This window comes from Pelagerythrobacter aerophilus, assembly GCF_003581645.1.
Lineage (GTDB): Bacteria > Pseudomonadota > Alphaproteobacteria > Sphingomonadales > Sphingomonadaceae > Pelagerythrobacter > Pelagerythrobacter aerophilus.
The window spans coordinates 1-57,117 of the sequence record NZ_QXFK01000015.1 but is presented as its reverse complement, the minus strand read 5'-3'; the positions used below and the strand labels follow the sequence as shown (position 1 = coordinate 57,117).

The following is a 57,117-nucleotide window of genomic DNA, read 5'->3' as shown; positions in this document are numbered from 1 at the left end:
GCGGCGACCTCCTCCGCCGTGGCATAGCGGCCGAGCGGCGTCGCCATTTCGGCCATGGCCTTCAGCGCTGCCCCGCGATTTCCACCGTGCTGAGCGACGAGATCGCGGAAGAACGGCGTCTGATCCCAGATCGGCGTATCGACCCCGCCCGGAGCGATCGCGTTGACCCTGAGGCTGCGGGGCGCGCCCTCTTTCGCGGCGACTTTTGCGAGCTGGATGAGCGCTGCCTTGGATGCGCCGTACGCTGCCGTGCCGGGCTCCGCCTTCAATCCGCTTACCGAGGCGGTGACGACCACGCTGCCTGCGCCCGGGATCGCGCGCATCGCTGCCTGGAGCGACAGGAACGCGCCGTCGAGGTTGACCGCCATCACCTGGCGCCACTCGGCGAAATCGCAATTCGCGATCGGTGCGCCCGCTGAAATTCCGGCATTGATCACCGCGTGATCGAGCGGCGACAGGCCCGCGATCCGCTCCCACAGCACGGGATCGGCCACGTCGCCCGTCACGCGCTCGCATGAACAAGCAAGTTCCAGCACCTCGAGAGCTTCGGTGTCGCGGTCGACGAGGACGAGATGCGCGATGCCGTGATCGTCCAGCCAACGCGCCACTGCCGCGCCGATGCCGGAAGCCGCTCCGGTTACGAGTGCTCTGCGTCCGGTGAAATCGAACTGGTCGGCCATGGTGTGCCGGTTAAGGCGGCTATGCCGCGTTGTCGATCCCGAGTTCCCCCAGCTTGCGGTAGAGCGTCGAACGGCCGATGCCGAGGCGGCGGGCGACTTCCGTCATCCGGCCGCGATAGTGGCCGATGGCGAGGCGGATCACGTCGGCCTCGATCTCTTCGAGCGGGCGCAGATTGCCGTCCTCGGTATAGAGCAGCACGCCGGCGCCTTCCTGTGCTGTGCTTGCGCTGTGGCCGAAATCGCCCACGAGCTCGAGCAGTTGCGGGAAGCTCTCGATCGTGAGCGTCTCTCCCTCGCAATAGACGGCGGCGCGGAATAGCACCGACTGGAGCTGGCGCACATTGCCGGGCCAGTCGAACGCGGCGAGCAGTTGTAGCGCGCTGTCGGTGACGGAATGATGCCGGAGGCCCGGCTGCTCTCCGATCCGCGCAAGGAAATGGCGGGTGAGGGCGGGTATGTCACCCTGCCGTTCGCGCAGCGGCGGCAACACGATGGTCGTCGGCGCAATCGCGTCGAGCAGCCTTTCGTCGAAATGACCCCCTTCGGCGAGTTCCGCGAGCGGTAGATTGCTCGCGGTGAGCAGGCGAATGTCGACGCGAAAGCCGTGCCGCGCGCCGGTCGGACGAACGATCCCTTGTTCGAGAGAGTCAGCCAGTCTCGCCTGCACCGAACGATCGAGCCGGTCGATCTCGTCGAGGAACAGCGTGCCCCCGTCGCAATGCTGCAGGGCGCCGATCTGGCGATCGAATGCGCCAGGGAAGGCGCCTTGCTCGTGCCCGAACAGCATCGATTCGATCGAGCTCGATGGTACGCCGCCCACGTTGATGATCCGGAACGGCGCCTTTGCGCGCGGCGAAGCGCCGTGCATCGCGCGGACCAGCATTTCCTTGCCCGTGCCCGTTTCGCCCTCGATCAAAACCGGGCCGTGTCCGCGCGCTGCCTTGGCCGCGCGGGCGAGGGCGGTGCGGAACGACGGGGACGTGCCGATCATGGCATCGAAATCGAGCGTGGCCGGCATTTTCTCGGTCAGCGGCTGGAGCTCGTCCTTGGGCGCCTCGCGCTTGGTCGCGCTCCGCAACGCCTGCATCAGGCGGTCAGGCGCCACCGGTTTGATCAGATAATCTGTCGCGCCCGCACGCATCGCCTCGACCGCGAGCAGCGGGGATGCGCTGGTGGTCAGCATCAGGATCGGCAGGGCCGGCCGACGGTTCTTCAGTTCCTCGATCAGACTGCAGGCATCGTCACCGGGTACCCACTGATCCAGGATGATCGCCGAAAGCTGCATGCCCTCGCGCGTGCCGAGCGTCGCGATGGCGGTCTCCGAATCCTTGACCACGAGCGTGCGCCAGCCCTCGCGGGCAGCGAGCGCGGCAATCAGCCGGCTTTGTGCCGGCTCATCGTCGATCAGCATCAAAAGACGTGATTCGTTCTCGGCCATCGTCCCCAAATCGTCCCGCTACGGCACAGGCCTTCGATCTAGGGGGCGGGGGTAAAGGTCCGATTAAGGCAGTTGCCGTCTGCCGGAGGCTTGATGCGGGGAAGCGGTCGCGATAGAGCTTCGCGCAACAATCTTCTTGGGGAAATGATTACAGATGGCTTCGGGTAACGACATGAAGGCGGCGAACGCGACCTACGCAGGCTTCATCGGCCTTTTGAAGTGGTCCGTTCCGGCGATCGCGATCGTCGCGTTGATCATCGTCATACTGATCTCAAGCTGACCGTCGCCGTTTTGCGGATCGCCGTCCTCAAGGAACGCGCACCGGGCGAGACCCGGGTCGCGGCCACGCCCGAAACGGTGAAGAAGTTCGTCGCGCTTGGCGCGGCGGTGGCCGTTGAAGAGGGTGCTGGCGAATTCGCTTCCATCTCCGACGCGGCTTATCGTGAGGCTGGCGCCGAACTCGGCTCTGCCGCCGATGCGGTGAAGGGGGCGGATATCGTTCTCGGCATTCAGGCGCCTGACGTCGCCTTGCTTCAGGGCGCGAAAGCCGGGGCCTGGGTCGCAGCGCTGTTCGAGCCATTCGGCAATCGGGAACGTGTCGGCGCGTACGCTGCTGCGGGTTTCGAAGCGCTGGCGATGGAATTCATGCCGCGCATTACGCGGGCACAGTCCATGGACGTGCTCTCCAGCCAGTCCAATCTCGCCGGTTACAAGGCGGTGATCGCTGCCGCCGATACCTATGGCCGTGCATTCCCGATGATGATGACTGCCGCGGGCACGGTGCAGGCGGCCAAAGTCTTCGTGATGGGCGTGGGCGTCGCCGGCTTGCAGGCGATTGCGACCGCACGGCGGCTAGGTGCGCAGGTTTCCGCGACCGACGTGCGCTCGGCGACGAAAGAACAGATCCAGTCGCTCGGTGCCAAGCCGGTGTTCGTCGAAAGCGTTGCCGGGATCGAGGGCGAGGGCAGCGGCGGCTATGCGACCGAGATGTCCGAAGAATACCAGAAGGCGCAGGCCGAGCTGGTTTCCGGTCACATCGCCAAGCAGGACATCGTCATCACCACCGCGCTGATCCCCGGCCGCGCCGCACCGCGCCTGATCTCCGACGCGCAGATCGCGACGATGAAACCGGGCAGCGTGATTTTCGATCTCGCGGTGGCGCAGGGCGGCAATGTCGAAGGCTCCGCGGCCGATCAGGTGGTCGAGAAGCACGGCGTGAAGATCGTCGGCTATTCCAACACCGCCGCGCACCTTGCGGCCGATGCCAGCGCGCTCTTCGCCCGCAACCACTACAATTTCCTCTCCGCCTTCTGGGACAAGGAGCAGGGACGACCGGTGCTGGACGAGGAAATCGGCGACGCGGTGCGGCTGACGCGCGGCGGCGAAGTTGTGAGCGAGAGACTGAAGGGATGAGGGCGGCAATCTGATGGACTTCATCTCGATCCTGTCGATCTTCGTTCTCGCCTGCTTTGTCGGGTATTACGTTGTCTGGTCCGTCACCCCCGCGCTGCACACGCCGCTGATGGCGGTGACGAACGCGATTTCGAGCGTCATTATCGTCGGCGCGCTGATCGCGGCGGCCGCGGCCGAAGTGCCGGGGGCCAAGTGGCTCGGCCTTGCGGGTGTCGTGCTGGCCAGCGTCAACATCTTCGGCGGCTTCGCGGTGACCGAACGCATGCTCGCGATGTACAAGAAGAAGGAGCGCAACTGAGATGACGCTCCCGCCGGACGCGGTTTCCGACCTCTCGATCGCCGCGGACGCGGCACATGCGGTGAACCCGTGGGTCGCGCTCGCCTATCTCGCCAGCGGCGTCCTGTTCATTCTCGCGCTCCGAGGCTTGTCGAGCCCCTCGACCAGCCGGCGCGGCAACCGCTTCGGCATGGCGGGCATGCTGATCGCGGTCGTGACCACGCTTGTTACGCACGAGATCGCAGGGCTCGTCGAGATTGTCGCCGCCATCGCGATTGGTGGCGCGATCGGTTTCGTCATTGCGCGCCGCATCGCGATGACGGCCATGCCGCAACTCGTCGCCGCGTTCCACTCGCTGGTCGGGTTGGCGGCGGTACTCGTGGCCGCGGCCGCATTCCTCAATCCCGGATCGTTCGACATCCTTGGGCTTGATGGCAGTATTCTAGCCGTGAGCCGCGTCGAAATGGCGCTCGGAGCAGCGATCGGCGCAATCACATTCTCCGGTTCGGTGATCGCCTTTGCCAAGCTCAACGGCAATATGAGCGGCGCGCCGATCCTGCTGCCCGCGCGGCATGTGATCAATCTCGGCACGCTGGTCGCCATTCTCGGCATGACGGCGGCTTACGCGCTCGCGCCGAACGCCGGACCGGGCGAGGGCTGGCTGTTCTGGGCGATCGTCGCCGCCGCGTTCGTCATCGGCTTTCTGCTGATCATCCCGATCGGCGGGGCGGACATGCCGGTCGTGGTCTCGATGCTGAACAGCTATTCGGGTTGGGCGGCAGCAGCGATGGGGTTCACGCTGCACAACACCGCGATGATCGTTACCGGTGCGCTGGTCGGCAGCTCGGGCGCGATCCTCAGCTACATCATGTGCCGCGCGATGAACCGCAGCTTCATCTCGGTGATCGCGGGCGGCTTCGGTGCTGATGCTACCGCTGCGAGCGGCGAGCCGAAAGAACAGCGGCCCTACAAGCAGGGCAGCGCCGCCGATGCGGCCTTCATGCTCGAACAGGCGGAGAAGGTCATCATCATCCCCGGCTATGGGATGGCCGTCGCCCAGGCTCAGCACGCGCTGCGCGAGATGGCCGACATGCTCAAGGAAAAGGGCGTGGAGGTGAAGTACGCCATCCACCCGGTCGCAGGCCGCATGCCCGGGCACATGAACGTGCTCCTGGCCGAAGCCAACGTTCCCTATGACGAAGTGTTCGAACTGGAGGATATCAACTCCGAATTCGCGACGGCGGATGTCGCCTTCGTTATCGGCGCGAACGACGTGGTCAATCCCGCGGCCAAGACCGACAAGTCCAGCCCGATCTATGGCATGCCGGTGTTCGACGTGGACAAGGCCAAGCAGGTCTTCTTCATCAAGCGCTCGATGGGCGGGGTAGGCTATGCCGGCGTCGACAACGACGTGTTCTACATGGACCAGACCATGATGCTCCTTTCCGACGCCAAGAAGATGGTCGAGGAGATCGTCAAAGCGCTCGACTGAGCCTCTCCTCCACGGACAGCTTGCAATCCTCCCACTGCGCGGCAGAATAGGTTGCAGGGGAGAGACTCACATGATCAGACTGTCGATTGTCGCACTTGCGCTTGCGAGCGCCGCACCCGTTCTTGCCGAGACTATCGCCGTCGAGCCCGGGGAAGGGGCTCAGGAGCGCCTCCAGGAGGCGCTGATCCTTGCCCAGCCGGGCGACGAGATTGCGCTCGGCGCAGGCCGTTTCGAATTGGCCGACGGGCTTTCGCTGGATGTCGACAACGTCACCGTGCGGGGCGCGGGGATGGAGGCGACGATCCTCGACTACACCGGCCAGCAGGGATCGGGCGAAGGCCTGCTCGTGACCTCCGACGGCGTCACGCTGCGCGATTTCGCGGTCGAGAACCCCAAGGGCGACGGGATCAAGTCCAAGGGCGCCGATAACATCGTCTATCACGCGATCCGCGTCACCTGGACCGGAGGACCGAAGCCGACGAACGGCGCTTACGGGATCTATCCGGTCGAGAGCACCAATATCCTGATCGACGGCACCGAGGTTTCGGGTGCATCGGACGCGGGGATCTATGTCGGTCAGTCGAGCAAGATCACCGTGCGCAATTCGGTCGCGACCGACAACGTCGCCGGGATCGAGATCGAGAACAGCCGCGACGCGATCGTCGAGCGCAACTTCGTCAGCCGCAACACTGGCGGCATCCTGGTGTTCGATCTGCCGAACCTGCCGGTGATGGGGGGCGGCAACGTGATCGTGCGCGACAACCTCGTCGCCGCGAACACCACGCCCAATTTCGCGCCGGAGGGCAATATCGTCGCCACCGTGCCGCGCGGCACAGGCGTGATGGTAATGGCGAACGAGAACGTCTGGGTCGGGCAGAACCTGCTCTACGACAATCCCACTGCGCCGGTCATGGTGATCGCCTATCCGCTCCCGTTCGAGGATGCGAGCTACAATCCCTATCCGCGCGAGGTCACGGTTGCGTGGAACGCAGTCGATGCAGGCGGCACCGACCCGCAGCTCGAAGGCGCGGAGCAATTGACGGCTGCGTTCGGCGGGGCGCTGCCGCCGGTCATGTGGGACGGCCTGCTCGACGGCGGTGCCGAGTATACCCCGCTCAGGGTTCATCCCGATCTCAAGGGCTGGTCGCTCAACCTGACCGAACAGGGCAAGGGCATGGCAGGTGCGCAGCCGGGGCCACTCGAGGTCGAGCGTCCGGGCCAGCCGATCTCGAGTGAAGGCTGGGGTGCGAGCGCGGACCTCGAGGCGCGGATCAAGTGAAACGGGCGGCGATCCTGCTCGGGGCCGGGGTCCTGGCCCTCACCGGCAGCATCGCTGCGCATTCGGGACAACGTGCGACGGCGGTCGGACCCGTCGCCGTGAACGATGCGGCGGTAATGGAGGGGTTGCCGCGAACGCTCGCCGAGTTCGGCTTCTTCGCCGATGCGCCGGCCCAAGCGCCCGCCGCACGGGTCACTCCCTACCGCCTCAACACGCCGCTCTATTCGGACGGTGCGGAGAAGCTGCGGTTCATCTATCTGCCGCTGGGTGCGAGCGCTTCGGCCGACGGTGAGGGATTGCTCGAGATCCCGGTCGGAGCGGCGCTGATCAAGACCTTCGCATTTGGCGAGGGCGGGGTGCGCCGGCTGATCGAGACGCGCGTGCTGCTCCATCGCGCCGACGGCTGGCTGGCATTGCCCTATCTCTGGAATGAGGAGCAGACCGAGGCGCGGCTGGCGGTTGCCGGCGCGCGGGTCGATCTCGTCACTCCGCGCGGAGAGGCGATCAGCTACCGCGTGCCGAACAAGAACCAGTGCAAGGAATGTCACGGTCTCGCCGGTGATGTAATTCCGATCGGTCCCAAGGCGCGCAATCTGTCGCACGCCTGGCTGAGCGAGATGGTCGCGCGCGGCATGCTCGATCGCGTGCCCGACGGCGCCGATGTGCTGCCGCTATGGGAAGCGCGCGAAGGAGCGAGCGCGGCTGACGCGGCGCGCGCCTATCTGGACGTCAACTGCGCCCACTGTCACCGGCCATCCGCCACGGCATCGAACTCCGGTCTCGATCTGCGCTGGGAGCAACGCGACCCGGCGGCCATCGGGATCATGAAGCGACCCGTCGCGGCGGGGCGGGGTTCGGGAGGCCTGCGGTTCGACGTCGTTCCGGGCAAGCCCGAGGAATCGATCCTCACCCACCGCATGGCCAGTGCCGAGCCCGGCGTCGCCATGCCCGAACTCGGCAAGGCGACCGTCGATCCCGAGGGGGTCGAAGCCGTAGAGCGCTGGATCTCCAGTCTGGAGCCGTAGCGAGCCACTGAGCGCCGCCCGTCGCGACAAGTCGGCGCGCGCCGGCGACAAGCGTTCAACCGTGCACGCGGCCTGTGGACGGCTGACATCGGACTTCGCTAAGGCCGCGCGAACGATTTCGTTTCAGGAAGGATCGACGTTTGCGAAAATTGGGGCTGATCGGCGGCATGAGCTGGGTTTCGACCCGCATTTACTACGACTGGATCAACCGTCTGGTGCAGCGTCGCGCGGAGCCGATGGCAAGCGCACCATTGATAATCGACAGCCTCGATTTCAGGCGGCTCCATGGCCTGCACGAGCGAGAGGATTGGGAGCGGGCCGCACAGGTCCTCGGAGAGTCCGCGCGTCAGCTTGAAGGGGCGGGCGCGACAGCCATCGTGATCGCGGCCAATTCCATGCACAAGATCTATGACGAAGTGGCAGCACAGGTCGCGATTCCGATCATCCATATCGCCGAGTGTGTCGGCAAGCGGATGAAGGAGGATGGCGTCGGGAATGCCGCGCTTTTCGGTACGCGCAACGTGATGACCGAGAACTTCTATCGTCAGCGGCTCGTCGCCCATGGGATCGACCTGCTGGCGCCCGACATGGATAACGTCGAGCAGCTCGACCGCATCATTTACGACGAATTGATGCTGGGCAAGGCCTCCCGCAATGCGCAGCGTGCGCTCAAGACCATGATCACCCGCAAGGAGCAGGACGGCGCCGAGGCGATCGTACTTGCCTGCACCGAGCTCGAGATGATCGTCGATGTCGATGCCAACGTGCTGCCGATATTCGATTCCTCACGTATTCACTGCGAGGCCGCGGTCGACTGGATCATGGAGGAAAGCTGATCGGACGGCGTTGCTCGATTGTTCCCGTTGCCGCCCGTGCTTGGCTGACCTAGGCGGCGCCGCATGACCCGCGCGCCGTTTGCTGCCGACCCTGCCGCCTCGCGCGGCCGTGAATTTCCCGAGGATCGCTCCGGGGTGCGCGGTCCGCGCAGCGAATTCCAGCGCGACCGCGACCGGATCATCCATTCAATCGCCTTCCGCCGTCTTCGCTCCAAGACGCAAGTCTTCATCGCACCCGATGGCGATCATTATCGTACGCGGCTGACGCATAGCCTCGAAGTCGCGCAGATCGGACGGGTGATTGCGCGTGCCCTGGGGCTCGACGAAGACCTGACCGAGGCGCTGTGCCTGGCGCACGATATCGGACATCCGCCGTTCGGTCATGCCGGAGAAGATGCGCTGCGGCAGGCGACGGAAGGCGAGGGCGGGTTCGACCACAATGCGCAGGCCCTGCGTGTGCTGATGCGGCTCGAAAGCCCCTATTGCGAACACGACGGTCTGAATCTCACATGGGAACTCCTGGAAGGTCTGGCAAAGCACAACGGCCCCGTTGCGGAGCCGGGCTGGGCGCTGACCGAACTGAATGCCGCATTCCCGCTCGATCTCAGCCGCTATCCCTCGCTCGAGGCGCAGGTCGCCGCAGTGGCGGACGACATCGCCTACGACAACCATGACATAGACGACGGGCTGCGAGCCGGCTTTCTCGCCCTTGACGACCTGCTCTCGCTCGATTTCGTCGCAGACCAGTGGCGCGAGGTCGAAAAGCGCTTCCCCAACGCCCCGCGCGAGCGCCAGTTGCGCGAACTGGTGAGGGTGCAGATCGGCTTGATGGTGAATGACGTTATCGCGCAGACGCAGCGCGCCACGCGAGACGTGGCGACGATCGACGACGTGCGCGCCGCCGGACGCGCTCTTGCTACATTCTCACCCGCGATGGAAGCGCGGGAGCGGCGGCTGAAACGCTTCATGTACGAGCGGCTCTATTTCCACCCCGAACAGCTCGCGACCGCCGAGCGCGCGCGGGACGTCGTCGCGCGGCTCTATACCGCCTACGCCGCCGACCCTGCAGCACTGCCCGCTCCCTGGCGTGCCGCCTTGCCTGCGGAGCAACCAGCGCGGGCAAGGCATATCGGCGATTTTATCGCGGGCATGACGGACCGCTTCGCGATCGATCAGTACGCACGGATATTCGGCCGCAGACCCGAAGGTCTGAGCAATGTCTGAGTTGCTGCGCATCGGGCTGGTCGGCTCGACGGGCTTGATCGGCAATACGATCATCAACCTCTCGATCGGGCGCGAGGACTTCCGTCTCGTGGGGCTCTCACGGCGCGAGGTTCCGCTGCCGCAAGGTGTGCGAATGGAGATGTTCGTCGCCGATCCAGCGCACTGGGGCGAGGTGTTCGAGGCTGTGCGGCCCAAGGCGCTGATCTGTGCGCTGGGCACGACCTGGCGTCAGGCGGGGGAGGACGAGACAGCCTTTCGCGCGGTCGATCACGATCTCGTGCTCGAGACGGCGCGCGCGGCGAAGGAGCACGGTATCGAGCGGATGGTCGTGGTCAGCTCGGCCGGCGCCTCGCTCGCGTCCAAGACGTTCTACCTGCGCGTGAAAGCCGAGATGGAGCGCGATCTTGCCAAAGTGGGGCTGAAGCGCCTCGACATCCTGCGCCCCGGCCTGCTGCGAGGAGCTCGCGGTGGTGAGCGCCGCCCGGGCGAGCGGATCGGCATTGCCATGAGCCCGCTGACTGACTTCTTCCTTCGCGGCGGAATGCGGCAGTTCCGCTCGATCCCGGTGCAAACCGTCGCGGAGGCAGCGCTGGGGCTGACGATGCGCAAGGCGGCTGGCCGCTTCATCCACGATAATGACGGTATTCGCCGGGCCGCGCGCGAGTTCCCGCAGCCCGTCGATGCCTGACGCAGAAAGGGGGGATGTGCGATGTGGCCAGCGATCTTCGGTGCGACCAATCTCGTAGCGCTCGCCGCGTGGGCTATTCTACTGTTCCTCCCGCGTCGCCCGTTCGCCATGGCCAGCGTGCTCTACCTCGGTATTGCTCTGCTATGCCTGATTTATGCGGTCTTGCTCGTCCTGCTGGTGACGGGCACGGTCGATCCGCTGCGCGACGTAGGGGCGACATCGCCTGATCTTACGGAAATTTCGCTTGCGGGCATCAAGGCGCTGTTCCGCTCCGACGGTGCGATCGTGCTCGGCTGGACGCACTATCTCGCCTTCGACCTGTTCGTCGGCCTATGGATCGCGCGCGACGCCGATGCGAAAGGTTTCTCCCGGATCGCGCAGGCGCCTATCCTGCTCGCGACCTTTCTGGTCGGGCCGATCGGTCTTCTGATTTGGCTCGCCATAAGGGAACGCCGCGCGCGTGCTTCGGGCAGGTGGGAATGAAGCGCCACGCACCCGCCACCGGGCGCAACAGCGGGCCGATCGCGGCCGTGCTCGACGGCGAGCTGCCGGCGCACGGGACCGTGCTCGAGATCGCCAGCGGTTCGGGTGAGCACGCGCTGTTCTTCGCGCGCCGATTTCCGCATCTGGTATGGCAACCGAGCGATCGTGAGTTCGACGCACTCGCTTCGATTGCGGTGTGGCGGGAAGAGGAGGGCACTGGGAACCTGCTGCCGCCCATCGAACTGGACGCATCCTCGCTACCGTGGCCGGCCGCGCAGGCAGACGCTGTCGTGTGCATCAACATGATCCACATCAGCCCGTGGGCGGCCACCGAAGGCTTATTCGCAGGCGCGGCGGCGATCCTGCCAAAGGATGCGCCGCTGATCGTCTACGGCCCCTTCACGGAACCCGAAGTCGAGACGGTAGAATCGAACCTGGCGTTCGATGCTAACCTTCGCTCTCGCAATCCCGCATGGGGACTACGCGACCGTGCGGCAGTGGACGCGCAGGCGCGGGACGAGGGTTTCATCCGATCCGCTCGGTACGCGATGCCGGCCAACAACCTCATTCTGGTCTATCGCCGCCGCAGCTAGCTACAAATACGCCCGCCGGATCGCTCCGACGGGCGCCTGTGGCCCAGAGCCGGGCTGTCTATCGCGTCAGATCAGACGACCTCGTCGCCGGCTTCACCGACGGACTCGATGTCTTCGCCTACGCCCTTGACCGTGTTGCAGGCCGTGGCGGCGAGAGAGAACGCGGCAATCCCCGCGGCGAGTAGAATCTTGCGGATCATGGCATGGTACTCCTTCAGTGCTCGCTGAGAGCAGATGGAGAAAAAACGCCATGTCGCGGCCGGGGTTCCGGCAGCCCTCCGCTTGCCGAGCGTCGGAGCACCGCCCATATCGCGCCGCGATGAGCATCGGCCACTTTCTGACGTTCGCCAGCGAGGCGGAAATCATCGGTCTCTGGGGTCTCGGCTGCATCGGTATCGCACTTGTCGCGACGCTCGCGGAAATCCGGCGAAACCGGCGCAGCCGGATAGACAGCGTAGGCTGGGTCCCGTGGCGCGCCATCTTCCTGACCTCCACGCTGGTCGGCGGCGGTCTGATCGTGCTGGCGGTGAAAGGGCTGTTCGCCAGCTAGTGCCTAGAGACAGGCTTCGAGGTAGGCCTGATCGAACCCGAACTGGCGTGCCTTCTCCAGCGTGTAGGGACGCAGGCCCGAACTGCGGAACTCTCCCAGGATCTTGCCATCTTCGCTCTCGTCCAGGTACTCGAACTTGAAGAGTTCCTGGGTGACGATCACGTCGCCTTCCATCCCGATAACCTCGGTGACGTTGGTCGTGCGGCGCGAACCGTCGCGCAGGCGCTTCACCTGCACGATAAGATCGACCGATTCCGCGATCTGGCGGCTGATCGCCTCCTTCGGGATCTTGATGTCGCCCATCAGAATCATGTTTTCCATACGGCCGAGGCATTCGCGCGGGCTGTTGGCGTGCAGGGTGCACATCGATCCGTCGTGGCCCGTGTTCATCGCCGCAAGCAGGTCGAAGCACTCCGCGCCGCGGATTTCGCCCAGGATGATGCGGTCCGGGCGCATACGCAGAGCGTTCTTGACCAGATCGCCGATGGTGATCGCGCCCTGCCCCTCGAGGTTCGGCGGACGGGTTTCGAGCGGCAGCCAGTGCGGCTGCTGCAGGCGAAGCTCGGCAGCGTCCTCGATCGTCAGCACGCGTTCACCCGGGTCGATCATCTTCGACAGGGCGTTCAGCATCGTCGTCTTGCCCGAGCCGGTGCCGCCGGAGATGACGATGTTCATTCTGCAGGCGCCCGCAATCTTGAGCGCCGTTGCCATCTTGTCGCTCATCGACCCGAAGTCGCGCAGCATGTCGATGGTGATCGGCTTCTCGGAGAATTTGCGGATCGAGATCGCAGTGCCACGCAGCGAGAGCGGCGGCACGATCACGTTGACGCGGCTGCCGTCCTTGAGGCGCGCGTCGGCCAGCGGGGTCGTCTGATCGACGCGGCGGCCGACCTGATTCACTATGCGCTGCGCGATTTGGAACAAGTGCTGTTCGTCGCGGAACTTGATCGGCGCGACGACCAGCTTGCCCTTCTTTTCGATGTAGGTCTGGTCGGGGCCGTTGACCATTATGTCCGAGACATCAGGGTCGTTGAGCAACTCCTCCAGCGGGCCGAAGCCGAGCAGTTCGTCGATCAGCACCTTCTCCAGCGCGAACTGCTCGCGCCGGTTGAGCGTGACCTTGAGCTCGGCCAGCACCTCCATGATGATCGGGCGGAATTCTTCGCTCAACTCGTCCTTCGTCAGGGTCGCGGCCGCTTCGGGATCCACGCGCTCGAGCAGGCGGGGGAGGACCTGTTCCTTGATCTTGTGGACGCTCGCCTCGAAGCCGCCGATCTCGGTTTGTTGGTGAACCGCGTTGGCGCGGTCCGCCAGGCGCGTCAGGGCGTCGGACTTGTTCGGCGCAGCGGTTTCCGATGGGGCGGCGGCATTATCGCCCGGAAGAGGTGGAAATTGCTCGCCGCCGGACTCCGGCGCACGGCGTCCTTCGCCTCCCTTCATGGGCCGCGCCACACCGAAGGAGGGACGTGCCCCGGGCATCCCACCCGGCCCGTTCTTCCTGCCGAAAGCCGTCATTCCCAAACCCCTTGATCCACCCGTTCGACCCGCCAACGCTGCTTGGCGACGGGGCTGCCGGAACTTGGTGAATAATTCGGAAAGTTTATTATTTTCCTAAGGCTGGCTGATCCGCAGCCCAGTGCTGTCGCGGTTCGGCAAACGCTCGCGGTTCCGCCGACGTTGAGGTTGCAGTGGCGTTCAGAGTCACCAGGCACAAAACGACGATCATCACGGGATAGGTGTGGTAGAGCGAGCCCTCGAGCATCGCCATCGCCAGCAATCCGGCGACCACTCCGATCGAAGCCAACCAGACATCGCTCCGCGCCGCGCGGCGCAGGTCTCGAACCGTCGCTGCCAGCATCAAGGCAAGTGCGGAAGTGCCGATCAAGCCCCATTGATAGAGAAACTGGAGGAGCGCGTTATGCGGATGGTTCAAACCGTTGCCGGCGCTCACGATCTGGGATCGGAACTGGCCTTCCCCATGCCCCAGGAACGGACTGTCCAGGATCGCAGCCCAGGTTTCCTTCCAGATCACCAATCGCCCCGACGCATAGTCATTTGCATCCCCGGAGAAGGTTCGATCGATGATCCTGTCGAAGCCCCAACTTTCATGGGGAATCAACAGATATGAGGAAGGAATTGCCGTGGCGAGTGCGAGGATGACGAGCACCGCTACCGACATGCAGCGCCTTCTCTCGCTCAACACACAGATGATAGTGGCCGCGATGATCGCAGCAACGAATGCAACCCTGCTACCACTCAAAATCGTCAGCCAGAATCCGAAAGCCGTGCCCGCGGCGGCCAGCGCCCAATGCCAGCCACGGGTCGGTGCGCCGAGGCCCAGCGCAACGCCGACCAATGTGATTCCGTAAAAGCCCAACTGCCTGATGTTGGTAATCCCGATGCCCACACCCAGCCAATCGAAGGCGGGATTGTTCAGTTCGGCGAGAATGATCGCGGCAAAGATCGCGCCAAACAGGCCGACGCCTGCCGCCGCGCAATAGAGAAAGCGCTTCATATGCGCTGCCCAGCGGCTCGTGAGGAGGCTCCACAGCGCAAGGGCAAAGCCTGCGTGGACGAGAGTGGTAAACAGCAACGGGATGGCTGCAGTCCGCATCGGTGCCGCAATCAGATTCGCACACAGGATTGCGGAAAGCCAGACACTTGCGCCGATGCGTGTTGTCGGATGAAGGCGCAAGAATCCTGCGCGCAGGTCGAAACCGGCAGCCACAGCGAGAATGATCACGGCAATCTCGGCCGCGATCACCGGGAATGCGTAGAACAAGATGGCGGGGTGGTCGGCCGCAAGAAGCCAGCTTGTGAGAGCAAAGGTCGGTGCTGCGAGCAGTATGGCCATCGCTGCCAGCACCGGCAAGGCTGCTTGTGCGGGCGCAATTGCCGCTCCTGCCGAAGTGCGGGCAGTCAACGCAGCACCCGCCGCCTTTTTGATGAAGGTCATTCAGCTCTCCAGCATCGATACGCCTGTCTTTCCAGGTTAACGTTCGATGCTTAAGGCGCAGTAAACCATGACTCGCCGAGCAGCAGCCGCTGCCAGAGAACCTGGTGCCGGCGCGAAATGCCGCGGCGGAGAAAACCGCATTGCCTTGGTGGATCGATTCCCTGCAGAAAAAATGACCGAGGCCATTGACGCGATATCATGATATGATATCGCGATATCACCGTGCCCCGAATCCTCGCTGACCTACCCGAACACGACATCAAATGGCTCGACCGTTTAGCGGAAGAGCAGGGGAAGTCGCGGGCGGCGGTCTTGCGCGAGGCAGTGAGCGCCTATCGCGAAGAGAGCTCGGCCGATTGGATAGGCTGCGGATTCGGCCTTTGGGCGGGTCGCGCGGATATCGGCGATGCGGTGGCATGGCAGCGGCGCGAGCGCGCCTCTTCGGCCCGACCATGGGACGATGACTACGACGAGACGCGGACCGAGTTTCCCGCGTTGTTCGATGCCGAGGACGATCGGCAACGACAGGTTCACGAGCACCTTTCCCGCAAAGGCGGCACAAAACCATGAGCGGCTTCGCTTTCGACACCGGTATTGTCATCGATGTGCTTCTCGGCATCGAGCAGGGGCGGGCGGAACTGCGCAGGGCGGTGAGCCAGACCGGACGGGCTTGGTTGAGTCGGATGGCCTGGATCGAGATCATGTCGAAGAGTTCGGGCGCCGAGTTGCGCGACATGGAGCGCTTCCTGTCCGGTTTCGCAATCGACGAGATCGATTCGGAAATTTCCGATCGGGCGGCGGCTTTGCGCCGCGAACGCAAAGGTATCCGCTTGCCCGACGCGGTTATCCTCGCCACGGCGCTGGTGCGCGGGCGCGTTCTCGTAACTCGAAATACCAGGGATTTCCCGGCTGAGATGCCGGGGATCCGCATACCTTACACACTCTGAAGGAAATACGGCTCTATGTGCGGAATCATCGGCATCGTCGGTAGGGATCAGGTTGCGGACCGGCTGGTCGACGGCCTGAGGCGGATGGAATACCGCGGCTACGACAGCGCCGGGGTCTGCACCGTGAACGACGGCAATCTCGTACGCCGCCGTGCGGAGGGCAAGCTCGCCAACCTGATCAAGGAGCTCGAACACGGCTCCGCGCCCGGTACGATCGGTATCGCGCACACGCGCTGGGCCACCCATGGCGCACCGACGGCCAACAATGCGCACCCCCATGCGACCGGCCATGTCGCCCTTGTCCACAACGGCATCATCGAGAACTTCAAGCCGCTGCGCGATGAATTGATTGCCAAGGGCCGCAAGCTCGAAAGCCAGACCGACAGTGAAGTGGTCGCGCACCTCATCTCCGAAGAGATCGAGAATGGCGCTTCACCGGAAGAGGCAGTCAAGACTGTGCTGCCACGGCTGCGCGGGGCCTTCGCGCTCGCGATCGCTTTCCGCGACCATCCGGACATGCTGATCGGTGCCCGGCTCGGCTCGCCGCTAGTCGTCGGATACGGCGAGGGCGAGACCTATCTTGGCTCCGATGCGCTGGCGCTGGCGCCATTGACTCAGAAGATCACCTATCTCGACGAGGGGGACTGGGTCGTCGTGCGGCGCGACGGAGCGCAGATCTTCGATGCCGAGAACAACCCGGTGGAACGCGAGATCACCACCTCGGGCGCTTCGGCCTCCGCGGTGGAGAAGGGCAATTACCGCCACTTCATGCAGAAGGAGATATTCGAGCAGCCGACCGTCGTTGCGCAGACCCTGCGCAGTTACGTGCATCAGGCGAACAACACCGTCGCGCTGCCGCAGATGGACTTCGACCTTTCGACGATCAGACGGGTGACGATCGTCGCCTGCGGGACCTCCTACTATGCAGGACTGGTCGCGAAGTACTGGTTCGAGCACTTCGCACGCGTGCCGGTGGACATCGATGTGGCGAGCGAGTTCAGGTACCGCGATCCGGTTCTGGAAGAGGGCGGCCTAGCGTTGTTCATCTCTCAGAGCGGCGAGACGGCAGACACCCTGGCGGCACTGCGCCATTGCAAGGCGGCCGGGCAGACGATCGGCGTGGTGGTCAACGTGCCGACCAGTTCGATGGCACGCGAGGCTGACCTGCTGCTCCCGACCCATGCCGGCCCGGAGATTGGCGTCGCCAGCACCAAGGCCTTCACTTGCCAGCTCGCGGTGCTCGCCGCGCTTGCCGCGCATCTGGCGGTGAAGAAAGGCCGCATGGACCGGGCTGAGGAGCAGGAAGTGGTGAAGCACCTGCTGGAAGCGCCGGCTGCGCTCAACGCCGCGCTCGATCACGACGAGGACATCGCGAGCATGGCGCACTTGATCGCGCCGGCGCGCGACGTGCTCTACCTCGGACGCGGGCCGGACTATCCGCTCGCTCTCGAAGGGGCGCTGAAGCTGAAGGAAATCAGCTATATCCATGCGGAAGGCTATGCGTCGGGCGAGATGAAGCACGGGCCGATCGCGCTGATCGACGAAGCGGTACCGGTGATCGTCCTCGCACCTTCGGGCCCCTTGTTCGAGAAGACGGTGTCGAACATGCAGGAGGTCCGCGCGCGAGGCGGCAAGATCGTGCTGATCTCCGACGCCGAAGGGCTGCTGGAAGCCGGCGAGGGATGTCTGGCGACGATCCAGATGCCCAAGGTCCACCCACTGATCGCGCCGCTGGTCTACGCCGTGCCGGTACAACTGCTCGCCTATCACACGGCCTGTGTGAAGGGCACCGACGTCGATCAACCCCGCAATCTCGCAAAGTCCGTCACGGTCGAGTGAGGCTCAGGACCTAGAATACCTTGTAGGAAGACAAAAAAGTCTTTCCGTTTCCAATAAAGTTTTTCCATTTCTGGGGTTTGAGACAAAAAAGTTCTTCCGTTTTGAAATCCGGCAGTTTCGTTCAGAATCAGGAGGATGCGCCCCAGACTTGTGAAGGTGAAGCTCGCGAAGCGCGGTTACCGGAACGTGAACTTTGGCATTTGCGGGCGTACGCGGACACCCGGCAGCACTCCCGGCTACCGCACGAGCGACTTAGGTACTGACATCGACTTGCGCATTGGGCCGGTCGAGATCGATTGATCCAAAAAAGCGATATCGCTACAACTATGACGCTCTCTCCAGCCACGCCATCGTTGACGCGTCTCAACTGGACCGTGAGCCCAATCGCGTTTGTCAAAAGCCCTCATCGCCGCACCCGACTTGTGCCGCCTCGGGCCACGACCCTCGGGGATCCTAGATCCATGCTCCGGCTCGTTCCTTGGCCCCCATACTGATCGCGCAGCTCCTCGATCGCGCGCAGTCGTCAGCCCGAAGGCGCTTTCGGACGGCCGGGAGCAGCTTGCTCTCGAGATCGTAGCTGGCAACCAAGATGCGGGTGGCGGCAGCATTCTCAGGCGGTGAGCCGCCCATTCCGGCTGGTCGCGCGCCGCCGGACATCAGGTTTAGACGAGCGAATGGCTCCAGCCCAGCGACCAATTCGAACTGTCCGGTGCAATAATGCAACGCCCGTCGATCACGGTCAGCTATCTGCCCAGCACGCGTGGACCCCATCGAGCAGGGCCAGAATCCTGTCCTTGTCGGTGTCCGGATATTTTAGCTGGCGGAGCAAATAGCTGTACGCGCACGCGGCCAGTTCGCGGTTCCCAACGACGACATTGTGAGACCATTCTCGGCATGCGCGGATGAACATCGGCATTGGACAACCGACAAGATAGGCGTCCAGATCATGCCACTGACGACAGGCATCGATGGTTGGCCAGGCCGGTCCCAGCGTCGGGTTCGCCTGTAGCACTGCACTCAGTTCTAGCGCGACCGGGTCGTAGCCAGCGGCGCCTGGGCCGACATCGCCATAGTCGATCACCAGAACCTTTCCCTCAGGCGAAACGAGAATATTCTCCCCGTGCAGGTCACCATGCACGCAACACCACCGGGTCTGGATCTCCCGGCTTTCAAATTCGGCCGCCCAGCCAAGACCGAACTCGGCATGAAGCTGCTCTGCTCGATCATCCCTCACCCATGACCTTCGGATGGAGGCGATTGTTCGACGCTCCTCATTCTTCCCGTTCGACCAATCCGCGAGTGCCTCCTGGGTAGCTGAGACCGCTTTCGCCGCCAACGCGTCCTGTTCCGCCATGGTCTTGAACATGGACGCATCATGGCCGTTAGCCAGCTGGTAGAAGATGCCGGCTGTCGCGCCAGCGCCAAACTCCAGTAGCTTCATCTTGCGAGGCGTCGCCGAACCGTCGAGGAGCACGACATTGGCGTCATATCGCGCATCCTCGTCCTGCATCTTAGCCAGCTCTCCAACCTTCGCTACGACGGGGCGGATAGCGGCGCCGGTCTGATCGAACATTTGGAGCCGCAAGGGACGGGCACCGGACTTGCCTGCGCCGATCGAGTGCACCGAGCAGCGACGGGCATCGAAATGCTTGGCGAAGATCCGAATAAGGCGATCTTCGCCTAGGCTGAGGTTCAAACCATTCGTCTGAAGCTGTAGGAGGACAAAAGAGTTTTTCCGGAGACAAAAAAGATATTCCGTTTCGGAATCTGGAACAAAAAAGAAGTTCCAAAAATTTTTCGCCTGAGTCCCGCAGAAAACCTAGGCTTTTGCTGTTCCACGGCGTGGCTATGGCAGCCAAATTCATGGTTACCTGAACGTGAAGTCCGCTCGTTTTACGCGCGTCCACCTACACGCACTCCGCGAGCCGCATCGCTCCTTCACGGGTGATCCCCACAGCGGTCCTGGCGAGCTGCTGTGTTCCGGGGAGGCGGGCGATTAGCTGGCCGTTGCGGGGGCCCCTAATGGAGCCGCCGCTTATCGGGCCAACAAGAAAGGCGCGAGGGGGAGTGCCTGCCGATCATCTGATGGCCGCGCCCGAAAGGCGGATAAACGCCGGCAACCAGCCAGAAGAGCGGTGGCTTCTGAAGCCAGGATGAGATGAAGCTGACGTTGAGCGGCGCTCGCGATTTCGGCACCTCCCGCCGACATTGCCGACGTTCAGCTGCGAAGCGGCTTTGGTGAAAGCCGCCGTCCGTTCAGTGAAGCAGATGAGGTTTCCAAATCCTTACCGATCACGTTGCCGGCTGAGGCGTGGCTCTGGCGAAGTACAGCCCCGCCGCCATGAGAGCCATTCCGAGCAGCCGCGCTCGCGTTATCGGCAGGTGGCGGCGCCACGCAATCCGAAAGGATCTATCGCTGCTGATAAGCTCGGCACCTGACCGGTCGCACTCACGACTAATGCTTGCTTCTTACCACTCGACACCAATCTTACCGAAGTGTTCGGCGCTCATCTCGAACCGAAACGCATCGGCGAGTTGATCGAGCGCGAAGCGGCGGTCAACGACCGGCCGGATCCCACCACGGCCAAGCGCGCGGACGAAGTCCTGCTGCTCGCGCCGGCTGCCGACAATTAGTCCCTGAAGCCGCGCCTGCTTGGACATCAGCGCCGCGGTCGGCACCTCACCAACACCACCGGTCAGCACTCCTATGAGCGAGATATGCCCTCCCACGCGCACCGCCTCGATCGATTGCCCGAGCGTCCCGGGGCCGCCAACCTCCACCACATGATCCACGCCGCGCCCCCCGGTCCAATCGCGCACCACACGACCCCAATCCTGCTGCTGGCGATAATTGACCACGAAGTCGGCGCCGAGATCTCGTGCCCGCTCAAGCTTTTCACTTGAGGACGAGGTGATTGCCACCGTCGCCCCCATAAGCTTCGCGACCTGGAGCGCCCAGATTGAGACACCGCCGGTTCCGAGCAGCAGAACCGTATCGCCGGCCTTGAGCTTGCCGTCGACCACGAGCGCCCGCCATGCCGTCAGGCCCGCCGTCGTGATCGTCGCCGCCTCGACTGCGTCATACCCTTCCGGCGCGTGGGTGAAGGCGGTTGCGGGAAGCACCACATACTCCCGGGCGAAGCCATCGATGCCGTCGCCGGGGGTGCGGCTGAAGTCCCCGATCGTGGGCGTGCCATCCTGCCAGTCCGGGAAGAAGCACGACACGACCAAGTCGCCGGGTGCGAATTCAGTCACGCCGGCGCCAACGCTCTCGACCACACCGGCGCCATCAGCCAGCGGGATCCGCCCATCGTCGGCAGGCATGCGGCCAAGGACAACCCCTAGGTCATGAAAATTCAGCGAGCTGCCGTGAAGGGCGACGCGAATTTCGCCTGGCCCTGGGCCGGCGGGTTCCGCACGATCCTCCATCATCAATCGGTCGAGGCCGGCTGGCTATCGTACTGCCATTACTTTCATGGGGAACTCCTCAGCTACAGACCATGCGGTGCAATCAGGACGCCAGCGTGCTGTTGTCGATCACGAAGCGGTACTTCACATCGCTGCGCTGCATCCGGTCGTAGGCCTCGTCGATCTGCTGGATGGGGATCATTTCGATGTCTGCGACAATCCCGTGTTCGGCGCAGAAATCGAGCATCTCCTGCGTCTCGGCGATGCCGCCGATCAGCGATCCTGCGATCGCCCGGCGCCGGAAAATCAAGTTGCCTACGTCGGGCGAAGGGTGCGGATGCTCGGGCACGCCAACCAGCGTCAGCGTACCATCGCGCTTCAGAAGGGCGGTCAGAGCATCGAGATCATGGCTGGCCGCAACCGTGTCGAGGATGAAGTCGAACGTGCCCGCGTGGCCCTCAACCTCTTCAGCGTTGCGCGAGTTGATCACCTCACCCGCACCCAGCGCCGTTGCATCGGCACGCTTGCTCTCGGACGTGGTGAAGGCAACCACGTGTGCGCCCATCGCGTGGGCGATCTTGATAGCCATGTGGCCTAGCCCGCCGATGCCCACGACGCCGACCTTCTTGCCGGGACCGACGTTCCAGTGGCGAAGCGGCGAGTAAGTGGTTATCCCGGCGCACAGCAGCGGCGCGACGGCGGAAAGCTGATCTTCCGAATGGCGGATGTGGAGGACGAAGTTCTCGTTGACCACGATCTGTTCCGAATAGCCGCCAAGGGTATGCCCGGGGGCATCCTCGGTCACACCGTTATAGGTGCCGACGAAACCACCTCCGGTGCAGTATTGCTCCTCGCCATCGCGGCAGGAGGGGCATTGCTGGCAACTGTCCACCATGCAGCCGACTCCGACGATGTCCCCGACCTTAAACTTGGTGACCTCACCCCCAACGGCACTTACGTGGCCGATGATTTCATGACCGGGCACACACGGGTAAAGCGTGCCTCCCCATTCCGAGCGGACCTGGTGCAGGTCGGAGTGGCAGACGCCGCAATAAGCGATGTCGATCTGCACGTCTTGTGGGCCGGGTGTCCGGCGCTCGATCTGCATGGGCTCGAGCGGCTTATCCGCGGCGTTTGCCCCGTAGGCGGGAGTTGTCATGTATGGCTTTCCTGAAGACGAAGGTTCTGGGTTCGGTTTGACAACGCCCGGACCGGGGCGAAGTTGCCGTCAGCCAACCCACAAGGGCCACGGGTCATGTGGTTCGAAAGCGGGTGGGCGGATCGAACCAAGCAGATCGGGCGTTGGTTACCGTTCCCCAAGACCTCCCGGAGATCCGTGATGCTCAAGCAGCGTTCACTCAGCGCCCACTTTGCCGGGCGGACGCCAGCATGAGCGGACCTGGCCTGTTCACGCCGATTACGGTCGGCGATCTCACTCTCCGCAATCGCATCGTGATCGCGCCGATGTGCCAGTATTCGGCCGAGAACGGGTGCATGACCGATTGGCACCTGATCCACTTGGGGCACCTGGCGCTGTCAGGCGCAGGGTTGCTGACCATCGAAGCGACCGCGGTCGTGCCGGAGGGGCGCATCACGTACCGAGACGCCGGCCTGTGGGATGATACGACCGAGGGCGCGATTGCGCGGGTGCTCGACAGCGTACGCCGCTGGTCGGACATGCCGATCGCGATCCAGCTTGCGCATGCGGGCCGCAAGGCTTCCACCGAGGTACCGTGGAAAGGTGGAGCGCAGCTACCGCCGGACCACGCCAACGGCTGGCAAACCGAGGCGCCTTCCGCGCTTCCCTTCGCAGCGGGCGAAGTGCCGCCGATGGCGCTCGATCGCGAAGGACTCGCTTCCATCCGAGAAGCCTTCGCCGAAGCAGCGCGCCGGGCGGCCCGGCTTGGGATCGGCGCGGTGCAGCTGCATGGCGCGCACGGCTACCTGCTTCACGAGTTCCTCTCGCCGCTGTCGAACCGGCGCGATGACGAGTACGGCGGCAGCCTCGAAAACCGCATGCGCTTCCCGCTCGAGGTGTTCGATGCCGTCCGCGCGGCCTTTCCGCCCGATCGTCCGGTGTCGGTGCGGGTCTCCGGCGCCGATTGGGTTGAGGGCGGATGGGATGTCGAAGGGACGATCGCCTTCGCACGAGCCCTCGAGGCGCGTGGCTGTGCCGCCATTCACGTCTCGAGCGGCGGGCTCGATCCCCGGCAGGACATCCCCGTGGGCCCGAGCTACCAAGTGCCGCTCGCCCGCGTGGTCAAACAGGCGTGCGGCATGCCGGTCGTCGCGGTCGGCCTGATCCACGAGTACGAGCAGGCCGAAGCGATCGTCGGCACGGGCGACGCCGACATGATCGCGATTGCCCGCACGATCCTCTACGATCCGCGCTGGCCGTGGCACGCTGCTGCACATCTCGGCGCTACGGTGAAGGCGCCGCCGCAATATCTGAGGTCGCAGCCGCGGCGGTTCCGCGGGCTATTTGGAGGCGAATGATGCTCCCACCCTCACCGATTCCGCTGGCGGGGTGATCCCTGCCGCAAAGGGGCACCCGCCGATCAGTCTCGTCGGTTGGTCCAAGATGTTCGGGCGAGAATAAGAGTGCCGAAAGCCGCCGCCAGCAGCGAACCCAGCAGGATGCTGAGCTTCACGGTTTGCAACTCGGGGCCGGTGAAAGCTGCGCCCGCAATAAAGATCGACATCGTAAACCCGACCCCCGCGAGGATGCCCGCGCCGGTAAGCTGCGCCCAGCTGATTTCCGAAGAAAGTTCGGCAAGACGCAAGCGCACCGCGAGCCAGCATAGCCCGACGATGCCCAGCGGCTTGCCGACCAACAATCCGAGGATCACCCCGAGGTTTGCGCCCGACAGCGGGGCAAAGCTGGCGCCCGCGATAACGATGCCGGTGTTGAAGAAGGCGAACAGCGGAAGGACGAGGAAGCTCGACCAGTTCTCCAGCGCATGCTGAAGGTGATAGCCCGGCTCGCGCAGCCGCCCAATCGCCCGCTGCAGCGCCTTGAGCGCACCGGGCTCGATCTCGGTGCGTTCCTCTACGACTGCATCGGCACGGCGGAGCTGCGACTGAAATATTGCAGTCGTCTGCGCCGCGACGCCTTGGAGATTGGCTGCCGCGCGGGAGGGAATGGCGATCGCAGTCAGTACGCCAGCGAGCGTCGCGTGGAGGCCCGACTCGTGAACGAAGGCCCACAGCGCCGCGCCCAACAAAAGGTACGGCGTCCGCGTATAGATGCTGCCGCGATTGAGCAGCATCATCGCGCCGAACAATCCTGCCGCGACGAGGAGCGGTCCCACAGCGATTCCGCTTGAGTAGAACAACGCGATTACGAGGATGGCCCCAAGGTCGTCGGCGATCGCCAGCGCGGAGACGAAGATCACCAGCGAACTCGGAACCCGGTTGCCGAGGAGCGCCATGAGCCCGAGGGTGAAAGCGATATCGGTCGCCATCGGCACGCCCCAGCCGACGATCTCGGGTGTTCCCACCGTGACTGCGGCGTAAATCAGCGCGGGCACCGCCATCCCGCCGATCGCGCCGATGATCGGCAATTTCGCCCGGCGAAAATCGGAGAGCTCGCCGGTCACGAGCTCGCGCTTGATCTCAATGCCGACCAGCAGGAAGAACAGCGCCATCAGACCGTCGTTGATCCACGCGTGGAGCGGGAGCGCGAAGGTCGCGTCGCCGAAACTGAGACCGAGCGGCGTTTCCCGCAGCAGTTCATAGGGCTCGCGCCAGCCGCTGTTGGCGACCACCAAAGCGAGGATCGTCGCAGCGACGAGCACCACGCCCGCGGATGCCGCCCACTCCGCGAAGGCCTGTCCGGCGAACCTGATCCGCAGACCGAGCGGACGCTCGATCGTTTCCAATAGAGCGAGTTCGTCCCATACCCCTTGGTACCGCCGACCGTCGATGAATAAGGCCGGAGTGCGCTCGACACCGGCAGCTTCGGCCGATGCCCTGTCCTCCTCGATCCGCTGCAGGGTCTCGGGCGATGCAAGATCCGCCTTGAACTGCAGAATGTCCAAGTCGAGTTGTGCGGCGATCTCGACAATTCGGTCTTCGGCCATTTGTTCGGACGAGCGAAAGAGTGCGTCGTGCATCTTCCAGAAGGCGTCCTGCTTCCCAGCCGCCACCGCGGCGCGGGCGGCGAGCAGGGCCGGTCCCGAATCGGATGGCAACTGGCGGTAAGCGAAGGCGGTCGCCTCAGGCAGCCGGCCAGCGGTTCGCAGGAGGATGTCCCTCGCCCGTCCAGTGAGCGGGTCGAGGTAGTCGCCGTATTTTATCATCACCACCCTGGGATCCGCCGGGCCGATGTGGAAATCCCGGTCAGGGTCGAACGGCGCGAAGGAGGTGCTGGTTGGCAATGGAAACCTTCCGCTGGTGATTCTGCCTGCGCAGACGGATCACCAGCTGAATGTTGATGGCGAAGGCTCGTTCCGTCGAGAAGTCTTCGAGGCCGCCGACCTCGACATTCATCCGGTCGAGATCGGCGGCAGTCGCTTCGCCTTTTATGAGCCGTCCCAGGACCTCGACGGTGGCGACCGCTTCCTCGCAGCGCTCGCGGCGAACGTCGGCCATGATATCGCCGTTGCGTCTGAGCTCGTGATGTCCGACGTACACCGCCGGTCGATCACCCGAGGTCTTGTGACGATTCCCGGCGCGCCCAGACTTTCTCTTGCTTGGCACACAACACAGTCTCGAAGAAGAAGATGGCCAGCGCTTCAATGAGGCAGTCCTCTTCAACAGCATCGGCAAGGAGCCATACCGTCAACGCAAGCTCTGGCCGGCGTCGATCGGGGCCGACCAAGCCAAGGTGCTGGGTCTTTGCTGTCATTCGAGTTCGGTCTTGGAGAATAACGCCGCTGCGAGGACCGTCCGTATCGCTGACATGGATTGGTTCGGGCACGTCATCGTCCTAATCTGCCAAGATACGCAGCTCTCGATTGCGGCGCAGCTCATCGAAAATTTCCAGCCAGACTGGGTTCTCGTTCCGATTCTCGACTGTAATCTCGCAGCTGCGCGATGGGCCCATCGGCGAACGCTCGCGTTGAGCGCCAATTGCCAAACCCGTTTCGTTGCAGTCACCAGCACAACTCTGAAATGGCGTTACGAGCACGACACCGACCCGGTGATTGGCATGGCGATCGGCCCGGCGGTGCCGGCGTCGGACCGCGAGATGGAGCGCTCGGCGATTTGCGTGGTGGCGGATCCAGACCAATCGCCGGCAATCGGCCGTGCGGTTTGGGGTGGGCAAGGATGGGTCCAGTCGCTCGTCGTGACCAATTGAACGTGCCTCGGCGCTCTGCCAACAATTTGCGATCCTAAGCGATGCGTTGGCTAACGGGGGAGACATGGCAGTCTAACCATCAAATCTCGATCTCTCGGAAAGAGACTGCTCTGAATAGGCTGGAGACGTCCGCTCTCTTCGTTTGGCTTCTATGAGCGGCTTGTCTCCAATCGGCCCCATCCCCGTCATTTCGCGCAAGTGGGTTCTAGCGGCAGCTATGGGCCGGTTGCTGATCGGCAGGTTACGGGCGGCGAGAGGCGGAAACCCGACTTCCATTCCGCCTCTCAGCGACGGCGGCTCTCGCCGATATAAGCCGCCGTTCCACAGGCGAAGGTCACCCGCCGTAACCAGCCATACGTTCATCCACCCGAGCTAACCGCTCGAACGGCTGGTATACGGCTGGTACTAAGAATGGTGCCGGGTAGCCTGGCGCGCGGGATTTGGTGGAGAGCCGACATCAGGCTCCACCGTCATACGCATCGAATGTAAACACCGCGGCGGTTCCTAAAAACCACGGTGCCGCATAGGCAATCACAGTGGGCCAAGAAATACCATTAGCCACCACAACAATCACGGCAGCGATAAACGGAACTGCGCTCAATACCCTTGCGAGTGTTGATGTCGGCACGGGTGTGACGAAGATTCGGCCAGTTTGAATGAGGCCCTCGAGCACCCCAGCGGTAGCTCCTCCGACAACCGCAATTACGAGATACCCTGTCCGCTCCGCCAACAAAAATGACCCGGTGTATACCGCCAGCAGAAGAATGAGCCGTGCGATGTATATCATACTAGAGCTGTCGCGGAGAGGATCGGTTTACGAAACATCAAGCACCGTTCGCAGCTTCACATGATGACCACAATGGCGTCGTCTCCGGAAGGGCAGATTCCAGGCGCCCAAGTGCCGACAGCCGCCGTTCACTGCAGCTCAAGCAGTTCTGGCTTGTCTCGCCAAGAAAGCAGCCCTTGGCACAGCGAAATTAGCTTCCCGAAAGCGGCGGTACGTTCACTATCGAAATTAGCCTTATCATTCTGCTTTCGAACAAATTTTGACTGAAGCCATTTCTTGTCAGCTGCAGGCGTCGGCTGCGGCAAGACCATCCTTGCGCACCGCATAGATGAACAACTCAAGTCGTCAGGGCGCAGTTGGTCACTTCACGCATCCCGTTATCAAGCCTAACAGTTTAGGCGTATAGTAAGCAGTGCCGGAACTTTTATATTTCGACGCTCCCATGAGGAAGGAGCCCGACATGCCAAGTAAAATTCGCCAGATAGCTCTAGGCGCGGCGACCGCCCTGGCGGTTGTTAATACCGCCCATGCGCAGCCGGACGACAGGGCTGGAGAACAAACCAGCATCGTGCTGGTTCATGGCGCCTTTGCCGATGGGTCGGGCTGGCGCGGCGTCTATGATCGGCTCGTCGCAAAAGGTTATCGCGTGGCCATCGTGCAGAACCCGTTGACCTCGCTCGAAGACGATGTCGACGCCACCAAGCGCGTGATTGAGCGTCAGCCCGGGCACGTCATACTGGTCGGACACAGTTGGGGAGGCACGGTGATCACCGAAGCCGGAAACCATCCGAAGGTGGCGGGCCTCGTCTATGTCTCGGCGCTTGCTCCCGACACGGGTGAGACGACTGCCCAGCAGTATGAAGGCTTCCCCGCTGCCACCGAGTTCGTGATCGACACGCAGAGCGATGGCTTCGGCTTCGTGAACCGGGACAAGTTCAAGGCTGCTTTCGCGGCCGACGCGAGCGACAGCGACGCGGCGTTCCTGCGGGATTCGCAGGTACCGATCAACATGGCAGTATTCACCACTCCGATCAGCGAAGCCGCGTGGCGGAGCAAGCCCAGCTGGGCCGTGATTGCTCGCGAGGATCAGGCCTTTGGTGAAGGCATGCTGCTGCACATCGCGCGGCGCATGAACGCCGACATCACCGAGGTGCCCGGAAGCCACGCGCTGTTCATGACCCAGGCGCAGGCGGTGTCCGAGGTGATCGAGCGCGCGGCACGAGAGACCCGACAGCAAGCTGGTGAGACGACGGCCGCACGCGCGAACTGAGCAGGTGGGCGGAACGCAACAGCCGGAGCATGCCGGCTTCGCCCCTCGTTGTGTGACTTCCAACAAGCGTGCCGCTGCCGAGCGACGGCTAGAAACCCTCAGTAGCGGCGCTTCTGCCGCTCGAAAGCAAGGAGATCTTATCATGGCGACGATCACCACCAAAGACGGAACCGAAATCTTCTACAAGGACTGGGGCAGCAAGGACGCGCAGCCGATCGTGTTCCACCACGGCTGGCCGCTGTCGAGCGATGACTGGGACAGCCAGATGCTCTATTTCCTAGGCCAGGGCTATCGGGTCATCGCCCATGACCGGCGCGGCCACGGACGCTCGAGCCAGACCGACACCGGCAACGAGATGGATACCTATGCCGCTGATGTCGCCGAACTGGCGGCCGCGCTCGACCTCAGAGACGCCATTCACGTCGGCCACTCCACCGGTGGCGGCGAGGTGGCCCGCTATGTCGCTCGCGCCGCGCCGGGTCGGGTGGCCAAGGCGGTGCTCGTCGGCGCCGTGCCGCCGGTGATGGTGAAGTCGGACGCGCACCCAGACGGTGTCCCTATCGAGGTGTTCGACGGCTTCCGCGCGCAACTCATCACCAATCGCGCAGAGTTCTATCGCGAGATCGCCAGCGGCCCGTTCTTCGGCTTCAATCGCGACGGGGCGAAGGTCAGCCAGGGACTCATCGACAACTGGTCGCGTCAAGGGCTCGCCGGCGGCGCCAAAGCGCAGTACGACTGCATCAAAGCATTCTCGGAAACCGACTTTACCGAGGACCTAAAGGCGATCGACGTTCCCGTGCTGGTGATGCACGGCACGGACGATCAGATCGTCCCCTTTGCCCACCATGGTCCGAAGGCAGTCGAACTGCTCAAGAACGGAACCTTGAAGGCGTATGATGGCCTGCCGCACGGCATGGCGCAGACGCATCCGGAGATCATCAACCCGGATCTCCTCGCCTTCTTCCGTAGCTGAGCGAAACAAGGGAGGCTGGCAACCAGGCAAACGCCGGTCGCTAGCCCGCCCCTTCATGCGTCGACCCCATGGCCGTCGCGGACGTGACGACCAAGCCGCACGGCAGGCTTGGACCGCAGGCCGGCAACACCAGCCGAGCCTCAAGCACAACCCGAACCTCCGATTAGCGCCGGTGGCGTGCTGCCGCCGCGCGCTTGCGGAGCAATGCTCAGATCAAGGACCCCTGATGACAGACCGGAATGTTACCAGCGAAACCGCAGACTTCGAACGCCGTGCCCGCGAGAACCAGGTGCGCCTGACCGCTCACCTTCGACCGGCCTATGACTTCATCGTCTGTGGCGCCGGATCGTCGGGATCGGTCATCGCCCGCCGCCTCGCCGAAAATCCGGACTGCCGAGTGCTTCTCGTCGAAGCAGGCGGAAGCGACGAGTCCGAGAGCGTGCTCGACCCGGCCCAATGGCCTGCCAATCTCGCAAGCGAGCGCGACTGGGGCTTCCAGGCCGAACCCAATCCTCATCTGGATGGACGCGCGCTGTCGATGTCCATGGGCAAGGGCCTCGGCGGTGGCTCCAGCATCAATGTGATGGTCTGGGCGCAGGGGCATCGCAGCGACTGGGACCATTATGCCGCCGCATCCGGCGATCCGGGCTGGGGACACGATGCTGTGCGCCAGATTTATCGTTGCATCGAGAACTGGCAGGGCAAGCCGGACCCGCAATATCGCGGCACCGGTGGCCCTGTCTGGGTCCAGCCTGCCGGTAATCCAAGTCCGCTTGCGGGCGCCCTGCTGGACGCGGCGCAGGAGCTTGGCATCCCGCGCTTCGACAGCCCCAATGGCCGCATGATGGAAGGCGAAGGCGGCGCAGCCTATACCGACCTGCTCGTGCGCGATGGACGGCGCAATTCGCTGTATCGCGCCTATCTGCGGCCCTTGGCGGACCGGCCGAACCTGACGATCCTGACCGACACGCTCGTCCGGCGCGTCCTCTTCGACGGCCGCCGGGCAGTCGGGGTGGAGATCGAAAGAAACGGCGAGGTTCGCCCGGTCATGGCGGGAAACGAAGTGATCGTTTCCACTGGCGCGATCAACACGCCCAAGCTGCTCATGCTCTCGGGACTGGGTGATCGCGCAGAGCTTGCCCGCCATGGCATCCCGCTGGTCGAGCACATTCCCGGTGTCGGGAAGAACCTCCAGGATCACGTCGCCTTCTGCTGCACCTGGGAGTATCACCGCCCGCTGGCGCCGCGTAACAGCGGGAGCGAGGCCACCCTCTACTGGAAAACGCGGCCGGAACTGGAAGCGCCGGACCTGCTATTCTGTCAGGTCGAGTTCCCGGTGCCGAGCGAGCGCACCGCCGCTCTCGGCGTGCCGGAGCACGGCTGGACGATGTTCGGCGGACTGGCTCGCCCGCAAAGCCGCGGCGAAGTGCGCCTTACCTCGTCCGATCCGCATGCAGCTCCGATTGTGGATGCCAACATGTTGTCCGATCCGGCGGACGTCGAGGCCGCGCGGGTGTGCGTCGCGCTCACCCGGGAACTGGGTGCCGCCGCCGCCTTCAGGCCTTTCGTCAAGCGGGAGGCAATCCCCGGCGAGGGCAACCCGGTCGATGATCGCTTCATCCGCGATTCCGCGGTGACCTACTGGCACCAAAGCGGCACGGCGCGCATGGGGCGCGACGACATGGCGGTGGTCGATGCGGCGCTCAAGGTGCGGGGCGTCGAAGGCCTCCGGGTGGCCGACGGGTCGATCCTGCCGAGAGTTTCTACGGGAAACACCCAGGCACCTTGCGCGATCGTGGGGGAACGGGCGGCGCAATTTATCCGCGACACCCACGGGATCTGAAGTCTGCGGCGATGCGGACTTCCCCCGGTTCCGCAGGCCGCAGCCCCCCTCTAGGGTGGTTCAGTCCCGCCGCCGGAGAGGGCCGGGGCTGGTTCTCGGCCCTCGAGCTGGGCGAAGTTTCCGCGACGTTCGGCTACTCAGGGTTTCGTCACGGACCCGCAGTGCTGCTCGTAGCGATCGAGCAGCGCTTGCACCTCCGAGAAGCGCAAGCTGACTTCAGGGGCTTTGAGCGGTTCGTAGCGATACAGGGCGAACCCCTCGCGGTCGCGGACGGTGAGTGTCAGAGACTGGTTGAAGCGCGAGGCGAGCTGCTGCCAGGCGAAGAGCTCCGCCAGATCTTCGGGTGCTGCGGCACTGGCATAGAAGGAAACGAACGGGCTCTTGCGAAGCGACTCGTAGAACGCAGGGGAATACCGCCGGGGAATGGCCGGCGCCCTTCGAAATGGCGTCCTTGCGGCTAGGCTGGAAGCGTGCGGCTCGGACAGAGTGCGAAGATCTTTCCAGATGTCAGCACGGAAAGATCCGGTGGCTTTTTCGCTGAGGCCAAGCACCTGATCGACGATATGCGTCGCCTCATGCAACAGGATGTAGGCAAGCGCATCACTCTGCCCAGCGTCGAACTCGACACTGAACCCCGACCCGTCATCTTCGAACAGCCGGGCTTCCTTCGTGTTCAGAAACGCGGTCAGGCTTTCGTCCAGCAGGCTCGCTCGCAAGGTGATGTCGAACTGCGAACGCGTCTCGTCGAGGCCGGCCCTGCTCGTGAGTGCACTTCCGGAACCGGGCTGAAGATCGAGGAAGCTCAGCCGCCTCAGGTGATGCTGAAGAACGTCCCGATGCAGACGCGGCAATCTTGCGAGCGCGCGTTTCACGATGGTCAGTTCTTGGGGTGTGAGTTCGTGCGCAGAAATGGCACTTGCGCCTGCACCAGAGAAAATCTCGATGATCGCGGGGTCAGGCCTGCCGATACGAGAATCCAGCGGGACGGGATTGTCTCTATTGAGCCCGACGCAGGCAGCAGGCTGCGATCCGTCAGGCATCGACTGGGCAAGCACCGCGGTCGGTGCGGTCTGACTCGCCAGTGAAAGCGCCACAATCGCCCAGAAGGCATCCCTCAAAGTGCGCATCCCGCCTGCTGACTGGAGTTCTGCATTGATCCTTCATCCTCCCTGCGTCCTCCTGGCGCAGGACGCTCCGCCTCAAGCCGTGGGCACCGTCCCGCCGTCGATCACGTATTCCGTACCGGTAATGGTGCCGGCGCGGTCTGACGCGAGGAAGGCGATAAGGTTCGCTACCTCTTCGGGCCTTGATGGTCGGCCGATGGGTATTCCGCCAAGCGAGTCCATGATCATCTGCTTGCCTTGCTCGACGTCGACCCCATGCTCTGACGCAAGGCGCCTGGCCAGGTCGACCGAAGCTTCGGTCTCGATCCAGCCGGGGGAGACCCGCACGACCCGCACGCCCTTGGGCGAGACCTGTTTCGAAAGGCTCTTGCTGTAGGTCGACAGGGCCGCCTTCGCGGCTGCGTAGGCGGTGGTCGCCTCCGGCAGTGGCAGTTCTCGCTGGATCGAGGTCACGTGGATCACGACACCTGACCCGCGCGCCTCCATGGCGGGAACAAGCTCGCGGTCGAGACGGATCGCCGGCATGAGGTTGAGGTCGAGTTCCTGTCTCCACTCCTGATCGGACAACGCCTCATAGCCACCGGCCGGTGCCGACGAGCCGCCCAGCATATGAACTATGATGTCCACGCCGCCGAGCCGTTCGCGCACGGCAGCGGCAAGTCCGATGCAACCTTCCGGACGCGTAAGATCCGCAGCAAAGAACTGCTCGTCTGACAGCTTGTCCGGGTTGCTTCGGGCACTGGTCAAAACGCGGGCGCCGAGTTCTTGGAACAGGGCTACCGTGGCAGCTCCCGCGCCCCGCGTGCCGGAGGTGATGAGGGCCCGCTTGCCCCCCAGGTTCACGAACGGGATCATGGGACGATCTCCAGTTCGGCGATCTTGTCATCCTGAAGAACGAAGAAATATCGCAGGTCCACCGGACTTCCAGGAAAGTTGCCGACAAGATGGCTAGTGACGATGGTTCGTCCGCCTTCTTCCGCAAGCGCGAAGGGCTCGGCAGTATAGGTGTACTGCGTGGACGCATTCGCGATCCACTGCCGGATCGCATCCCGGCCGGTGTAGGTGTTGCCTTCGTCGACGACGATCGCGTCCTGCGTAAAGCAATCCGAGATCGCCCGCGTATCGCCCTGCTTGTCGGCGGAAAAATAGGCTGCGATCGCGCCCGGTAGTTCGATGGTCATTGGTGCCTCCAGTTTGGTCCCGCGTTCTCAGCGGTTCCCGTCCGGTCACGAATTAGGGCTTCAACGGCGTTCGAATAAGTGGGATAAAGCGGTACGGGGAATTGCGGCTTTCGGGACAATGCGGAACTACAACCTCACCGATTTCGATGCGGTCCTCGCGATAAGCCGGAGGGGATCCTTCCGCGCCGCCGCGCTCGATCTAGGAATGTCGACGAGCGCGCTCAGCAACGCGATTGCGAAGCTGGAGGGGCAGCTTGGCGTGCGCCTTTTCAATCGCACGACGCGCAGTGTTTCGCTGACGGATGCCGGACGACGGTTTGTCGATCAGGTCACGCCTGCTCTGACGGACATTCACCAGGCTCTCGATACCGTGCGCTCTCAGCAGGAGACGCCGTCCGGCACGCTGCGCATCAACACATTCGCGACAGCCGGGCGCGAGATCATCGCGCCGTTGGTGATCGAGTACCTGCGGCGCTTTCCCCAAGTTCACATCGACATCGTGACCGAAGGGAAGCTCGTCGACATCGTGGCGGCTGGGTTCGATTTCGGAGTGCGCAGCGAGAATCTCGTCCCGACGGACATGATTGCGATCCCCCTGGGGCCATCCAGGCGATATGCCGTGGTGGCCACGCCTTCCTATTTCGAGGATCGCGACCGGCCGCGTGTCCCGTCCGACCTTCTCGCGCATGCCTGCATTCGCACGCGGTTGCCCTACGGAGCGATGTTCCGCTGGCAATTTGAGGCGGAAGGGCAGCCCGTGCAGGTCGATGTAGACGGTCCGATCACCCTCGACGAGGCAAGTCTGGCGCGCATCGCCGTGCTTGAATCCGTGGGCATCGGCTTTTTCATGGAATCCGACGTGCGCGACGACATCGAGGCAGGCCGGCTCGTACGCATTCTCGAGCAATGGACACCTCCGCTTTCGCCCCTGTGCCTCTATTATCCAAGCCGACGCAATCCGCCTGCGGCGTTCAAGGTTTTCGTCGACCTCGCGCGCGAACTCGCTCGCTCGTCGCGCCAGCACTGAACATGCATGGGTGCTCGGCTTCAATGCAGTGTGTATCCGTTCGAGGCTACGGCGGCCAAGCTCGTGCCCGGTGGCCGCGCCCTCGTTACCGTTTCCCGCAAGATCACTCGCCTCATACGAAACAGGTTCCGCCGTCGGAACTTAGCCGGCGCTGCGCTGTCTGATTGACAGCATGAGGCCGGCAGTCAGGACGACCACGCCTGCGACCTGCGTCAGCGTCGGCATCTCGCCAGCCAGCGGCACGCCAAGGAGGATCGCGACGCCCGGCGCAAGAGCGGGGAAAAGCGAGGCCCGAGCCGCCCCCAGACAGCTCACCGCACGGCCGAAAGCGAATAGCGAAACGATGCCCGAGAACACGCCCAGCACGATGGCGAACTCCATCACCATAAACGGGCCTGCGGCAATCAGAGCCTGCGGGCCGCGAATGAGAAGGTAGGCAGGAGCATAGACCAGGAGCGAGAGGACCGAGATCGCTGCGGTGGTTGCCATGGGGTCGGCGGACCAGCGGTGCTGCAGCAGGGTGAACAGTGCCCACATCAGGCCGGCACCGGCGAACAGCAGGTCTCCTTTCCAAGCCTGCGAGCCGCCGTCGAGCAGACCAGGCCCGACAGTGATGGCAAGACCGGCGACGATCACCGCAAGTCCGATGGCGCGCATGATGCCGACCCGCTCATCAAGAAAGGCTCTGGCTAGGACGGTGCCCATCAGCGTCACGGTGCCGAGCTGGATCACTGCACCGTGTGCAAGGGGCGCAAAGGCAAAGCCGGCAGCGCTCACCAGGACGAACAGCGGACCGGCGAGCAGCGCGAACACCGCTCCGCGCAACCAGCCGACGCCGCCGAGCGACCTCACGTCCCTGCGCAACAGCCAAGGCAGCATCAGTGCGCCTGCCGTGCCGTAGCGCAGGAAGGCGAGGTCGGCCGCGTTGAGGCCTGCCTCAATGCCGAGGCGCGAATATGCGAAGAAGCCGCCCCAGATCAGCGCAGCGATTGCGCCCCATATATATCCCTCTTGGTCTCGGGTGAGGCAAGGTAGACATGAGAAGGCCGGGAGTTGATTGGTTGCAGGCGATGAGAGCATCGCTTTGGTTCCTTGTGCGCACGGGACGTGTTCCGGAGACCGACGCGCCGCGTCATGGCGCACGGGAAGAGTGCGACGGGAAGGGACCATCGGTCTCAGGTGGGACCTTCGCCGAGCCCTGGTGCGGCGCTTCGAACCTCAACCAGAAGGGGCCGCCCAGAGCACGATGAAGGGTAGGAGGTCGGAACCGCTCCGACTTCTCGCCCGGATGGATAGGTCACGCGGCCTGTCTGGTGGGCGCCACCACCACGAGCTTCTGATTGATCAGCTCCTTGATACCGCTCTCGGCTAGCTCACGGCCGTATCCGGAACGCTTTACGCCTCCGAACGGCAGTTCCGGGCCGCCGCCGGTCATCGCATTGATCCAGACCATGCCCGCCTCGATCCGCGATGCGAGTGCCTTGGCTCGGGCAATGTCGGCCGAGAAGATGGACCCGCCCAGGCCATATGGGGAGTCGTTCGCCAGCTCGACCAGCGCGTCGTCGTCGGGAACGATGTGGACTTGTGCAACCGGTCCGAAGAACTCCTCGAAATAGGCCGGATTGTCCCGTCGGACGTCGGTCAGGATCGTCGGCTCGAAATAGGCGCCATCGCCCTGAACCGGGTTGCCGCCATGGAGGACACGAGCGCCCGCCGCGACCGCATTACGAACCTGCTCGGCGAGGCTGTCGCGCGCAGCCATCGAGGACAGAGGGCCGAGACCGACACTCTCATCCATGGGATCGCCCACTCGCATCGCTTTGAACCTTTGCGCGAGCTTCTCGATGAAGCTGTCCGCCACCCTCTCGTGAACAAGAAAGCGCTTCGCCGCGGTGCAAACCTGTCCGGCAACCGTCAGCCGGCCGGCTGCACCCGCCTCGGCGGCGTAGTCGAGATCCGCATCGTCCAGCACGGCGAAGATGTCCGAACCGCCCAGCTCGAGCACCGACTTCTTGAGGTTACGACCAGCTTCGGCGGCCACGATACTGCCAGCCTGTTCGGAGCCGGTCAGCGTGACGCCCTGGACGCGGTCGTCCTGCAGCAGCTTGGCCACCTGGTCCTTACCCGCAAACACCGTCGTCCAGACGCCCTTGGGAGCACGCGCTTCAAGGATCAGCTCTTCGAATAACCTCGCACATTGCGGCACTATTCCTGCTGGCTTGACCAGCACGGGATTGCCGGTCGCGATCGCGGGAGCGGCCACACGCACCAGTTGGTAGTAAGGAAAGTTCCAGGGTTCGATGGCGACCACGACGCCGATCGGATGGAACTCGATCCAGGCATCTCCCTGGTCGGTCTCGATCTTCTCGGGCGCCAGCATCCTCGCAGCATTGTCGGCAAAGTGGCGCGCGATCCTCGCGGTTTCCTCGACTTCCCAACGCGCCTCGGAAATGCGCTTGCCCATCTCGCGAACGGCAACTCGCGCCAGTTCCTCCGCCCTTCTGTCGACCAGATCGGCCAATCGTGACAGAACCGCCAGCCGCCGTTCGATAGGTCCTCGCGACCAGTCCGACCTGTAGACCGCGTCCGCCTGTGCAAGGGCGTTCTCGATCTCCTCGTCGGAGTGGTTGGGAAACTCCGCAACGGTCTCGCCGGTCGCGGGATTGGTGCTCTTGTACGCCATGGGAATTCTCCATCGCTGGAGGGAGACCGGGCCTGACCGGCCTCCCGATCAGTCAGGCAGCCTGCGCGGCAACGAGAAACGGGTAGTCGGTGTATCCTTCGGCTCCGCCGCCATAGAAGGTCGCCCGGTTGTGCCTGTTCAGCGGAGCGCCTCTGCGGATGCGCTCGGGCAAGTCCGGGTTCGCGATGAACGGACGGCCGAATGCGATGGCATCGGAGTTTCCCGAGGCAACGGCTGCTGCCGCAGTCTCCGGAAGAAATCCGCCGGCAGAGATGATCGGACCACCGAACGCCTTCTTGAACAGCGCCGCGACATCGGGCGCATCCATGTCGAGCGGCTTCTCGTCGTTCGTAAAGTCGGCGCGCGGTTCGATCAGGTGGAGGTAGGCGATATTCCGCTTGCCAAGCTCCGCAGTCACGTACTCCCAGAGTGCAAGACCGGTGGAGTCCTTCATGTCCAGGATGCCGCTCCAGGGCGACAGCCGAACACCCACACGACCCGCACCGATCTCCGCTGCGACTGCATCGACGACTTCGAGAAGCAGACGAGAACGGTTCTCGATCGATCCACCGTAGTCATCAATGCGCTGGTTGCTGCCATCGTGCAGGAACTGGTCCAGCAGATAGCCATTGGCGCCGTGGATCTCGACACCGTCAAAGCCGGCTCTGCGTGAGTTGCGGGCGGCCTGGACGAAATCGCCGATGATCGCGGCAATCTCTGCAGTCTCAAGAGCACGCGGAGTCTCGAACGGAACCGCGTTACCCTGGGCATCCATGTGATCGCCGGAAACAGCGATCGCCGACGGCGCGACCGGGAGTGCGCCTTGCGGCTGCATCGTCGAATGCGAAACGCGGCCCACATGCCATATCTGATTGAAGAAGTACCCACCCTTCGCGTGCACGGCATCCGTAGCGAGGCGCCAACCGGCGATCTGTTCTTCCGAGTAGATGCCGGGCACCCAGCGATAACCATGCGCCTGGGGCGTGATGTCGGTCGCTTCGCTAATCTGGAGCCCGCCAGTGCTGGCGCGCTGCCCGTAGTACTCGGCATTGAGTTGATGCGGAACGTCGCCCGGCTGCTTCGCGCGCATGCGGGTGAGTGGGGCCATGACTACGCGGTGCTTGAGCGTGAGCGCGCCGAGCTGGAGCGGAGTGAAGAGCGTTTCCTGTGCCATGTGAACCTCGCTGGTTATCGATGGCAAGGATGTAAATCGCCCCCTCTGACGTTACTATATCCGTTAAAAGTGAAGCACGGTAACGTGCAGCGTTATGCTAACTGAGGCCACTAACACGCGCTTGTTCGCCGCTGCGGAAACCGAATGCACTGACTTGGCGACTTTGTCGGATCGGGCAAAGTCCCGCGCGCCCCTACCTACGAAGTGGTTAGCCACAGGTTAGGCTAGGCTTTTCTGGAACCTCTCCAGGAAAACACGGAGCTTGGGCAAGACTTGCCGCCGCGACGGAAAGACCGCCCAGATAGCGAGGTCGCGCGGTGATGCATCCTCAATCGGAACAGGCACTAGCCGTCCATTCGCCACCTCGTCCTCTGCGTCCCAGGCGGAGAGCTGCGCCAATCCGAACCCCGAGACACAAGCCGACAGGAATCCGTCCACGCTGCTCGACGAGAAACGACCGCTCACCGGTACCGATCGCTCCTTGCCATCCACGACGAACTGCCAATGGGTGAAGTTGGTGAATGTCAGGCATTCATGGTTCGCCAGATCTTCGATGGTCCGGGGCGCGCCGTGCCGTTCCAGGTACGCAGGGGCAGCATAGATCAGCTTGGGATTATCGGCGAGCCGCCGGGCAATCAGCCCTGAGTCCTTGAGTGGCGCAATTCTGATCGCAAGGTCCACGCCGGATGCAACGATATCGACCATGGCATCATTCAAGTCGAGATCGATCCGGAGGCGCGGATTCTCTTCGAGGAGTTCATTAACGATCGGCATGATCCTCTTGCGACCGAGGGTCGCGGTTGCCGTCACACGAAGCAGCCCAGTCGCGCCGCCTTCAGTAGGACTGAGCGTCGCCAGCGCAGCTTCCTGGGTGTCAAGCATCTCGGACGCGAACGGGAGAAACGCCTCGCCCTCGGGCGTAAGTGCCAGCGACCGAGAAGTGCGGTGAAGCAGGCGAACCCCCAGTTCTTCTTCCAGCGTGGCCAGCCGCCTCGTGGCTGACATTGCCGTCAGCTTGAGGTGCCGGGCTGCGGCGGAAAGACTGCCCTTGCGCACTGCGCAGATGAACACCTCAAGTCCCCGAGAGTCCATTTGGTCACCTCACGTAGCTCGTTAGCAAGGCTAGGAATATGGTCGAACAATAGCCCATGGCGCAAATTGCGGAAGGGACTGACACAATCCGCAAGGAGCAGCTCAGCCCCGGAGCTAGCGCCGCTCCAGCAGTTCGCAGTGGTCCCCAAGTAAGCTGATTGGACTACAGCTTCCTTGTCCGGATATCCGGTTCTCGCACATGAGGCGTCGGGGCGGTATCCGCCGATAAAAGCGGTCGTTCGAGCCGACAAACGGCGTCGCTTCGAGCAGTCGTTCGTTCAGTCACAATTGTACCAAGGCAATCTAGCAGCTTCAGCTTGCGGGCCGATCGCGGCGGACGCCAATGAACTCTATGCGCTCACGCATATCATCGCAGGCTTTCGCGACGGTTCGCGTCAACTTGTCCTTATCAGTGCTCTGGTAACGCAACGTTGTGAGTCCCGCCAAGTCCGATGGCAGCTTCACCTCAGCGCCTGCGTCCACGAGCAGGAAGGAACGTTCCCGACCCAGACGGCCCACCGAGATGCCGTATTCGAAGTGCACGTTGTCGCGCGGAACATTGTGGCTATTGCCGCGCGACACGAGTGCGTCGTCCGCTCTGGCAACAGCGATGGTGAAGTCCGCCCGTTCGATCGCGTCCTCAAGGGAGCTAATCGGATATTCGGAGACGGCGAACGTCCCCTGATCCCAGAGGTAGACGGCCATGTCGTCCCCATCGAGATTCTTTCGGATCGAGCGGGCCACCTCGATGCCTTCGCTCGACGAGATCACGAAGATGCGGGGGTGCTCATTGACGGCGCCGCATTCCAGATTCCGGTGGTCCAGCTGATCCGCAACCGCATCTGCGGTCGCCTTCCAGAATTCCACGTCCGAGCCGACGATCTTGTCGATATCCTGCAGAGTAACCTTCAGGACGAGGCTCGGCTTGGATGCGCGAAGGGTTGCTGTCCGTGGTCGCGAACGACTCAACCCCGCGATCTCGCCGACGGATTCGCCGGCCACCCGCGTCTGCTTGTTCTGCCCGTTCACGAACGCATGGAATTCGCCGACGAGGATGAAGTACAGGTCGTTGTCCCAGCCGCCCTGCTCGATGAGCACCTCTCCAGGCGGACATTCGACGAGCCGACCGGCGTCAGCGAACTTCTGCGCCAGATCCCTGTCGTTGCGCACCAGCCTCTGCCTGAGAAGTGCCTCCAAGACACCGGCCTTATCGAACCTATCCTTCAAGGTCGTCATTCATCAACTCCTGATCAACCGACTCGTTCGGCACGGACGGACGATTCCCTCTTCGCGAGCGGACAGCCGTCCATCGTTCCACAACACTGGGTACTCTCGAAATCATTCCAGAATCGGCGTTCCTCCTCGGCCATCGACTGCAACTCGAGCGCCAAGTCGGCGGCCGCCCCGCCGTGGTCGCCACATGATTTCAGGACGATGGGCCGACGCTGCGCACCCTTCGGGCAGAGGCATGGCTGCCGCTGGTTCACAACGCGCCGGTCGCGGCGCCAAACCGAATACAATCGGCGGCCGTTGTGCAGCAGCCGCACCGCTGGTCCATGCCCGCTGCTGTTGGACACCTCAACGATCAAACGCCCGTCAGCCAGATCTTCAGGGAACGGCGCGCCGAGCCGGCCAGCCGCACGTTCAGCGCGCAGTTGATGGATCGCGGCCTTCTCACCGTGAGCTCGTCCCTTGGCATCAGGCCAGTGGCGAAGCCGCGCGGCTCTGACCTGCTGCTGCAGGAAGCGGATCAACGTCTCCCACCACATGCGGGCTGCCGAGACGTTGTCGATGACGATGTCGTCCACCGCCCGCCAGAACAAGCAGAAACTACCGTCGCGGTTTATGTGTCGCGCCGGACAGAACTCGGGAAGCAGGTGGGGCTTCTCCTCCTGCGCAGTGGCAACACCGCGGAAGATTGCGATCACAAGACGGTAGCTGTGGCTCCGACCATCGGCGAGCGGAACCGGCAACTGAACCTTCAGCTCGAGGCGCGTGCGGGCGATCTCCACGGCACCGAACTCCGCCGCGCACGACGCTATGATATCGAGGTCGTCGCTCGGCGACATAGGCTCACTTGCGCTCCGAGTAGGGCCGGATGATGCGCTCCGAAGCCGCTGCGATGGCCGGCGTGGAAAAGGCCGCGCGCTTCGCCGCCAACGCCGTGTCGTCCCCCTTCTCCGCAAGCACCTCCACGGCCTCATTATAGTCGAGGCTCTTCACCTTGCGACCAGAGCCGAACAGGTCGCGCACAGCCTTCGTCCCGGCATCATGCGCCAGCGGTCCAATGGCGGTTTCGTCGCCGGAGCACCTCGTCTGTTCCGCCTCGGATGTGAGGACGCCGCGGCTGACCGAGCAGCGGACTCGGTCGCCCTGCATGCCGAGCCTCGTGATGGTCATGGGCCCGAACTCGAAGCCGATAGCGAGACCCAGGCTGTCGGTGTCGATCCCCTCATCGCCGAGCTTCTCGAGCGCCAGTTCGAAGCTGGATCGCAAGGCTCCTGCGCAGAGCGTCGCGGTGCTGACCGTCTCCTTGTCGTCGGTCGTGTGGACGGTGCCATCGCAGAGCAGGCCATGCAGGCAGTCGCCGATGAAGCGGATACGACGGCCGTCGAAGTCGCAGGTAAACACCCGATCCAACTCGGCCCTGATGACGTGGAACACGCGGACCACATCTTCGGGTGTTTCCTCGATGTGGCGCGCGACGTAGGCAGTGAAGCCGTCGATGTCGGCATAGACCGACGCCGACTCCTGCCGTTTGGTGTTGGCGGGCGTGAGCGTCGTCATATCGAGGGTGCGCAGCGGCGGCGTGTGGCGCGAAAACTCAAAGGAGCCTATCGGGTTCTTTCGAAGGTCCTCGCGCCATTCCGCCATTATGGTTTCCTTCGACACCCCGAGATCCGCCGCATCCTGGCACGATGCGATCTCGGCCGTGGTCAGCGGCGTGTTGGCCGGCCTGGCCGCTTCCGCGAGCCCGATGGCCAGACGCGCGTTGTTGGTGAGATAGATCCCCGGGTTGGAACCTCCGCCTGACATCTTCGCTGCGTGGTTGGCCGGCTCTCCGAGGAACAAGGGTTCGCGGCCGCCGCGCCGACCGTTGTTGACTGCCAGGGCCTCGCCAGTGTCGATGCCCACCCTGACGTCCGCGTCGGGGATGTGCTCGTCGTCGTCCCCGGTCTCATGAAGCACGTCGATGATAAGCTGGGCGATCGCCACCGCTCGCCGAACCCGCTTCGCCTCCGCATCGTTCTCCGCATTGTAGGGCTTCGCGATCAGGGCGTGCAGGCGTTGGTTGTGGAAATCGACGCGACGGGCGTCGCACCGCGCGAGAATGCGATGAACGGCGCGGTAATGGAGATTGAGGAAGCGCAATGTGCGGCGGTGGCAGGTGACACCTTCATCCGCCGTGACGTTCAGCATGTCGGTCAAGTTCAGTATGTCGGCGTAGAGATGCACGCCGTCGACCCTGAACGCCTTGTTCGCCGGGATGTTCTCCAGCGACATGTCGCGAACATAGTCGACGATCGTCACCGTCTCGACGTCTTTGATTTTCTTCTCGATGTGATCGGCTGCCCGATCGTGCTTCCAGTTCTTCGCCATGCTTCTGCTCCAAATCGGATCGATGGCTATCGGGGCACTTGCCAAGTCGCCGATCGCCGTCTTCAATTACTTATGCGGGTGTTGGAGCTTCCTCGGACGGGGGAAAACTTGTCCGGAATTTTGTTCGGCGCCGCATACCAAGACAGGAGGACAGAAGCGCGTGCAGGACGCGGTCTATGAGGAGGAAACGCAGGATGCCGATCACCTATCGGTGGATGAGGTGCGGGAAACGATCCGGCAGCTCGGCAAAAGCGACGCCGCGAAGATCCGTCAGGCCGCTTGCTGGTTCGAGTGCCGGTGCGGCATGCCCGCCGATGATCTGATGCAGGAGGCGTTCGTCCGGATGGTCAGCGGGAGTCGGCGCGTTCCGCGTGGGCCCCACTTCGTCGCAGTGGTGGTGCAGATCATCCGGAGCATCGCGTCGGCCGAGATAGACGCCATTGCTGCGGGGCAACGGGAGGTCCGTTCGCTTCCGGACGGGACGGATGGCCCGGAGATGGTGGACTCAGGCCCTTCGCCCGAGTGCATGGTTCTGTCGGCGCACGATGATGGGCAGATACTTACGACGATTGACCACCTCATCGAGGACGACGAGCAACTCCAACTTCTCGTAGAGGGCTTGTGCGATGGGATGATGGGTGAGGAACTGGAGCAGCTCCTTGAGGTTGACACGAGAGGCCTCGCCACCGTTCGTAAACGTCTTAAGCGTAGACTGCTGAGCGCTTTTCCGAAAGGACGGGAGCAATGAGCGACAAAAACGGGTGCGACAGGGACCGGCTCTCGCTCATCGACGACTTCGTGATCGAGAGCATCCTCGCCGAGACTGCCGAGGAAGCGGAGGAAACCGGCGAGGATGACCTCGCTGCGGTGCTGAACGCCATGAATCGGGCTGAGATGGCACTTCGGAAGGGCCGCCTGGCGACGCTCCGCAAGCAGATCGACCAAGAGCGCGCCATGCCGCGGGTGCTTGACTTCGACGCGGATCGCATGCGGGCGAAGCTCGCCGCCGCCGCCAACGATCCGGGATTCCGCATGACGCTGGCCGCCCGCAGTGCAAAGTCCGATGGCGATGAGGAAAGTCTGCTGGAGGATCTCGCCGAACTCGAGCGCGACGCCGGCGACGATGCCAATACGTGACGCCTAGGCTCACCGCCGCGGAACAGGCGCTGCAGGCGCTTGGCATCACCGAGCCTGAGGAGATCGACATCGAGGTGATCGCCCTGTCGCTCGGGGCGAAGGTCAAGTATAGGCAGCTCGAGTCATGCGAGGCCCGCATCGTCGGCCAGGCTGAGCGCGCGATCATCACAGTCGACTCCCGGGCCGCGCCACGGCGTAAGCGCTTCTCGGTCGCGCACGAGCTCGGCCACTGGCATCGGCACCGAGGGCTTTGCCTCACCTGCCGGACTCAGGATATCGGACGCCCATTGAGCGACGGACGTCGCGAGCGTGCGGCTGGGAACCCGGAACTGCAGGCCGACGCCTATGCATCCGACCTGCTCCTCCCCGGATACATCTTCAGGCCCATGATCGCGGAGGTTGACCGCTTGACGTTGTCGGCTGTGAAGACATTGGCCGACAGGTTCGAGACGAGCATGACCGCAACGACCATCAGGGCGCTGAGCACGAACCGGTTCCCGTCAATGCTGGTTTGTCACTCGCAGGAAGGGATGCGCTGGTTCCGAAGGCCCCCTCTGATCCCCGATCGATGGTTCCCACGACCGGACCTGCTTCCCGAAAGTCCTAGCTTCCGTGCGTTATTCAAGGGAGGTCCCGAACCAGGGCAGCCGGCGAAGGTAAGGGCATCATACTGGTTCGACAACTCGATGGCCGAGCGGTTCATGGTGACGGAGCAAACATTTCGGCTTCCTGACGGCAAAGTGACAACGTTGCTGACACTCGATCCAAAGATGCTGGACCTTTAGGTTCAAGTAATCTGCGAAGTACTTTACTTCGATTGTGATACCGCCGTAGTGTTCGCTCGTTGCAAGACAAGCACGAGTAAAGGCAGCGTACCACGGGCACGCTCGGGAACTAGGATAGCCGCAAACGTCCATATTGCTAGCGCTCAGCGATGATCGACACAATTCTGCTTTCATGAGAATGGTGAGAGTGGGCGAACGACCTAGTTGGGGCGCTGACACGCCGCTCGCCGTCTGAAAGGTCCGCTATCCCAATCGGAGCCTCTGAAAGGAGCCGTTCCGGATCGTCCGACGGAGGCGCCGTTCGTTGGCGCAGCACATGCCATCTGAACGACTGGCAGCTTACCGCAATCCTGCTGACGATTCCGGACAGTCCCTTTCGTCCGACTTTGCGGCCGTTCCAGCTTCAGCAACTGATGTCCGCTCTCGGGGCAATTGAAGCCCAGTCTCCGACGATCGAGTTCGGCGGCGCGAAGCGGCTCATCTCCAATGTATATCGTTGGCGGATCGATCATCAGACGAGGTCGGGCGGGGGGCGCTATGGTGGTTCCAATCCGCCCAAAGGCAGCCGTCCGACAAGGTCATTCGCATTGGGATAATGGCCGGCGACTTACAGCTTACGCTTACGCACTCGATCAAAGCACCAACATCAACGTTCTGTAAGGAATCGGCTCTTAGTCCTTCCGCTCGATTGTGCGCGTGAGCTCCAGGCTCAGTGCTGCGACAAGAATGGAGATGCTGGTGCCAAATCCGAAGCGGGCGCGGATCACGACTGAAAAGCAGGTCACACGAAAGCTGAAAGCCGAGAAGCGCGGCTCGCTCGAGGGTGATTACAAACCCTTCCTCCTGATCCACGACTTCACTTCGATCGGTCGCGTCTCTCGTGTGAAGTACAGGGACCGCGAAGCGCACATGATGTCGGATCTGGAAACTGCAGTCTTCCAGGAGTTGATGTGGCATCCCAACGTGGTTGAGATCCGCGAGCAATTTCCGCTCGAACGCGATGTCACCAAGCGGATTGCCGACGAGATGGGCATCAACCATCCCAAATTGAGCGGTGATGGCGGTCTCCTGCCCATGACCAGCGATTTCGTCGTCGACTTCCGTTTTGGGCCAGACGAACCGCTCGTGCGCCGTGCGGTCGCCGTGAAGCCGGTCTCCGCCCTTCGCCGCTCCGTGAAGGAGAGGCCAGGTAAAACGAATACCCAAGTGACCAATACAATCGACAGATTGGAGGTCGAGAGGCGGTACTGGGCGGAGAAGAACTGCGGCTGGTATCTCGTGACCGATGAGGACGCATGCAAGGTTCGCAAGGTCAATATCGAACTGTTGCTCGGCACCGAGGATCCTGAAGCCGGCGAAGGAGACCTCTGGACCGACCGATTGATCCAGACCTATCTGGAGATGCAGGCGAAGCCGAAGGCGCGGATATTGGAATTGCGGCCGCCCTTCATGCGTGCCGGCAACATCCAGGTTGAGACTGTCGTGCGTGCGGTCCGCCTGCTGTGCAAATATCGCTTCCTCGAGTTCGACATGAGCCGGCTGTTCAGTTCGGGCATGATGGCCGAACAATTCGCTCCTGGCCCATCAGCAGCTCCGTTTGCGACCACTGCGTCCAACGACCGCTTCCTGGATGCCGCCTGATGCTTCTTCAGCGCGATATCATCCATTTCAAGAAGGCCAAGGAACCGAAGCGTCTGTCCAAACGGATCGGTGGTCCTTTCGCCTTCCTGCACGACCTTCGGACGCAAAAGGTTGCAAAGGGCACCCGTGCCCGGGTTGTATTCGCTCAGGGTGAGCACGTGATCCTATTCCGGATGTCAGAGAGCAGCACGAAGCTTTGGCAAGCCGACCAGGATTTCCTTCGCCAGCTCGAGAGCAAGGGCATCATCGAAACCGAACCCTATCGATCCGACGGCATGAAGCCGCAGACCCAGTACACCGATGTGCAGATCGCCCGGCGCGACGAGGCGTGGAAGCTGATCGAGCCGCTCATAAGGTCTGCGCCGCGCATCTATAACAAGCGGTTCCGGGTGGATGCGATCAGGTCCCAAGCGTCGAAGGCTCGCGTCGAATTGATCAGGTCTGGGAAGGCAGATCGGCGGAAGGAGAAAAAAGGGCTCGCGGAGGGTTCGGCCGAACGCAGGATCCAGAACTTGCTCAGGCGATACTGGTGCCGGGGAATGACGCCCGATGCTTTGATACCTGATTACGAGGAGGTCGGCGGCCGCGGTCAGCGCAAGAATTATCGCGGTAGCAAGGAAAAGCGTCCTGTGGGCGAAGGCCGCCAAGTATGCAGGATCACACCCGAGATCGAGGGTGTCTTCAAGAAGATGACGGACCGCTACTACAAGGGCAAGGACCGCGTCTCGCTCAAGTTCTGCAGCGATCAGGCTCGGGGCTACCTAGCAACAGCTCAGCTGAACAAGGACGCCGGATTGGAGCTTCGCACGGGCGAGGAGGATTGGACCGACAAGGTTGCGGTCCCGTCCTATCGCCAGTTCTTGTACTGGTACAACAACAGTGGTCGCAGCGCTGACGACGAGAAGGAAAGGCTCGGTCCGTCAGGCTATGATATGGCCAAGCGCGCTCGCTTCGGCTCGAGCCTGAGCAGACTTTTCGGTGTCGGGAGCAGGTTCGAGATCGATGCGACGGTGCTGGATGTGGGCTGCGTTTCGCTGATCGACAGGGAGAGCTACGTCGGACGCCCCACGCTGTATCTGGTCATTGATGTCTATTCCCGAATGATCGTGGGCATGTACCTGGGTTTCGAGAATGCGTCCTGGCACACCTTCGGTATCGCCTTGCGCAATGTGGCGGAGGATAAGGTCAAATTCTGCAGTCGCTACGGTCTCGACATCGAACCGGAAGAGTGGCCCGTTCGCGACGTTATGCCGGCCCGGATATTGGCCGACCGAGGTGAGGGCGAAGGATATAAGGCGTCCGATCTGGTCGCGAAAACCGGCGTCATCATCGAGAATACCGCCGGCTACCGCGGCGACATGAAAGGGACGGTCGAGAAGCGCTTCGACATCATCAACAACCTGCTTAGGCCGATCCTGCCGGGGGCGGTTGCCTTCGATCACATGAAGCGCGGCGACGATGATTATCGTCGCAAGGCCAAGTTCAACATCGACGAAGTCACCCGGGCCGTCATTCGCGCCATTCTCTATTACAACAACCATCATGTGCTCTCCGGCTTCAAACAGCCGAAGGAAATGGTGGCAGCCAAGATCCCAGCTGTTCCGAAGGCGATGTGGAACTGGGCGCGGAGCAACGGCCAGTCTGAGCTGAAGGGCTTTTCGCTCACCGAACTTGATTTCGCATTGCTGCAAACGGGGCACGCGACGCCGGAGAAGAAAGGCTTGCGCTTCCAGGGGATGCATTACCGGAGTGCGGAACTCTACGAGGGTGGTTACGCCCACAAAACGGGTGCGGCCAACAAGCAGGTTGTCTCCTGGGACCTGTCGAACACCTCAGTGATCTGGCGGCACCGCCAAGACGGGTCGCGTGAGCGCTGTGAGCTCCTCGAAGACTACGCTGCTTACAAGGACCTGAGCTTCAGCGAAGCGCACAAACTCCGGCTCGAGCAGAACAGCCGAAAAGTGAAAGCGGAGATCGCGTCGTCCGTCGCCTTTCACGAACTTGTCGAAGAAACCAGGGCCGATCTCGACGACGCCGAATTCGAGAACCCCCAAAAGCTGCGCGCCTCAGCAATCTCGAGCGCTGCCTCCAACCGCAAGACTGAGCTGGACATCGAACGCATGCAGGAGCAACTCCGCCGGGAGTTGCGGGCAAGGAACTTCGATCGCGCACCGGGGACAACGCCTGCAAAAGATGACCGCACAAATCCGCTGAATGCAACATCGTGACTTGGCCGACGATGCGATACGGTGAACGCTCAGTGCCCGATAGCATGCAGCTGAAAACGTACCTGTCTTCGCGCCCGCCGTGGTCTCCAGAGGATCGGCAGCTCGAGCACAGCCTGCGGATTCAGAAGCTTCGTCAACTGGCTGACTTCTTCGAGCCGACGCAGTTTCAGTTGCGCTACGGTCTGGCCTTGATTGAGCTGCTGAAGAGCAGGGAGGAGCATGCGGAGCGGGAAAAGTTTCATACCCAGCCACTGGAAATATGCCCGGAGCTCATACCGGGCCAACGCAGCTATCGCGCGACGTTGCCGGTGTCCCAACCTGATCGGCAGCCAGCGCAGGGCTCGTTGCTTCTCGCGATGCCGGGCCTCGGTAAGACGCGGACCACTCGGCAGATTCTAAACCTTTTCGAGCAGCGGACCGAGCGGGAAGGGCAAGCGCCGAGAATTGCCTGGCTACACTTGCATGCAAGCCCATCAAACCTGGCCCTGTTCTGCACGGAGTTCCTTCAGGCCCTGTCGGAGGTGGCAGGTGATCCACGCATCAGGGACACGTTCCTCGCTCAGAATGCGAGCAAAGACCTGGGGCCCGCTGCGGTGGTGGAACTGGCGAAGGTGCACTCGCTAGGCTGCCTCGTGATTGATGATGTTCAAAATTTCCTCACGACCGAGAACGGTGACGTTTCGAAGGTCAGGAAGCTTTTGAAGCGGCTGCAGGACGACGCGGACGTGCCTGTCGTACTGCTCGGGACCCTTGCAGGCGCAGCTTATGTCGAAGGCGAGCTCGAGAGCGCGCTGGCATTTGGCGGTGCGGCCAGCGACGTTTGGGACCGCCTGCCCTACGACCGCAGTTGGCGGCAGTTTGCAGAGGCGCTTTGGCAGTATCAGTGGACGAGAACCCCCGTCGAGTTGAGCGAAGACCTGAGCGAACAGTTATACTACCATTCGCAAGGCGTGATCTCGCTTGCGATCAGCCTCTACGAGCGTGTTCAGCGCGAACTGATCCTGTTGGGCAAACGAGATATCAAGGCAGGAAACTCAGAGGACTTTGCCCACGAGATCATCACACCGGGGTTCATAGATGCCATAGCGGAATGGTGCTTCAAGCCTGTTCATGCACATCTTGATGCACTCAGAAGCCGAGACTTCGCGAAGCTTGCGGCTTTCCCCGACCTCAGGCCGCTACCAAGTGAAGCGCGAAAGCTGGAGTTGGAGAGAAAGCAGGCTGAAGGGGAGGCCAGCGAGAAAAGCGAGACGGCGCCTGTGGCGCTCGAACTGGGAGACCTGACCGATGCAACCGACGAGGAAATTGCGGAACATCGGCAGCGAATTACACGCGAAGCCGACACCCTTGTCGAAAGCGCCAGGCTCGCGATGGCCGCGGCCGAGATCATCACCGAACGGCAGGACGAGATCCTGAAGAAGGTGTCTGAAGACCTGGATGACAAGATCTATTCGAAGCCCAGAGAGTTCCTCGTCAGAGTTGAGCGGCAAATTCTGATCGAAGAGCGGAAGCGGAAAAAAGTCGAGAAGAGGCAAAGGCGCACGCCGACCGAGGAGGATCTTGATACTATCCTGAGGCCTGGTACGGATGTCCTTGAGTCGATCGTCGGCGCTCGCCTGGGGTTGGACGCTCTGCTGGCAGTGCCATAACCGCCTCATCCTCGATCTTGACCTGGTGAGATGTCCCTGCAGAGTTTCGAGGGCCAGCCTTCCTTTCCCATCTATGCGGACGAATGGCTGAAGTCCGACATCGTGCCTGCGCACGACGTCTCGATCAGTTCGTTTCCTGCTCCAAAACTTTGACCGTCAACCGTAGGCCAAGCGCGTGCAGCATGCTCCGCACCGTTTCGAAGGACGGGTTGCCGTTCGCGCCAAGGACTTTGGAAAGGCTGGCGCCTGACATGCCGGTTCGCTTCGCCAGTTCTGAAATGCCACCGGTACGAGCGACAGCGCCCATTGCCGCACGAGTTTCCTCAGGCGAACCGTCCTCGCGGTATGCATCGATGTATGCGACGACATCCTCGGCGCCGTTGAGGTAATCCGCGGCGTCGTACGCCGCGGTTTCGATCTTGGAAATCATCCGCATCCTTCACCGAACCGGATCGCGGAGATTGCCCGCCCTACCTATTCAGAATGCAGGCAGCCGGTGCCAAAGACTCAATCGAGCTCGATGACGCAGGCCACCTTGGCCGGATGAATCAGGATCTTCCGGCGCAAGCCATCCTCGCCAGGCTGCAGGAGAGCACCGATGAGCGGCCGGTGCTTGCCCATCAAGTCCAGGCTGAGATCGTCGAGGCTTCTGTAGTGAAGCTCGACTTTCAGGCTCGTGTGATTGGTCAAAAACACCTCGAAGTTTGCCATCATCGCATCCTGAAAACTGCGTCTAGTAATTGTCGGCATAACGCTAGAGCTTATCCTGAAAACGTCTATGAGCAGATGTGTTGTATACCTAAAACTGCATCGACTCGACTCTAGCACGCGTGTGTAGTAACTTAATGTGTGTCGAGTCGATACTTGAGGTTGTACCGTGGTGCAAAGAAATGCAAGCCGGAAGAGCGGACGGCGTACAGCCGTTTCCCGCACGCATGAGCCGCATCTGCGGGTGCATGATGTGCCGTCGAAAGGGCGGTCATCGCGGATCCTGCAGGGAGGTGCCGTAAGGCACCTCCTGAGCGATCTGGAGACGCGCCTGCTGACAGAACTCGAGTGGTGCGACGCTGTCGGCGAGATCCGCGAGCAGTACGCACTGCCGCTGCACGCGACCCAAAGTATCGCCGCCGAACTCGGCATCCGGCATCCGATCGTTCCGGGCACGAAAGAGCCGGCGGTGCTGTCAACCGACTTCGTGTTCGAGATAGGACATGGGCGAAGCAGAACCCGCCATGCGCGGGCGGTGAAGAGCGCGAGCGAGTTCGATATTCGCAGCCCGAAACGCCTCAAAGCTGTGGCACGCACCGCGGAAAAGCTGGAGATCGAGCGGAGGTACTGGGAGGGGGAGGGTGTCGAATGGCGCCTCGTCACCGACCGCGATCTCGACCGGGTAAGGTGCGCCAATATCCGGCTGTTTCTCTCGTCGAACGCGCTCGATCCTCGTGAGGGACAGGCGTTCTGGGAGGATGCACTGACATTCACGGCGGATCGGCTGCGCGCGGGAAGCGATCGTCCGTTATCGCACCTTGCCCGCAAGGCGGAAGCCGATGGCAAGCTGCTCGAGCGGCAGTTCATAGCCTGCGTGCGGCACTTGTGCGCCACCCGCGTGATCGTCTTCGATATGACGAAGGAGTTTTCGCCCGATCTCAGGGCCAGCGACTTCGAGTTTGCGGCCGCTCGGCGATGATTTTCGTCCGCGAGATCCTGCGCATCCCCAAACAGGGGATTTTTCGCATCGTCGGCGTGTTTGACGAGCGCGCCTATCTATTCGATCTGAACGCGCCGCGGACGGTCATTGCCGAGCATTCGCTCCCGGCTCTCGCGCTGGGCGTCGAGAAGGGCAGGATCGAGCCGCTCGATGGCAAGGAGTTCAACGCGCCGCCCAACACTGTCTGCTCCGAGGCTCAGCAGACGCGCGCTGACCGGCACCTCGCGATCGTCAGATCGCTGATTGCAAGCGGGGAGCAGATCTTCATCTCCTCACGCCGCAGCAGGCTCGTGGCAAGCGCCGCGCGAGAGAACGGCATCTGCAGCAAGACCGTTCATAGCGCTCTCTACCGCTACTGGCGGGGCGGCATGACGATCTACGCGCTGATGCCGCGCTTCGAGACATGCGGCGCGCCGGGCAAAGACAAGCCTGCAGGCGGCCCGCGGGGCCGCAAGCCTGCGGAAGGCATCGCGCGGGCGCCTGCGCTTTCGGCAGAAATGATCAAGGCGTTCGAGACCTGCACCAACCGCTACTACAAAAGGTCCCGTCACATCACTCTCGCCGAGACGTTCAGGCGCGCGCTCGAGAGGCTTTCCACACGCTGCGTTCTGGACGAGGAGACCGGCCTACCTGTCACCTTCGTGGTCGACGAGAACATGCCTCTCCCGACAGAGCGCCAGTTTCGGCATTGGTACCGGAAGCAGAACCGAGCGAAATCGGACGCGAAGGTCAGGCTTGGCGACGCCAAGTTCGCGATGCGCTCGCGGGCGCGGCTGTCTTACGCGGCGCAGGACAACAATCTCGCCGGCGGCAGGTTCATCATCGATGCGACGAAACTCGATACCAACCTCGTTGCGCGCCACGACCGAACTGCGTTCCTCGGAACACCGGTGCTTTACATCGTCGTCGACGAGTTCACCGCGCTGATCGTAGGGTTTTGGATCAGCCTCGAAGAAGCGTGCTGGCAGGCGGCCGGCATGGCCATCCTGGGTAGCGTAGAAGACAAGGTCGAACTGTGCCGCCGATATGGGCTCGAAATCGGGCGCTGGCGCTGGCCGGCAAGCGGAATGGCGCCAATGCGCTACCTGTTCGATCGCGGCGAAGCCAAAGGCGACAAGGCGAGCAGCTTTGTCGAAAAATCGGGCCTTATCGTCGAGAACACGGCCCCCTACCGAGGGGACCTGAAGGGCGTCGGCGAGAAGCGTTTCGATCTCATCAACTGCGCATTCCGCGGCGAGGTACCAGGTTCGCGTGACGAGGACTCCGGCAAGCGCGGTGAGGACGACCCCCGCCTCGAATCCATCCTGAATCTGGACGAGGTCACGCAGGTGGTCCTGGCCTGCATCCTGTATCTCAACGACCGGGAGCTGAAGAAATTCCGGCGATCGCGCGCGATGATCGCGGACGGCGTCCCGCCCATCGCCTCGGCGATGTGGGACTGGTGCATGCGCACGGGGCGGGTCGCCCTCCAGCGGTTCGAGACCGCGGAGCTTGCGATTGCCCTGATGCCGGAGGGAACGGGGACGATCACCAACCAGGGCGTGCGCTTTGATGGACTGTTCTACACCTGCGAGCGCGCCGAGGCCGAGGGCTGGTTCGAGGCGGTCGACGCGCCAGGCACGCTGCGAAAACTCAAACTGTCGTGGCACCCGTGGCTGGTCGATGCGGTGTACCTGCACATCCCTGGCGAAAAGGAGCCGCTGCAGGCGGTCCTGACACCGTTCAGCCAGGCTTATGCTGGTTTCTCGTTCGACGAGCTCCACGCATCGCGGCGGCAGGGTCGTATTGCCGAGCAGGGCCGGCGCCTCGACCAGGTCCTCAACCACGCCGAGTTCCGCAACCGGGTGCAATTCATCGTCGAGGGCGCGGCCCAGGAGCGGCTGAGCGATCTGCGCCCCCGCGATCTGAAAAATGCCCGTGCCAACAAGGCCGCGGAGCGCACCGCACGGCGGTTCGAAGCCAAGCAGGAACTGCGCGAGCGGATCGGTCAGCACGTGTCAGCGGATCGGCCCTTGCTGGGTTCCAATCGGCAGATCGATGATCTCGGTGAGGGGGAGATCGACTGATGTCGCTCCCGCAGCCCGCGAACCTCTATCTCGATGTCCTCCCGCCGCTGGCGACCATGAACGAACTGGCGCGCCAGATCGGCTGCAGGCCGCATCACTCCGATGCCGAGCGGACGTTGCGCCACGTCGAGCGCCGCTACTGCGTCTTGCGCCTCAGGCAGCTGTTCATCCCGGCCGCGCGACATGTCCGCTTCGCGGAGGGCATCGAGATGCTCCTGAGGTCCGGCTACGAGGGGCGGGACCCGTCGCGCGGCCAGTTCATCCGGCGACAGGCGGCGCTCGCGAAGCGCGGCAAGAAAGACCTTCTCCTGCCGGCGCGGCCGCTCGGCTGCGACAGCGGGGCGGGGAGCGGTTTCCTCATCGGGGCCCCGGGTATGGGCAAGACCCGCACCATCGAGCAGATGCTGAAGCGCTATCCGCAAGCCGCCGATCTGCCCAACCTGCCGCGGCAGGTCGTATGGATCAAACTGGAATGCCCTGAGCGCGGGTCCATTCGCAGTCTGTGCCTGCAGTTCTTCGATGAACTGACCCGCCTTGTGGGCAGCACCGATTATGGCGCGCTGCTAGCGCCCCGCAGGGCTTCCGACGACGACCTGATGAACCGCATGGCGCTTGCCGCTGCCTGGCACGGCGTCGGCATTCTGGTCATCGACGAGATCCAGCATATCGGCCGTCACACGGGCGAAGAGCATCAGCTGATGACCTTCCTCACGCGGCTCACGAACCAGCTCGCGATACCTGTGCTGCTCGCGGGCACGCTGTCCGTGCTTGGCCAGGTCCAGAAGACGGGGCGCATGGCGCGCCGATCGGTTGGCCCTGCGTGTGCGGTCTGGACGCCGCGGCCGCAGGACCGCGAGTGGCGATCCCTGCTCGAGCAGCTCTGGCGGTTCCAATGGACCCAGACCGCGACCGAACTCGACGAGGAACTGGCGGAGACGTTCTTCGAGTGCACCGGCGGCATTCTAGATCTGCTGGTGAAACTCTACGTCTCGGTCCAGCTGCGGCTGATCTATCGCAGCGAGGTCGGCGGCGGGCGCGATGAGGTCATCACACCCGCGTTCGTACGCGGCGTTGCCGAGGCCGATTTCGCGCCGGTACGCCCCATGATCGAGGCGCTTTGCCTGGGTGACAGCTCCAGCCTCAGGCGCTTCGACGACCTTCATGCCTTCGATCGCAGCTACTGGGGAGCGCTCGAGCAGCTGATGGATCACAAGATCCAGCAGCCGATCGCTAGCGGCGGGTCCACCTCGCCGAAGATCGCGGTGCCCGAGGGTGACCATTACCAGCTGATCTGGTCGAAATTGCAGACAGAAGGTCTGGGCGACGACCTGATCCTGCAGCTGATCGACAAGGTCCGCGCGCAGGGCCACGACGCTCAGGAGGACCCTCTGGGGTTCTTCGAGCACGTCCGGAAGCTCATCAGGGGCAGGAAATCGAAGCGCAAGGACGAGGTGGCTTTCGACCCCGCCATCCTCGAGGATCGCGATCTCAGGAAGCTTGTTGCAGAAGCGGCCGGGCGAGGCCTGACGCCGCTCGAGGCTATACGCGGAGCCGGGCTGACCGGCATCTGGCCGGAAGCTTGAGCGATGGACTGGTTGCCCGAGCCCTATCCTGGCGAGACCTTCTACAGCATGCTCGTGCGGTTGCACCGCTATCTGGGCAGACCTCCTTACGCGAGCTTCGCGCGGGCGATTGCCGGCAGGCGGCAGTTCGTGGCCCTGTGTCACCTACCCTGCGATCTTGCAGCTGTTGCCGAGCGCTTTGGTTGGCCCGACGAGCAGCTCGACCAGCTGATCCATTCGACCACGACCTATGGCTATCACACCGCGTTCGCGAGCCAGACGGTTCGGGAGAGGGCGCTGCGGCAGATGAAGGGGCAGGGCGCCTCGCTGCAGTTCACGCTTGGCCTGTCCACGTTTCCGGTGCCGATGCCCGGGAGCCTGCAATTCTGCCGGGACTGCGTCGCCGATGTGCTGGACCGGGCCGGCGAGGCGTGGTGGCTGCGCTGGCAGCAGCTACCGGGCGTTCTCGTCTGTGCCGAACACGGGACGTGGCTGTACAGATCCTCGGCCGAGCTGAACCCGCGGAAACGGCATTCGTTGATGTCTCCGGACGAGGCTGCCGAAATGCAAAGCGGAGATCTGTCATGCCGTTCTAACGGCAAACCACCGCCACCGAAACTGGTCGAGCTAGCGCGTCTGAGCCGGGCTCTTCTCGATGCGCCACCGGAACCGAATGGGCCGGCCGGACAATACCAGCACTACCGGCATATGCTCGCCGATCGCGGCCTGCTGAGAGGCACGCAGCACTTGCGAGCTTCGCGAATACAGCAGCTCGTGAGCGACTACTGGGGCGAGACGCTCGAGATGATACCGGGGCTGTCGCTCGGCACTGACGAGGGCCCGAACTGGGTGACGGACCTGCTGCGCAACAGACGCAAGCTGGCGCCGCCGGCGCAGCATCTCGTACTTCAAACTGCGTTGGAGCAAGTTCCGGAGGTCGAAAGGCCGTTCGGGCCGCCGCCGTGGCTCTGTCTCAACCCGCTGGCGGAGCATTTCGAGAAACCAGTCGTGACCAGGCAAAGGCTGGTCCGTGATCGCGGAAAGCTGCACGGTCATTTTACCTGCTCCTGCGGCTATTCCTACAGCAGGACCCGCCGTCCGGACGGGGCGATCGGCAGGCCTCGCATTCGTCAGTTCGGACCGGAAGCAGGGCGCTT

54 protein-coding genes (1 of these 54 only partly in view) are annotated in these 57,117 nt (G+C 63.0%); 31 read left to right on the top strand and 23 right to left on the bottom strand.

Annotated features, from left to right (window positions below; all coding sequences use genetic code 11):
- Both D2V04_RS07515 and D2V04_RS07510 read right to left on the bottom strand, forming a co-directional pair.
- Positions 1-680, bottom strand: the 5' portion of a protein-coding gene (locus D2V04_RS07515) for an SDR family NAD(P)-dependent oxidoreductase (RefSeq protein ID WP_119512696.1). The gene continues 82 nt to the left of window position 1, outside the view; 680 of the gene's 762 nt are visible here — the first part of the coding sequence; its start codon is at positions 678-680; its stop codon lies off the left edge, out of view.
- Between the two features lie 19 nt (positions 681-699).
- On the bottom strand, positions 700-2,118 hold the full coding sequence (locus tag D2V04_RS07510; protein ID WP_119512694.1) for a sigma-54-dependent transcriptional regulator: 1,419 nt from the start codon (positions 2,116-2,118) through the stop codon (positions 700-702).
- A 154-nt stretch (positions 2,119-2,272) separates the two neighbouring features.
- Between D2V04_RS07510 and D2V04_RS07505 the strand changes: the two genes are divergently transcribed.
- From D2V04_RS07505 to D2V04_RS07455, 11 genes are all read left to right on the top strand, one after another.
- Positions 2,273-2,398, top strand: a complete 126-nt coding sequence (locus tag D2V04_RS07505; protein ID WP_119512692.1) for an aa3-type cytochrome c oxidase subunit IV — start codon at positions 2,273-2,275, stop codon at positions 2,396-2,398.
- A gap of 11 nt (positions 2,399-2,409) precedes the next feature.
- Positions 2,410-3,531, top strand: a complete 1,122-nt coding sequence (locus D2V04_RS07500) for an NAD(P) transhydrogenase subunit alpha (RefSeq protein ID WP_119512691.1) — start codon at positions 2,410-2,412, stop codon at positions 3,529-3,531.
- A 13-nt stretch (positions 3,532-3,544) separates the two neighbouring features.
- Positions 3,545-3,829, top strand: a complete 285-nt coding sequence (locus D2V04_RS07495) for an NAD(P) transhydrogenase subunit alpha (protein WP_119512690.1) — start codon at positions 3,545-3,547, stop codon at positions 3,827-3,829.
- Position 3,830: 1 nt separating this feature from the next.
- Positions 3,831-5,300, top strand: a complete 1,470-nt coding sequence (locus tag D2V04_RS07490; RefSeq protein WP_119512689.1) for an NAD(P)(+) transhydrogenase (Re/Si-specific) subunit beta — start codon at positions 3,831-3,833, stop codon at positions 5,298-5,300.
- A gap of 70 nt (positions 5,301-5,370) precedes the next feature.
- Positions 5,371-6,579, top strand: a complete 1,209-nt coding sequence (locus D2V04_RS07485; protein ID WP_119512688.1) for a parallel beta-helix domain-containing protein — start codon at positions 5,371-5,373, stop codon at positions 6,577-6,579.
- The gene (locus tag D2V04_RS07480; protein WP_228766316.1) at positions 6,576-7,604 is read left to right on the top strand and encodes an SO2930 family diheme c-type cytochrome; all 1,029 of its coding nucleotides are present in this window, start codon (positions 6,576-6,578) and stop codon (positions 7,602-7,604) included. The genes D2V04_RS07485 and D2V04_RS07480 overlap by 4 nt, the downstream gene beginning before the upstream one ends.
- Before the next feature lie 140 nt (positions 7,605-7,744).
- Positions 7,745-8,440 carry an aspartate/glutamate racemase family protein gene (locus D2V04_RS07475; protein ID WP_119512687.1) on the top strand — a complete coding sequence of 232 codons (696 nt, stop codon included), beginning with the start codon at positions 7,745-7,747 and terminating at the stop codon, positions 8,438-8,440.
- 63 nt (positions 8,441-8,503) lie between these two features.
- Positions 8,504-9,664, top strand: coding sequence for a deoxyguanosinetriphosphate triphosphohydrolase (locus tag D2V04_RS07470; RefSeq protein ID WP_119512686.1), 1,161 nt, complete (start codon positions 8,504-8,506; stop codon positions 9,662-9,664).
- Positions 9,657-10,352 (top strand): NAD(P)H-binding protein, encoded by a 696-nt coding sequence (locus D2V04_RS07465; protein WP_119512685.1) that lies wholly within the window; start codon positions 9,657-9,659, stop codon positions 10,350-10,352. The genes D2V04_RS07470 and D2V04_RS07465 overlap by 8 nt, the downstream gene beginning before the upstream one ends.
- Positions 10,353-10,373: 21 nt before the next feature.
- Positions 10,374-10,835, top strand: coding sequence for an ABA4-like family protein (locus tag D2V04_RS07460; RefSeq protein ID WP_119512684.1), 462 nt, complete (start codon positions 10,374-10,376; stop codon positions 10,833-10,835).
- Positions 10,832-11,428, top strand: a complete 597-nt coding sequence (locus tag D2V04_RS07455; RefSeq protein ID WP_119512683.1) for a DUF938 domain-containing protein — start codon at positions 10,832-10,834, stop codon at positions 11,426-11,428. Before D2V04_RS07460 ends, D2V04_RS07455 begins: the two co-directional genes overlap by 4 nt.
- A 71-nt stretch (positions 11,429-11,499) precedes the next feature.
- On the opposite strand, the gene D2V04_RS07450 is transcribed toward D2V04_RS07455, so the two are convergent.
- Positions 11,500-11,628 carry an entericidin A/B family lipoprotein gene (locus D2V04_RS07450; RefSeq protein WP_119512682.1) on the bottom strand — a complete coding sequence of 43 codons (129 nt, stop codon included), beginning with the start codon at positions 11,626-11,628 and terminating at the stop codon, positions 11,500-11,502.
- Positions 11,629-11,747: 119 nt separating this feature from the next.
- Here D2V04_RS07450 and D2V04_RS07445 point away from each other — a divergent pair, with 119 nt between their 5' ends.
- Positions 11,748-11,978, top strand: a complete 231-nt coding sequence (locus D2V04_RS07445; protein WP_119512681.1) for a hypothetical protein — start codon at positions 11,748-11,750, stop codon at positions 11,976-11,978.
- Positions 11,979-11,981: 3 nt separating this feature from the next.
- Here D2V04_RS07445 and D2V04_RS07440 read toward each other — a convergent pair whose 3' ends face one another.
- Together D2V04_RS07440 and D2V04_RS07435 are read right to left on the bottom strand one after the other, a co-directional pair.
- Positions 11,982-13,493 carry a CpaF family protein gene (locus D2V04_RS07440; RefSeq protein WP_182849700.1) on the bottom strand — a complete coding sequence of 504 codons (1,512 nt, stop codon included), beginning with the start codon at positions 13,491-13,493 and terminating at the stop codon, positions 11,982-11,984.
- A gap of 88 nt (positions 13,494-13,581) precedes the next feature.
- Positions 13,582-14,934 carry an O-antigen ligase family protein gene (locus tag D2V04_RS07435; protein WP_119512679.1) on the bottom strand — a complete coding sequence of 451 codons (1,353 nt, stop codon included), beginning with the start codon at positions 14,932-14,934 and terminating at the stop codon, positions 13,582-13,584.
- A 222-nt stretch (positions 14,935-15,156) separates the two neighbouring features.
- Between D2V04_RS07435 and D2V04_RS07430 the strand changes: the two genes are divergently transcribed.
- From D2V04_RS07430 to glmS, 3 genes are read left to right on the top strand one after another with little or no spacing between them, the layout of a single operon-like run.
- Positions 15,157-15,504, top strand: a complete 348-nt coding sequence (locus tag D2V04_RS07430; RefSeq protein WP_119512678.1) for a ribbon-helix-helix domain-containing protein — start codon at positions 15,157-15,159, stop codon at positions 15,502-15,504.
- Positions 15,501-15,881, top strand: coding sequence for a PIN domain-containing protein (locus tag D2V04_RS07425; RefSeq protein WP_119512677.1), 381 nt, complete (start codon positions 15,501-15,503; stop codon positions 15,879-15,881). Before D2V04_RS07430 ends, D2V04_RS07425 begins: the two co-directional genes overlap by 4 nt.
- Positions 15,882-15,896: 15 nt before the next feature.
- A complete protein-coding gene (gene glmS, locus D2V04_RS07420; protein WP_119512676.1) occupies positions 15,897-17,720 on the top strand; it encodes a glutamine--fructose-6-phosphate transaminase (isomerizing) in 1,824 nt (607 codons plus the stop codon).
- Between the two features lie 739 nt (positions 17,721-18,459).
- On the opposite strand, the gene D2V04_RS07415 is transcribed toward glmS, so the two are convergent.
- From D2V04_RS07415 to D2V04_RS07405, 3 genes are all read right to left on the bottom strand, one after another.
- Complete coding sequence (locus D2V04_RS07415) at positions 18,460-19,416, bottom strand: phosphotransferase (RefSeq protein ID WP_119512675.1); 957 nt, start codon at positions 19,414-19,416, stop codon at positions 18,460-18,462.
- A gap of 773 nt (positions 19,417-20,189) precedes the next feature.
- Positions 20,190-21,152, bottom strand: a complete 963-nt coding sequence (locus tag D2V04_RS07410) for a zinc-dependent alcohol dehydrogenase family protein (RefSeq protein WP_119512674.1) — start codon at positions 21,150-21,152, stop codon at positions 20,190-20,192.
- 79 nt (positions 21,153-21,231) lie between these two features.
- The gene (locus D2V04_RS07405) at positions 21,232-22,287 is read right to left on the bottom strand and encodes an NAD(P)-dependent alcohol dehydrogenase (protein ID WP_119512673.1); all 1,056 of its coding nucleotides are present in this window, start codon (positions 22,285-22,287) and stop codon (positions 21,232-21,234) included.
- A 230-nt stretch (positions 22,288-22,517) separates the two neighbouring features.
- On the opposite strand from D2V04_RS07405, the gene D2V04_RS07400 reads away from it, so the two are divergent.
- A complete protein-coding gene (locus D2V04_RS07400) occupies positions 22,518-23,624 on the top strand; it encodes an NADH:flavin oxidoreductase/NADH oxidase (protein WP_119512672.1) in 1,107 nt (368 codons plus the stop codon).
- A gap of 62 nt (positions 23,625-23,686) precedes the next feature.
- Here D2V04_RS07400 and nhaA read toward each other — a convergent pair whose 3' ends face one another.
- Entirely contained in the window at positions 23,687-25,507 is a 1,821-nt protein-coding gene (gene nhaA, locus D2V04_RS07395) for a Na+/H+ antiporter NhaA (RefSeq protein WP_147391794.1), read from the bottom strand.
- Positions 25,470-25,721 (bottom strand): hypothetical protein, encoded by a 252-nt coding sequence (locus D2V04_RS07390; protein ID WP_147391793.1) that lies wholly within the window; start codon positions 25,719-25,721, stop codon positions 25,470-25,472. Before D2V04_RS07390 ends, nhaA begins: the two co-directional genes overlap by 38 nt.
- A 97-nt stretch (positions 25,722-25,818) precedes the next feature.
- On the opposite strand from D2V04_RS07390, the gene D2V04_RS07385 reads away from it, so the two are divergent.
- Positions 25,819-26,430, top strand: a complete 612-nt coding sequence (locus D2V04_RS07385; protein ID WP_119512669.1) for a hypothetical protein — start codon at positions 25,819-25,821, stop codon at positions 26,428-26,430.
- A 457-nt stretch (positions 26,431-26,887) separates the two neighbouring features.
- On the opposite strand, the gene D2V04_RS17760 is transcribed toward D2V04_RS07385, so the two are convergent.
- Positions 26,888-27,217, bottom strand: coding sequence for a hypothetical protein (locus tag D2V04_RS17760; protein ID WP_147391792.1), 330 nt, complete (start codon positions 27,215-27,217; stop codon positions 26,888-26,890).
- 442 nt (positions 27,218-27,659) lie between these two features.
- Between D2V04_RS17760 and D2V04_RS07380 the strand changes: the two genes are divergently transcribed.
- The 3 genes from D2V04_RS07380 to D2V04_RS07370 all read left to right on the top strand — a co-directional run bounded on the left by D2V04_RS07380 (position 27,660) and on the right by D2V04_RS07370 (position 31,303).
- Positions 27,660-28,487, top strand: coding sequence for an alpha/beta fold hydrolase (locus D2V04_RS07380; protein ID WP_228766315.1), 828 nt, complete (start codon positions 27,660-27,662; stop codon positions 28,485-28,487).
- Positions 28,488-28,629: 142 nt separating this feature from the next.
- Positions 28,630-29,460, top strand: a complete 831-nt coding sequence (locus D2V04_RS07375; protein WP_119512668.1) for an alpha/beta fold hydrolase — start codon at positions 28,630-28,632, stop codon at positions 29,458-29,460.
- Positions 29,461-29,686: 226 nt separating this feature from the next.
- Entirely contained in the window at positions 29,687-31,303 is a 1,617-nt protein-coding gene (locus tag D2V04_RS07370) for a GMC family oxidoreductase (protein ID WP_119512667.1), read from the top strand.
- 137 nt (positions 31,304-31,440) lie between these two features.
- Here the strand turns inward: D2V04_RS07370 and D2V04_RS07365 are convergent, their stop codons facing one another.
- The 3 genes from D2V04_RS07365 to D2V04_RS07355 form a co-directional block, all read right to left on the bottom strand.
- Positions 31,441-32,421, bottom strand: coding sequence for a hypothetical protein (locus D2V04_RS07365; protein WP_147391791.1), 981 nt, complete (start codon positions 32,419-32,421; stop codon positions 31,441-31,443).
- A gap of 81 nt (positions 32,422-32,502) precedes the next feature.
- Positions 32,503-33,282: an SDR family oxidoreductase gene (locus D2V04_RS07360; RefSeq protein WP_119512665.1), complete on the bottom strand. Its 780-nt coding sequence runs from the start codon at positions 33,280-33,282 to the stop codon at positions 32,503-32,505.
- Positions 33,279-33,608: a nuclear transport factor 2 family protein gene (locus D2V04_RS07355; protein ID WP_119512664.1), complete on the bottom strand. Its 330-nt coding sequence runs from the start codon at positions 33,606-33,608 to the stop codon at positions 33,279-33,281. The genes D2V04_RS07360 and D2V04_RS07355 overlap by 4 nt, the downstream gene beginning before the upstream one ends.
- Before the next feature lie 118 nt (positions 33,609-33,726).
- Here D2V04_RS07355 and D2V04_RS07350 point away from each other — a divergent pair, with 118 nt between their 5' ends.
- Complete coding sequence (locus D2V04_RS07350) at positions 33,727-34,635, top strand: LysR family transcriptional regulator (RefSeq protein WP_119512663.1); 909 nt, start codon at positions 33,727-33,729, stop codon at positions 34,633-34,635.
- A 141-nt stretch (positions 34,636-34,776) separates the two neighbouring features.
- Here D2V04_RS07350 and D2V04_RS07345 read toward each other — a convergent pair whose 3' ends face one another.
- From D2V04_RS07345 to D2V04_RS07315, 7 genes are all read right to left on the bottom strand, one after another.
- On the bottom strand, positions 34,777-35,715 hold the full coding sequence (locus D2V04_RS07345) for a DMT family transporter (protein ID WP_182849699.1): 939 nt from the start codon (positions 35,713-35,715) through the stop codon (positions 34,777-34,779).
- Positions 35,716-35,932: 217 nt separating this feature from the next.
- Complete coding sequence (locus tag D2V04_RS07340; protein ID WP_119512661.1) at positions 35,933-37,318, bottom strand: NAD-dependent succinate-semialdehyde dehydrogenase; 1,386 nt, start codon at positions 37,316-37,318, stop codon at positions 35,933-35,935.
- 52 nt (positions 37,319-37,370) lie between these two features.
- Positions 37,371-38,492, bottom strand: a complete 1,122-nt coding sequence (locus D2V04_RS07335) for an alkene reductase (RefSeq protein ID WP_119512660.1) — start codon at positions 38,490-38,492, stop codon at positions 37,371-37,373.
- A 219-nt stretch (positions 38,493-38,711) separates the two neighbouring features.
- Positions 38,712-39,563 (bottom strand): LysR family transcriptional regulator, encoded by an 852-nt coding sequence (locus D2V04_RS07330; RefSeq protein WP_228766314.1) that lies wholly within the window; start codon positions 39,561-39,563, stop codon positions 38,712-38,714.
- A gap of 333 nt (positions 39,564-39,896) precedes the next feature.
- On the bottom strand, positions 39,897-40,820 hold the full coding sequence (locus D2V04_RS07325) for a TIR domain-containing protein (RefSeq protein WP_119512658.1): 924 nt from the start codon (positions 40,818-40,820) through the stop codon (positions 39,897-39,899).
- A gap of 14 nt (positions 40,821-40,834) precedes the next feature.
- A complete protein-coding gene (locus D2V04_RS07320; RefSeq protein ID WP_119512657.1) occupies positions 40,835-41,653 on the bottom strand; it encodes an E2 domain-associated cysteine-rich protein in 819 nt (272 codons plus the stop codon).
- Between the two features lie 4 nt (positions 41,654-41,657).
- Entirely contained in the window at positions 41,658-43,250 is a 1,593-nt protein-coding gene (locus D2V04_RS07315) for a nucleotidyl cyclase domain-containing protein (protein ID WP_228766313.1), read from the bottom strand.
- Between the two features lie 94 nt (positions 43,251-43,344).
- Between D2V04_RS07315 and D2V04_RS07310 the strand changes: the two genes are divergently transcribed.
- The 6 genes from D2V04_RS07310 to D2V04_RS07285 all read left to right on the top strand — a co-directional run bounded on the left by D2V04_RS07310 (position 43,345) and on the right by D2V04_RS07285 (position 50,624).
- Complete coding sequence (locus D2V04_RS07310; protein ID WP_147391790.1) at positions 43,345-43,932, top strand: RNA polymerase sigma factor; 588 nt, start codon at positions 43,345-43,347, stop codon at positions 43,930-43,932.
- A complete protein-coding gene (locus D2V04_RS07305; RefSeq protein ID WP_119512654.1) occupies positions 43,929-44,321 on the top strand; it encodes a hypothetical protein in 393 nt (130 codons plus the stop codon). Before D2V04_RS07310 ends, D2V04_RS07305 begins: the two co-directional genes overlap by 4 nt.
- On the top strand, positions 44,318-45,106 hold the full coding sequence (locus D2V04_RS07300; RefSeq protein ID WP_119512653.1) for an ImmA/IrrE family metallo-endopeptidase: 789 nt from the start codon (positions 44,318-44,320) through the stop codon (positions 45,104-45,106). Before D2V04_RS07305 ends, D2V04_RS07300 begins: the two co-directional genes overlap by 4 nt.
- 726 nt (positions 45,107-45,832) lie before the next feature.
- Positions 45,833-46,747 (top strand): TnsA endonuclease N-terminal domain-containing protein, encoded by a 915-nt coding sequence (locus D2V04_RS07295; RefSeq protein ID WP_119512652.1) that lies wholly within the window; start codon positions 45,833-45,835, stop codon positions 46,745-46,747.
- Positions 46,747-48,975 (top strand): DDE-type integrase/transposase/recombinase, encoded by a 2,229-nt coding sequence (locus tag D2V04_RS07290; RefSeq protein ID WP_119512651.1) that lies wholly within the window; start codon positions 46,747-46,749, stop codon positions 48,973-48,975. Before D2V04_RS07295 ends, D2V04_RS07290 begins: the two co-directional genes overlap by 1 nt.
- 44 nt (positions 48,976-49,019) lie before the next feature.
- A complete protein-coding gene (locus tag D2V04_RS07285; protein WP_182849698.1) occupies positions 49,020-50,624 on the top strand; it encodes an AAA family ATPase in 1,605 nt (534 codons plus the stop codon).
- Between the two features lie 124 nt (positions 50,625-50,748).
- On the opposite strand, the gene D2V04_RS07280 is transcribed toward D2V04_RS07285, so the two are convergent.
- The gene (locus tag D2V04_RS07280) at positions 50,749-51,054 is read right to left on the bottom strand and encodes an addiction module antidote protein (RefSeq protein WP_119512952.1); all 306 of its coding nucleotides are present in this window, start codon (positions 51,052-51,054) and stop codon (positions 50,749-50,751) included.
- A 77-nt stretch (positions 51,055-51,131) separates the two neighbouring features.
- Complete coding sequence (locus D2V04_RS07275) at positions 51,132-51,335, bottom strand: hypothetical protein (protein ID WP_147391789.1); 204 nt, start codon at positions 51,333-51,335, stop codon at positions 51,132-51,134.
- A 250-nt stretch (positions 51,336-51,585) separates the two neighbouring features.
- Here D2V04_RS07275 and D2V04_RS07270 point away from each other — a divergent pair, with 250 nt between their 5' ends.
- The 4 genes from D2V04_RS07270 to D2V04_RS17755 form a co-directional block, all read left to right on the top strand.
- Positions 51,586-52,311 carry a TnsA endonuclease N-terminal domain-containing protein gene (locus D2V04_RS07270; RefSeq protein ID WP_182849697.1) on the top strand — a complete coding sequence of 242 codons (726 nt, stop codon included), beginning with the start codon at positions 51,586-51,588 and terminating at the stop codon, positions 52,309-52,311.
- The gene (locus D2V04_RS07265; RefSeq protein ID WP_119512647.1) at positions 52,308-54,398 is read left to right on the top strand and encodes a hypothetical protein; all 2,091 of its coding nucleotides are present in this window, start codon (positions 52,308-52,310) and stop codon (positions 54,396-54,398) included. Before D2V04_RS07270 ends, D2V04_RS07265 begins: the two co-directional genes overlap by 4 nt.
- Positions 54,398-55,981: an AAA family ATPase gene (locus tag D2V04_RS07260; RefSeq protein WP_119512646.1), complete on the top strand. Its 1,584-nt coding sequence runs from the start codon at positions 54,398-54,400 to the stop codon at positions 55,979-55,981. The genes D2V04_RS07265 and D2V04_RS07260 overlap by 1 nt, the downstream gene beginning before the upstream one ends.
- Positions 55,982-55,984: 3 nt before the next feature.
- The coding region (locus tag D2V04_RS17755) for a TnsD family Tn7-like transposition protein (protein ID WP_147391763.1) at positions 55,985-57,117 on the top strand (1,133 nt) is incomplete at its 3' end.

Excerpts from the sequence above, each read along its gene's own strand:
- D2V04_RS07375 (WP_119512668.1), top strand. The coding sequence starts at position 28,630 with ATGGCGACGATCACCACCAAAGACGGAACCGAAATCTTCTACAAGGAC.
- D2V04_RS07265 (WP_119512647.1), top strand. The coding sequence starts at position 52,308 with ATGATTTTCGTCCGCGAGATCCTGCGCATCCCCAAACAGGGGATTTTT.
- D2V04_RS07440 (WP_182849700.1), bottom strand. The coding sequence starts at position 13,493 with ATGACGGCTTTCGGCAGGAAGAACGGGCCGGGTGGGATGCCCGGGGCA.
- D2V04_RS07275 (WP_147391789.1), bottom strand. The coding sequence starts at position 51,335 with ATGGCAAACTTCGAGGTGTTTTTGACCAATCACACGAGCCTGAAAGTC.
- D2V04_RS07425 (WP_119512677.1), top strand. The coding sequence starts at position 15,501 with ATGAGCGGCTTCGCTTTCGACACCGGTATTGTCATCGATGTGCTTCTC.
- D2V04_RS07335 (WP_119512660.1), bottom strand. The coding sequence starts at position 38,492 with ATGGCACAGGAAACGCTCTTCACTCCGCTCCAGCTCGGCGCGCTCACG.
- D2V04_RS07340 (WP_119512661.1), bottom strand. The coding sequence starts at position 37,318 with ATGGCGTACAAGAGCACCAATCCCGCGACCGGCGAGACCGTTGCGGAG.
- D2V04_RS07405 (WP_119512673.1), bottom strand. The coding sequence starts at position 22,287 with ATGACAACTCCCGCCTACGGGGCAAACGCCGCGGATAAGCCGCTCGAG.
- glmS (WP_119512676.1), top strand. The coding sequence starts at position 15,897 with ATGTGCGGAATCATCGGCATCGTCGGTAGGGATCAGGTTGCGGACCGG.
- D2V04_RS07460 (WP_119512684.1), top strand. The coding sequence starts at position 10,374 with ATGTGGCCAGCGATCTTCGGTGCGACCAATCTCGTAGCGCTCGCCGCG.
- D2V04_RS07280 (WP_119512952.1), bottom strand. The coding sequence starts at position 51,054 with ATGATTTCCAAGATCGAAACCGCGGCGTACGACGCCGCGGATTACCTC.
- D2V04_RS07360 (WP_119512665.1), bottom strand. The coding sequence starts at position 33,282 with ATGATCCCGTTCGTGAACCTGGGGGGCAAGCGGGCCCTCATCACCTCC.
- D2V04_RS07505 (WP_119512692.1), top strand. The coding sequence starts at position 2,273 with ATGGCTTCGGGTAACGACATGAAGGCGGCGAACGCGACCTACGCAGGC.
- D2V04_RS07295 (WP_119512652.1), top strand. The coding sequence starts at position 45,833 with ATGGAGATGCTGGTGCCAAATCCGAAGCGGGCGCGGATCACGACTGAA.
- D2V04_RS07450 (WP_119512682.1), bottom strand. The coding sequence starts at position 11,628 with ATGATCCGCAAGATTCTACTCGCCGCGGGGATTGCCGCGTTCTCTCTC.
- D2V04_RS07380 (WP_228766315.1), top strand. The coding sequence starts at position 27,660 with ATGAGGAAGGAGCCCGACATGCCAAGTAAAATTCGCCAGATAGCTCTA.
- D2V04_RS07370 (WP_119512667.1), top strand. The coding sequence starts at position 29,687 with ATGACAGACCGGAATGTTACCAGCGAAACCGCAGACTTCGAACGCCGT.
- D2V04_RS07285 (WP_182849698.1), top strand. The coding sequence starts at position 49,020 with ATGCAGCTGAAAACGTACCTGTCTTCGCGCCCGCCGTGGTCTCCAGAG.
- D2V04_RS07320 (WP_119512657.1), bottom strand. The coding sequence starts at position 41,653 with ATGTCGCCGAGCGACGACCTCGATATCATAGCGTCGTGCGCGGCGGAG.
- D2V04_RS07290 (WP_119512651.1), top strand. The coding sequence starts at position 46,747 with ATGCTTCTTCAGCGCGATATCATCCATTTCAAGAAGGCCAAGGAACCG.
- D2V04_RS07400 (WP_119512672.1), top strand. The coding sequence starts at position 22,518 with ATGAGCGGACCTGGCCTGTTCACGCCGATTACGGTCGGCGATCTCACT.
- D2V04_RS07445 (WP_119512681.1), top strand. The coding sequence starts at position 11,748 with ATGAGCATCGGCCACTTTCTGACGTTCGCCAGCGAGGCGGAAATCATC.
- D2V04_RS07350 (WP_119512663.1), top strand. The coding sequence starts at position 33,727 with ATGCGGAACTACAACCTCACCGATTTCGATGCGGTCCTCGCGATAAGC.
- D2V04_RS07435 (WP_119512679.1), bottom strand. The coding sequence starts at position 14,934 with ATGACCTTCATCAAAAAGGCGGCGGGTGCTGCGTTGACTGCCCGCACT.
- D2V04_RS07465 (WP_119512685.1), top strand. The coding sequence starts at position 9,657 with ATGTCTGAGTTGCTGCGCATCGGGCTGGTCGGCTCGACGGGCTTGATC.
- D2V04_RS07470 (WP_119512686.1), top strand. The coding sequence starts at position 8,504 with ATGACCCGCGCGCCGTTTGCTGCCGACCCTGCCGCCTCGCGCGGCCGT.
- D2V04_RS07355 (WP_119512664.1), bottom strand. The coding sequence starts at position 33,608 with ATGACCATCGAACTACCGGGCGCGATCGCAGCCTATTTTTCCGCCGAC.
- D2V04_RS07410 (WP_119512674.1), bottom strand. The coding sequence starts at position 21,152 with ATGATGGAGGATCGTGCGGAACCCGCCGGCCCAGGGCCAGGCGAAATT.
- D2V04_RS07390 (WP_147391793.1), bottom strand. The coding sequence starts at position 25,721 with ATGGCCGACGTTCGCCGCGAGCGCTGCGAGGAAGCGGTCGCCACCGTC.
- D2V04_RS07490 (WP_119512689.1), top strand. The coding sequence starts at position 3,831 with ATGACGCTCCCGCCGGACGCGGTTTCCGACCTCTCGATCGCCGCGGAC.
- D2V04_RS07455 (WP_119512683.1), top strand. The coding sequence starts at position 10,832 with ATGAAGCGCCACGCACCCGCCACCGGGCGCAACAGCGGGCCGATCGCG.
- D2V04_RS17760 (WP_147391792.1), bottom strand. The coding sequence starts at position 27,217 with ATGATATACATCGCACGGCTCATTCTTCTGCTGGCGGTATACACCGGG.
- D2V04_RS07495 (WP_119512690.1), top strand. The coding sequence starts at position 3,545 with ATGGACTTCATCTCGATCCTGTCGATCTTCGTTCTCGCCTGCTTTGTC.
- D2V04_RS07510 (WP_119512694.1), bottom strand. The coding sequence starts at position 2,118 with ATGGCCGAGAACGAATCACGTCTTTTGATGCTGATCGACGATGAGCCG.
- D2V04_RS07325 (WP_119512658.1), bottom strand. The coding sequence starts at position 40,820 with ATGACGACCTTGAAGGATAGGTTCGATAAGGCCGGTGTCTTGGAGGCA.
- D2V04_RS07305 (WP_119512654.1), top strand. The coding sequence starts at position 43,929 with ATGAGCGACAAAAACGGGTGCGACAGGGACCGGCTCTCGCTCATCGAC.
- D2V04_RS07345 (WP_182849699.1), bottom strand. The coding sequence starts at position 35,715 with ATGCTCTCATCGCCTGCAACCAATCAACTCCCGGCCTTCTCATGTCTA.
- D2V04_RS07260 (WP_119512646.1), top strand. The coding sequence starts at position 54,398 with ATGTCGCTCCCGCAGCCCGCGAACCTCTATCTCGATGTCCTCCCGCCG.
- D2V04_RS07485 (WP_119512688.1), top strand. The coding sequence starts at position 5,371 with ATGATCAGACTGTCGATTGTCGCACTTGCGCTTGCGAGCGCCGCACCC.